At 61.3% G+C, this 56,769-nt stretch carries 51 protein-coding genes, 1 other RNA gene and 1 riboswitch (1 of these 53 only partly in view); of the genes, 33 read left to right on the top strand and 19 right to left on the bottom strand.

The window, feature by feature from the left end:
• Positions 1-557 precede the first annotated feature (557 nt).
• Positions 558-791, bottom strand: a complete 234-nt coding sequence (locus tag Q8X51_RS06770; protein ID WP_065924281.1) for a hypothetical protein — start codon at positions 789-791, stop codon at positions 558-560.
• Between the two features lie 194 nt (positions 792-985).
• Here Q8X51_RS06770 and Q8X51_RS06765 point away from each other — a divergent pair, with 194 nt between their 5' ends.
• A complete protein-coding gene (locus tag Q8X51_RS06765) occupies positions 986-1,573 on the top strand; it encodes a YajG family lipoprotein (protein ID WP_065924280.1) in 588 nt (195 codons plus the stop codon).
• A gap of 58 nt (positions 1,574-1,631) precedes the next feature.
• Here the strand turns inward: Q8X51_RS06765 and Q8X51_RS06760 are convergent, their stop codons facing one another.
• A complete protein-coding gene (locus Q8X51_RS06760; RefSeq protein ID WP_027604790.1) occupies positions 1,632-1,841 on the bottom strand; it encodes a hypothetical protein in 210 nt (69 codons plus the stop codon).
• Positions 1,842-2,024: 183 nt separating this feature from the next.
• Between Q8X51_RS06760 and Q8X51_RS06755 the strand changes: the two genes are divergently transcribed.
• On the top strand, positions 2,025-2,282 hold the full coding sequence (locus Q8X51_RS06755; RefSeq protein WP_065924279.1) for a hypothetical protein: 258 nt from the start codon (positions 2,025-2,027) through the stop codon (positions 2,280-2,282).
• Positions 2,283-2,342: 60 nt separating this feature from the next.
• On the opposite strand, the gene Q8X51_RS06750 is transcribed toward Q8X51_RS06755, so the two are convergent.
• Positions 2,343-3,506: a 1-acyl-sn-glycerol-3-phosphate acyltransferase gene (locus Q8X51_RS06750; RefSeq protein ID WP_174562722.1), complete on the bottom strand. Its 1,164-nt coding sequence runs from the start codon at positions 3,504-3,506 to the stop codon at positions 2,343-2,345.
• Between the two features lie 132 nt (positions 3,507-3,638).
• On the opposite strand from Q8X51_RS06750, the gene Q8X51_RS06745 reads away from it, so the two are divergent.
• From Q8X51_RS06745 to Q8X51_RS06730, 4 genes are all read left to right on the top strand, one after another.
• Positions 3,639-3,821, top strand: a complete 183-nt coding sequence (locus Q8X51_RS06745; RefSeq protein WP_027604787.1) for a CPXCG motif-containing cysteine-rich protein — start codon at positions 3,639-3,641, stop codon at positions 3,819-3,821.
• An 11-nt stretch (positions 3,822-3,832) separates the two neighbouring features.
• Entirely contained in the window at positions 3,833-4,093 is a 261-nt protein-coding gene (locus tag Q8X51_RS06740) for a putative signal transducing protein (RefSeq protein WP_027604786.1), read from the top strand.
• Between the two features lie 36 nt (positions 4,094-4,129).
• Positions 4,130-4,750: an SOS response-associated peptidase gene (locus Q8X51_RS06735; protein ID WP_323145735.1), complete on the top strand. Its 621-nt coding sequence runs from the start codon at positions 4,130-4,132 to the stop codon at positions 4,748-4,750.
• 151 nt (positions 4,751-4,901) lie between these two features.
• Positions 4,902-5,720 carry a M48 family metallopeptidase gene (locus Q8X51_RS06730; protein ID WP_407693132.1) on the top strand — a complete coding sequence of 273 codons (819 nt, stop codon included), beginning with the start codon at positions 4,902-4,904 and terminating at the stop codon, positions 5,718-5,720.
• A gap of 141 nt (positions 5,721-5,861) precedes the next feature.
• Here the strand turns inward: Q8X51_RS06730 and Q8X51_RS06725 are convergent, their stop codons facing one another.
• From Q8X51_RS06725 to Q8X51_RS06715, 3 genes are all read right to left on the bottom strand, one after another.
• Positions 5,862-6,446: a TMEM165/GDT1 family protein gene (locus tag Q8X51_RS06725; RefSeq protein WP_005784895.1), complete on the bottom strand. Its 585-nt coding sequence runs from the start codon at positions 6,444-6,446 to the stop codon at positions 5,862-5,864.
• A gap of 88 nt (positions 6,447-6,534) precedes the next feature.
• Positions 6,535-6,656: riboswitch (yybP-ykoY riboswitch) on the bottom strand.
• Between the two features lie 50 nt (positions 6,657-6,706).
• Entirely contained in the window at positions 6,707-7,705 is a 999-nt protein-coding gene (locus Q8X51_RS06720) for a class I SAM-dependent methyltransferase (protein ID WP_065924275.1), read from the bottom strand.
• Between the two features lie 30 nt (positions 7,706-7,735).
• Positions 7,736-8,701 (bottom strand): 2-hydroxyacid dehydrogenase, encoded by a 966-nt coding sequence (locus tag Q8X51_RS06715; protein WP_074843913.1) that lies wholly within the window; start codon positions 8,699-8,701, stop codon positions 7,736-7,738.
• A gap of 84 nt (positions 8,702-8,785) precedes the next feature.
• Between Q8X51_RS06715 and Q8X51_RS06710 the strand changes: the two genes are divergently transcribed.
• The 5 genes from Q8X51_RS06710 to Q8X51_RS06690 all read left to right on the top strand — a co-directional run bounded on the left by Q8X51_RS06710 (position 8,786) and on the right by Q8X51_RS06690 (position 17,874).
• Positions 8,786-9,418, top strand: coding sequence for a LysE family translocator (locus Q8X51_RS06710; RefSeq protein ID WP_407693133.1), 633 nt, complete (start codon positions 8,786-8,788; stop codon positions 9,416-9,418).
• 203 nt (positions 9,419-9,621) lie between these two features.
• Complete coding sequence (locus Q8X51_RS06705; protein ID WP_330214508.1) at positions 9,622-11,304, top strand: fatty acid--CoA ligase; 1,683 nt, start codon at positions 9,622-9,624, stop codon at positions 11,302-11,304.
• 330 nt (positions 11,305-11,634) lie between these two features.
• Entirely contained in the window at positions 11,635-13,509 is a 1,875-nt protein-coding gene (locus Q8X51_RS06700) for a DUF1302 domain-containing protein (RefSeq protein WP_065938548.1), read from the top strand.
• 29 nt (positions 13,510-13,538) lie between these two features.
• The gene (locus Q8X51_RS06695) at positions 13,539-14,903 is read left to right on the top strand and encodes a DUF1329 domain-containing protein (protein ID WP_065924270.1); all 1,365 of its coding nucleotides are present in this window, start codon (positions 13,539-13,541) and stop codon (positions 14,901-14,903) included.
• Positions 14,904-15,144: 241 nt separating this feature from the next.
• Complete coding sequence (locus Q8X51_RS06690) at positions 15,145-17,874, top strand: LuxR C-terminal-related transcriptional regulator (RefSeq protein ID WP_407693134.1); 2,730 nt, start codon at positions 15,145-15,147, stop codon at positions 17,872-17,874.
• Between the two features lie 12 nt (positions 17,875-17,886).
• Here Q8X51_RS06690 and Q8X51_RS06685 read toward each other — a convergent pair whose 3' ends face one another.
• Genes Q8X51_RS06685 through Q8X51_RS06670 form a run of 4 tightly spaced genes read right to left on the bottom strand, consistent with a single transcriptional unit; the run spans position 17,887 to position 21,332 of the window.
• On the bottom strand, positions 17,887-18,447 hold the full coding sequence (locus Q8X51_RS06685) for a PqiC family protein (RefSeq protein ID WP_065924268.1): 561 nt from the start codon (positions 18,445-18,447) through the stop codon (positions 17,887-17,889).
• Positions 18,448-18,464: 17 nt separating this feature from the next.
• A complete protein-coding gene (locus Q8X51_RS06680) occupies positions 18,465-20,120 on the bottom strand; it encodes a PqiB family protein (protein ID WP_065924267.1) in 1,656 nt (551 codons plus the stop codon).
• Entirely contained in the window at positions 20,101-20,745 is a 645-nt protein-coding gene (locus Q8X51_RS06675) for a paraquat-inducible protein A (protein WP_065924266.1), read from the bottom strand. The genes Q8X51_RS06680 and Q8X51_RS06675 overlap by 20 nt, the downstream gene beginning before the upstream one ends.
• Complete coding sequence (locus Q8X51_RS06670) at positions 20,742-21,332, bottom strand: paraquat-inducible protein A (RefSeq protein ID WP_027604773.1); 591 nt, start codon at positions 21,330-21,332, stop codon at positions 20,742-20,744. The genes Q8X51_RS06675 and Q8X51_RS06670 overlap by 4 nt, the downstream gene beginning before the upstream one ends.
• Before the next feature lie 345 nt (positions 21,333-21,677).
• Between Q8X51_RS06670 and Q8X51_RS06665 the strand changes: the two genes are divergently transcribed.
• The 4 genes from Q8X51_RS06665 (at position 21,678) to Q8X51_RS06650 (ending at position 25,261) form a co-directional block, all read left to right on the top strand.
• Entirely contained in the window at positions 21,678-22,709 is a 1,032-nt protein-coding gene (locus Q8X51_RS06665) for a hypothetical protein (RefSeq protein ID WP_407693135.1), read from the top strand.
• A complete protein-coding gene (locus Q8X51_RS06660) occupies positions 22,688-23,467 on the top strand; it encodes a hypothetical protein (protein ID WP_065949005.1) in 780 nt (259 codons plus the stop codon). The genes Q8X51_RS06665 and Q8X51_RS06660 overlap by 22 nt, the downstream gene beginning before the upstream one ends.
• A gap of 161 nt (positions 23,468-23,628) precedes the next feature.
• Entirely contained in the window at positions 23,629-24,273 is a 645-nt protein-coding gene (locus tag Q8X51_RS06655) for an MBL fold metallo-hydrolase (protein ID WP_407693136.1), read from the top strand.
• 214 nt (positions 24,274-24,487) lie between these two features.
• Positions 24,488-25,261, top strand: coding sequence for an OmpA family lipoprotein (locus Q8X51_RS06650; RefSeq protein ID WP_027604771.1), 774 nt, complete (start codon positions 24,488-24,490; stop codon positions 25,259-25,261).
• Positions 25,262-25,329: 68 nt separating this feature from the next.
• On the opposite strand, the gene Q8X51_RS06645 is transcribed toward Q8X51_RS06650, so the two are convergent.
• The 4 genes from Q8X51_RS06645 to Q8X51_RS06630 all read right to left on the bottom strand — a co-directional run bounded on the left by Q8X51_RS06645 (position 25,330) and on the right by Q8X51_RS06630 (position 28,776).
• The gene (locus Q8X51_RS06645) at positions 25,330-25,911 is read right to left on the bottom strand and encodes a BON domain-containing protein (RefSeq protein ID WP_027604770.1); all 582 of its coding nucleotides are present in this window, start codon (positions 25,909-25,911) and stop codon (positions 25,330-25,332) included.
• A complete protein-coding gene (locus tag Q8X51_RS06640; RefSeq protein ID WP_007904374.1) occupies positions 25,908-26,501 on the bottom strand; it encodes a phosphoheptose isomerase in 594 nt (197 codons plus the stop codon). Before Q8X51_RS06640 ends, Q8X51_RS06645 begins: the two co-directional genes overlap by 4 nt.
• Before the next feature lie 92 nt (positions 26,502-26,593).
• Positions 26,594-26,965, bottom strand: a complete 372-nt coding sequence (locus Q8X51_RS06635; RefSeq protein ID WP_065924262.1) for a YraN family protein — start codon at positions 26,963-26,965, stop codon at positions 26,594-26,596.
• Entirely contained in the window at positions 26,965-28,776 is a 1,812-nt protein-coding gene (locus Q8X51_RS06630; RefSeq protein WP_027604768.1) for a penicillin-binding protein activator, read from the bottom strand. The genes Q8X51_RS06635 and Q8X51_RS06630 overlap by 1 nt, the downstream gene beginning before the upstream one ends.
• Positions 28,777-28,985: 209 nt before the next feature.
• Between Q8X51_RS06630 and rsmI the strand changes: the two genes are divergently transcribed.
• From rsmI to lpxC, 18 genes are all read left to right on the top strand, one after another.
• Complete coding sequence (gene rsmI / locus Q8X51_RS06625; protein ID WP_027604767.1) at positions 28,986-29,858, top strand: 16S rRNA (cytidine(1402)-2'-O)-methyltransferase; 873 nt, start codon at positions 28,986-28,988, stop codon at positions 29,856-29,858.
• Positions 29,859-29,954: 96 nt separating this feature from the next.
• An RNA gene (gene rnpB, locus Q8X51_RS06620) (RNase P RNA component class A) lies at positions 29,955-30,308 on the top strand.
• A gap of 354 nt (positions 30,309-30,662) precedes the next feature.
• Entirely contained in the window at positions 30,663-31,118 is a 456-nt protein-coding gene (gene mraZ / locus Q8X51_RS06615; protein ID WP_003171868.1) for a division/cell wall cluster transcriptional repressor MraZ, read from the top strand.
• Entirely contained in the window at positions 31,115-32,062 is a 948-nt protein-coding gene (gene rsmH, locus Q8X51_RS06610) for a 16S rRNA (cytosine(1402)-N(4))-methyltransferase RsmH (protein ID WP_010213048.1), read from the top strand. The genes mraZ and rsmH overlap by 4 nt, the downstream gene beginning before the upstream one ends.
• The gene (gene ftsL / locus Q8X51_RS06605; RefSeq protein ID WP_003216203.1) at positions 32,059-32,352 is read left to right on the top strand and encodes a cell division protein FtsL; all 294 of its coding nucleotides are present in this window, start codon (positions 32,059-32,061) and stop codon (positions 32,350-32,352) included. The genes rsmH and ftsL overlap by 4 nt, the downstream gene beginning before the upstream one ends.
• The gene (locus tag Q8X51_RS06600) at positions 32,352-34,094 is read left to right on the top strand and encodes a peptidoglycan D,D-transpeptidase FtsI family protein (RefSeq protein WP_162844256.1); all 1,743 of its coding nucleotides are present in this window, start codon (positions 32,352-32,354) and stop codon (positions 34,092-34,094) included. The genes ftsL and Q8X51_RS06600 overlap by 1 nt, the downstream gene beginning before the upstream one ends.
• On the top strand, positions 34,094-35,557 hold the full coding sequence (locus Q8X51_RS06595) for a UDP-N-acetylmuramoyl-L-alanyl-D-glutamate--2,6-diaminopimelate ligase (RefSeq protein WP_065949003.1): 1,464 nt from the start codon (positions 34,094-34,096) through the stop codon (positions 35,555-35,557). The genes Q8X51_RS06600 and Q8X51_RS06595 overlap by 1 nt, the downstream gene beginning before the upstream one ends.
• Positions 35,550-36,920, top strand: coding sequence for a UDP-N-acetylmuramoyl-tripeptide--D-alanyl-D-alanine ligase (locus Q8X51_RS06590; protein WP_407693137.1), 1,371 nt, complete (start codon positions 35,550-35,552; stop codon positions 36,918-36,920). Before Q8X51_RS06595 ends, Q8X51_RS06590 begins: the two co-directional genes overlap by 8 nt.
• Positions 36,920-38,002: a phospho-N-acetylmuramoyl-pentapeptide-transferase gene (gene mraY / locus Q8X51_RS06585; protein ID WP_003171875.1), complete on the top strand. Its 1,083-nt coding sequence runs from the start codon at positions 36,920-36,922 to the stop codon at positions 38,000-38,002. Before Q8X51_RS06590 ends, mraY begins: the two co-directional genes overlap by 1 nt.
• Before the next feature lie 6 nt (positions 38,003-38,008).
• A complete protein-coding gene (gene murD, locus Q8X51_RS06580) occupies positions 38,009-39,355 on the top strand; it encodes a UDP-N-acetylmuramoyl-L-alanine--D-glutamate ligase (RefSeq protein ID WP_065924257.1) in 1,347 nt (448 codons plus the stop codon).
• Complete coding sequence (gene ftsW / locus Q8X51_RS06575; RefSeq protein ID WP_065924256.1) at positions 39,352-40,575, top strand: putative lipid II flippase FtsW; 1,224 nt, start codon at positions 39,352-39,354, stop codon at positions 40,573-40,575. The genes murD and ftsW overlap by 4 nt, the downstream gene beginning before the upstream one ends.
• Positions 40,565-41,635, top strand: coding sequence for an undecaprenyldiphospho-muramoylpentapeptide beta-N-acetylglucosaminyltransferase (gene murG / locus Q8X51_RS06570; RefSeq protein ID WP_065949002.1), 1,071 nt, complete (start codon positions 40,565-40,567; stop codon positions 41,633-41,635). The genes ftsW and murG overlap by 11 nt, the downstream gene beginning before the upstream one ends.
• Positions 41,628-43,076, top strand: coding sequence for a UDP-N-acetylmuramate--L-alanine ligase (gene murC / locus Q8X51_RS06565; RefSeq protein WP_074843928.1), 1,449 nt, complete (start codon positions 41,628-41,630; stop codon positions 43,074-43,076). Before murG ends, murC begins: the two co-directional genes overlap by 8 nt.
• Complete coding sequence (locus Q8X51_RS06560; protein WP_323145725.1) at positions 43,073-44,029, top strand: D-alanine--D-alanine ligase; 957 nt, start codon at positions 43,073-43,075, stop codon at positions 44,027-44,029. Before murC ends, Q8X51_RS06560 begins: the two co-directional genes overlap by 4 nt.
• Positions 44,030-44,033: 4 nt before the next feature.
• Complete coding sequence (locus Q8X51_RS06555) at positions 44,034-44,903, top strand: cell division protein FtsQ/DivIB (protein WP_407693138.1); 870 nt, start codon at positions 44,034-44,036, stop codon at positions 44,901-44,903.
• A 15-nt stretch (positions 44,904-44,918) separates the two neighbouring features.
• Positions 44,919-46,181: a cell division protein FtsA gene (gene ftsA, locus Q8X51_RS06550; protein ID WP_027604757.1), complete on the top strand. Its 1,263-nt coding sequence runs from the start codon at positions 44,919-44,921 to the stop codon at positions 46,179-46,181.
• A 66-nt stretch (positions 46,182-46,247) separates the two neighbouring features.
• Entirely contained in the window at positions 46,248-47,453 is a 1,206-nt protein-coding gene (gene ftsZ / locus Q8X51_RS06545; RefSeq protein WP_407693139.1) for a cell division protein FtsZ, read from the top strand.
• A gap of 112 nt (positions 47,454-47,565) precedes the next feature.
• The gene (gene lpxC / locus Q8X51_RS06540) at positions 47,566-48,477 is read left to right on the top strand and encodes a UDP-3-O-acyl-N-acetylglucosamine deacetylase (protein WP_003171886.1); all 912 of its coding nucleotides are present in this window, start codon (positions 47,566-47,568) and stop codon (positions 48,475-48,477) included.
• Between the two features lie 106 nt (positions 48,478-48,583).
• Here the strand turns inward: lpxC and Q8X51_RS06535 are convergent, their stop codons facing one another.
• The 5 genes from Q8X51_RS06535 to Q8X51_RS06515 form a co-directional block, all read right to left on the bottom strand.
• The gene (locus tag Q8X51_RS06535; RefSeq protein WP_065949000.1) at positions 48,584-50,077 is read right to left on the bottom strand and encodes a sensor domain-containing diguanylate cyclase; all 1,494 of its coding nucleotides are present in this window, start codon (positions 50,075-50,077) and stop codon (positions 48,584-48,586) included.
• An 86-nt stretch (positions 50,078-50,163) separates the two neighbouring features.
• Complete coding sequence (locus tag Q8X51_RS06530; protein WP_407693140.1) at positions 50,164-51,492, bottom strand: OprD family porin; 1,329 nt, start codon at positions 51,490-51,492, stop codon at positions 50,164-50,166.
• Between the two features lie 287 nt (positions 51,493-51,779).
• Positions 51,780-53,144, bottom strand: a complete 1,365-nt coding sequence (locus Q8X51_RS06525; protein WP_407693141.1) for a heavy metal sensor histidine kinase — start codon at positions 53,142-53,144, stop codon at positions 51,780-51,782.
• On the bottom strand, positions 53,134-53,811 hold the full coding sequence (locus Q8X51_RS06520) for a heavy metal response regulator transcription factor (RefSeq protein ID WP_027604753.1): 678 nt from the start codon (positions 53,809-53,811) through the stop codon (positions 53,134-53,136). Before Q8X51_RS06520 ends, Q8X51_RS06525 begins: the two co-directional genes overlap by 11 nt.
• 31 nt (positions 53,812-53,842) lie before the next feature.
• A protein-coding gene (locus Q8X51_RS06515; RefSeq protein WP_407693142.1) for a multidrug efflux RND transporter permease subunit crosses the window boundary here: on the bottom strand, positions 53,843-56,769 show its 3' portion. 169 nt of this gene lie beyond the right edge of the window; 2,927 of the gene's 3,096 nt are visible here — the last part of the coding sequence; its start codon lies off the right edge, out of view; it ends in the stop codon at positions 53,843-53,845.

Genomic DNA, 56,769 nt, shown 5'->3' with positions numbered 1-56,769 from the left:
CATTCATGGGCGCCTGTGGCAATTCGACTTATGGTCAAAGCGTGCGATTCGTGCAATCAATCCGTAGCGGACAGGCTCAAGCTCCGGTGTTTGCGGAGTACTCGGGCCTGTGTGGTTGGGCTGTTCCAGACGCTGATGGTGCTTGTACAAACGCCAAACTATTCATTTGCTCGCCACACTCTTGTGAAGTTGTGAAAACCCGTTTTTTTCACGCTCTTTTGAAGACGTGAACCTCAAAAAAGGGCTGCCCCGGCCTGGCACCTGGCCCGCAAACCTCTGCCGACACGCGGCAAAACGGGCAAACAACTCAAGTGGCCGAGCGCAATGGCAGCTCTGGCAGATTCGGCAAAGGCGGGTGGTTTGCAAAGGAAACAGCAAGCGCGCCAGCTTCACAGGATCTGTGTGGGCGGCTCTCTGTGGGCGATTCTTGGGGTTAATACCGAGGCATTAACGATGCTGCGAGGCCCGATCAGGAGACGTCCTTATAATCGGGGGGAGATTGTAGCGAAGAACGCCGGGGAAATGGGCGGGTTTTATGACTTTTATTAGGCGTTCGGTCAGGCGGCCAACGCCTGGTGACGTAGCGACCGCGCAGGGCGTGGGCTTACACGGGCGCGGGCCGGCAACGGATGATGCATCCAGCTCAGGCGAATTTCTTCGATTTCCACCCAGCCTTCGCCGACGGGAGGCTGGCAGCACGCTTTGAACGCCTGGCAACGGCCTTGCGCATCGAGCAGGGCGAACTGGCGAAGGGCGGGCTTGCGCGTAAACAGCGACCAGAGAAAATGCATGGCGATCAACCTCCTGAGATTGAGGCCAAGCATGCCTGCTTCGGATGACGAGCCCATGTAACGGCTATGACATATCGGTGACATCGAACCGCAGGCGAAGCCCCGGGTCACAGGTTGTAACTGACGCTAGTTCCCTGCAGGGGCGCCCCGCTATACTGCCGGCCTGTCGGTACCTGATTTCTGGAGAGAAGCGCATGTTGCAACGCCTGTTGTTCGGTTTGATCACTGTGACCAGCTTGACCCTGGTTGGCTGCGCCAACAGCCCGCAGCAACTGACCCCGGAACCGAAAATCACCACGCAGCTGGCCCCGGTGGGCCATGGCCAGCCGGTGTCGGTACGGGTGGTGGACGGTCGTCCGTCGCCGACACTCGGTTCGCGCGGTGGCCTGTACCCGGAAACCGCCCTGGTGTCGGTGAACGCTCAAGACGTGCTGCCCAAGCTGCAAGCCCAGGCGGAAGCGGCCGTGCGCCTGCTGGGTTTCACCCCCAGCCCCAACGCGCCGGGCGCTCCGCAGTTGACGATCACCCTGGCCGAGTTGAAGTATCAGTCGCCTAAAGACGGTCTTTACGTGACCGAGGCGTCCATTGGCGCCACCTTCAAGTCCGACGTCACCGCCGGCACCCGTCGCTACAGCGGCCGTTACGGTGCGTCGCTGAACCAGCGCTTCGGCATGTCGCCTAACCAGGAAACCAACACCAGGCTGGTCAGCGACGTCCTGAGCGATGCCTTGACCCGCCTGTTCAAGGACCCAAGCATCGGTTCATTGCTCAGCTCGCAGTAATCGCTCAAACAAAAAAACCGGGCTCAGCGATGAGTCCGGTTTTTTTATGCCTTCAGTTTCACGCGGCCGTGTCGATACAAAAGTCCAGCATGCTCACCCCCGTCAACAGATCGGCCTCGGGCAAGTCCGCATGCTGGTGCCCGCCAAGGGCGCAATACACCAGCCAGTGGCGGTCCTGCACGTTGAACGCCAGGCCGCCGATCAGCGCCTCCTGCTCGTCGCTTTGGGCAATCAGATACAGCCGATCCTGGTTGTGCGCGTGCAGCATGACAAGCTCCTGAATGTTCGAAGGGCAACAGAGTGGCTTGTTAAGGTGACGTTCAGGTGACGGCGTAAATTACTGGATACATTAGCCGTCCATGGGAGATGGAGCGGTTTTGGTGCTCGAGGCCACTACCGTCAAGGTTTGTATCTGAACCGATACCCACAGACTGTTTCATCGAGGTTTGCGATGGCGCTGCCCGCACTATTGATCAATGCCGTGGCTTTATCAGTGGCCTGCCCAGGCGCTGCGCTGCTGTTCATCACCCGCCTGCGCGAGCAACGCGCCATGGCTGAACTGACGGCGCAAAGTGAAGATCGCGCAATCGACCAGCCCATGCTGTTCCTGGATGTGCGCACCGAGCGGGCGCACCGTGTGGCTTACCGCATCGGGTTCGCCTGCCTTGGACTGGCGCTGGCTACTTCCTGGCTCAGCACCCGAATCTAAAAAAACGCAGAACCAATGTGGGAGGGGGCTTGCCTCCTCCCACATTTTCTTGATCGGTGGTTACAGCGGGATTCCAGCCTTGACCCGATACTGATTGCGCACTGGCGTCGCGTATTGCACCACCAGGAAAGGCCGGTGCTCGGCCGGGCAGTCGTTCAGGCGCCGCTCCCACTCCGCCTTCGCCTTGGCCAGTTCATCGGCCGGGAACACGTCGGCCGCCTTCGGCACCTGCAACTGCGGGTCGGCATCGCTCCACTGGGCGTACGCCAGGTAGTGCACCGGGAACAGCCGGTAGCCGCCGAGAATCTGCCGATCCATTTCCACGGCCAGGACCTTGGTGTCTTCGAAACGCTCGGTAATCGGCGGCGCGAAGTTGATATGTACGCGGCCTTTGTAGCCGGTGATGCCCAGCGCAATGCTGACGTCATCCTCGCCTTGCGCCTTGACGTAGGTGCCGGTGGTGGCGCGGATATACAGTTCGCGGGCCTTGGCGGCATCGCACGGGTCGTACTCGTAGCTGATGGACACCGGCGTCAGGTTGAGTGACTGGATCACTTCGGCAAACGGCTCGTCCTTGCGGCTGACATGGAACATCTTGAGGATCGCCGACTCGGTGCGGTCATCCCCGTCCTTGGCGCGGCCTTCGGCCTGGGCGATCCAGATCGACTGGCAGTCGTTGCGGATCGAATGGTTGATATAGGCCGACAGCAGGTTGAACGCCGCCATCTTCTCCTTTCGCCCGGTGATCGAACGGTGCACGATGAAGCTCTTGTTCAGGCGCATCAGGTCACTGACAAACGGCTTTTGCAGCAGGTTATCGCCGATGGCGATGCGTGGCGTCGGCAGGCCGGCGTGGTAGACGGCATAGTTGACGAAGGCCGGGTCCATCACGATGTCGCGGTGGTTGGCCAGGAACAGGTAGGCGGTGCCGGATTTGAGCTGTTCGACGCCGGTGTAGGTCACGCCGTCGGTCGCCCGGTCAATGGTGTGGTCGACGTAATACTCGACTTTGTCCTGAAGCGTGGCCACGGTGGTGACACCGGCGAACTCGCGGCGCAGTTTGCGCGCGATCATCGGCTTGAGCAGCCAGCCCAGGGCGCCGGCAAAGCGCGGGAAGCGGAAGTGGGTCAGGATGTCCAGAAAGGCCTTGTCACTGAACAGCCGGGCCAGCACTGCCGGGACTTCGCTGTCGTTGTAAGGTCGGATGGTATCGAATTCGCCCATCATGCTCTCTTGTTAGAAACGGCTAGGGTAAGTAAAGGAAATACCAGGGAGCGTCCGGGCAATTGGCCCGGCCGGAAAATAGCCCTGTAAATAGACCGGCGATTATACGCACAAGTCACCTGGGAGACTGCGATGCTGGAAACTGCTCTGTACGATTGTCCTTATTGTGGTGAGGCGGTAGAGACCGCGGTGGATTTATCCGGCGGTGATCAGACATATATCGAGGACTGTCAGGTGTGTTGCCGACCGATCATTTTCAACCTGCAGGTCCATGGTGAAGAGTGGATGCTCGAAACCCGCAGTGAAAACGAATAACAGGTACGCCCATGCAGCGAATCTACGAACCGGAAAACCTGATGGAAGGCGAGTTGCTGCAGCAAATGCTCGCCAGCGAGGGCATCGAGGCGCACCTGGTAGGGCGCCATTTGCTCGGCGGCACGGGGGAGTTGCCGATCTTCGGCCTGCTGGGGCTGGAAGTGGACAACGACCGGGCGGCTGAAGCCCGCGAGCTGATTACCGCTTATATCGGTGCGCAACCCCTGCCCGGCGACGAACCCGACAGCTTCCCCGACGTATTGGTCTGTTAGGCTGTCGGTCGGTTTACCCAAGAGTCGTGTTGCCCCATGTGTGGACGTTATGCCCTGTTTCGCTGGAACCCTACCTTTGCTGCCCTGCCGGGCTTTCCGACCGACCAGCAGGCCCAGTGGAACATCTCCCCGAATGATTCGGTGCTGATCCAGCGCCTAAATGACGGCCAGCGCACCCTGGCACGGGCGCGCTGGGGCCTGACGCCGCCCTGGCTGACTGACCTTTCCCGCACCCCGGCCCATGCCCGTGCCGAAACCCTGGCCGAGCAACCGATGTTTCGCGAAGCATTTCGCCAGCGCCGTTGCCTGTTGCCCGCCAACGGCTTTTACGAATGGCGCGGCACCCAGCGCAAGCGTCCGTACTGGCTGACGCCGGGGGAGGGCTCGACCCTGTTTTTTGCAGCGATCTGGGAGGCGTACCCGGTGCAGGAGCAGGTGTGGCTGAGTACGGCAGTGGTGACCCAGGCCGCCCAGAATCAGCGCCGGCCGTTGATTCTGGACGCGGCGGGTCAGGCCGCCTGGCTCGATCCCGAGACGCCCTTGCATGTGTTGCAAGGCTTGCTGGCCAGTGAGCCGGTCCCATTGCGTGAGCGAGTCCTGGCCAACATGGTCAATGATCCCAAGCTCAACGGGCCGGAGTGCCTGACCCCGGCCTGAGCCTGAGGCCGGTTGCTCACTGAAGTTGCCGGGCGTGTGAGATGTGTCCGAAATTCATCGGTTACACGTCTGTTGTATCTGGCGCCGATACAAATGAGCGCCTACGATACGCGCCATGTTTTCAGGGCGTCTTTTCAGGGAGAGTGTATTGATGAAGAAATCATTGGCCGTAAGTGTATTGGCGGCAGGCGTGTTGCTGGCCGGGTGTCAGTCGGTCAACACCACCAGCGGCGGCGCGGTCGGGGTTGAGCGCAAGCAATATATGTTCAGCATGCTGTCGAGCCAGGAAGTCGACCAGATGTATGCCCAGTCCTACCAGCAGACCCTGGGCGAGGCCAGCAGCAAAGGCCAGTTGGACAAGATCAGCGCCAATGCCAAGCGCGTGCAGGCGATCGCCAATCGCCTGATCGCCCAGGCGCCGACCTTCCGCCCGGATGCGGCGCAGTGGAAGTGGGAAGTGAACCTGATCAAGAGCGATGAGATGAACGCCAACTGCGGGCCTGGCGGCAAGATCTTCGTGTACAGCGCGTTGATCGACAACCTCAAGCTCACCGACGATGAACTGGCCGCGGTGATGGGCCATGAAATCGCCCACGCCTTGCGTGAGCATGGCCGCGAAGCCATGTCCAAGGCCTACGGCATCGAGATGGCCAAGCAGGGCGCCGGTGCGTTGTTCGGCCTGGGCCAGGACAGCCTGGCGCTGGCCGATACCGTGGCCAACTACGGCATGACCTTGCCCAACAGCCGCAGCAATGAAAACGAAGCGGACCTGATCGGCCTGGAACTGGCGGCCCGTGCCGGCTACAACCCGAACGCGGCGATCACGCTGTGGAACAAGATGGCCAAGGCTTCGGAAGGCGCACCGCCGGAGTTCATGAGCACTCACCCGGCCTCCGACAGCCGGATCGCCTCGTTGCAGGCAGCGATTCCGAAGGTGATGCCGCTCTACCAGCAGGCCAAGAAGTCCTGATCGACGCCGTGTAGGAGCGAGCTTGCTCGCGAAAAACGTCAACGATAACGCGTGTTGCCTGAATAAACGCGGCGCCGGTGAGTTTTTCGCGAGCAAGCTCGCTCCTACAGGCATCAGGGCAAACCATCTTCCGTGTTTGGCTTATATCCAGCCACTGCTCTGCATGGCCTTGTACACCGCCACAATCGCCAGGACAAAGAACGCTGTAGCCGCCAATCGGCGAATCAATGTCAGCGGCAGTTTCTCCGCCGCAAAATTCCCCGCCAGAACCACCGGCACGTTGGCAATCAACATGCCCAGGGTGGTGCCGATAATCACCAGCCACAGTTCCGGGTACTGCGCCGCGAGCATCACCGTGGCGATCTGGGTCTTGTCCCCGATTTCCGCCAGGAAGAATGCAATCAGCGTGGTCAGGAACGGCCCGAACTTGCGCGTGGTGCTGGCTTCGTCGTCGTCGAGTTTGTCTGGCACCAGGGTCCACAGCGCGGTGGCGCAGAAGCTGGCCGCGAGAATCCAGTGCAATACCGCATCCGAGAAGAAACTCCCGAACCAGGCCCCCACGGCACCGGCGGCCGCATGGTTGGCCAGGGTTGCAGCGACGATGCCGGCGATGATCGGCCAGGGCTTGCGAAAGCGTGCAGCAAGGATGAGCGCGAGCAGTTGCGTCTTGTCGCCGATTTCGGCCAAGGCAACGATTGCGGTAGGAACGAGCAATGAATCCAGCATCAGGTAGGTTTCCAGGGGCGGGTCGACACGGCTATGACACGTACAGCCTTCCCGCCCCGGGTAAGGTGTGCGTGTCATAGGTCTTGTCAAACCCCGGTCCGTCTGTGCGGACTCCTGGGTCGCATACGCCATGGCCTGTTGACCAAGTATGTTGACGTATGCCGGACGAGCGTGGCGCTCGTGGGAGACTACTCCCCTAGGACGGAGCGGATTCTGCCTAGGCAAAATCCATTCGGCAAGCGTTCTTTTTCAAACCGCCATCAGCCGCGCTTGGCACGGTAGATGCGAAAACCATTGCCTTCGGCCTTGACCGCACACACGCCCAGATGCTCTTCGATCAACGGCTGGTACTTCAGGAAGCTGTTAGCCACCAGGCGAAGTTCGCCACCTTTTGCCAGGTGTTTCGCCGCTTTTCGCAGCAGGTTCTCGGTAGCGAAATAGTCGGTGTGCACGCCGACATGAAACGGTGGGTTGCTCAAGATTGCATTCAACCCCATCGGCGCAGCGTCAATGCCATCACCGGTCAGCACATCGGCTTCCAGGCCGTTGGCGGCCAGGGTCAGGCGACTGCTGGCGGCGGCGAAAGCATCCACATCCAGCATCGTTACGCTGTTGTGCGGGTAGCGACGTTTGACCGCCGCCCCCAACACGCCGGCGCCGCAACCGAAGTCGAGCAAATGGCCGCTCGGCAGTTTGTCCAAGTGTTCCAGCAACAGCTCGGTGCCGCGATCCAGACGGCCGTGGCTGAATACACCCGGCAGGCTCACCACCTTGAGCGGGCCTTCGGCCAGCGGCACATCGAACACCTGCGCCAGGCTTTCCAGCTCGACCGCTTGCGGGGCGTTGGCCACGGTGATTTGCCACAGCTGGCAATGCCGCGCGCTGTCGAGCTTGCGCGGTTTGCCATACGGGGCCATTTGCCTGGCGGCGCTTTCGATACCGCCTTTTTTCTCGCCTACCAGGAACAGCTCGGCGCCGGGCAGTCGCGCTGCCACTGCGTTGAGCAGGTAATCGGTGAGGTCCTTGGACTTGGGCAGGAAGATCACCGCCGCATCGAACCCGCGCTCGGGCGCATTCACCCCAAACTGGCTGCGCTCCGGGAAGCGCGCGTCGAGCGCCGCCTGGTCGCCGGCATGCCAGCACCAGCCGTGGGCGTTGGGCAGGCGACCCAGCAGGTCGTCGGCGGGCAAACCCACCAGCAGCAGGTTGCCTTGAAAAAGTTCGGCCTGACGAAGCAGTACTTCACTGCGCGGATCCATGGTCTGCTCCTTGAAAAGGAGCGCAGTTTATCAACTGACGACGCGCAGCGGGGCGCCGCTGAAAAAGCCCCGGGCGTTTTCCGCCAGTTGGCCGACGATACGCTGCCGCGCTTCGCGACTGCCCCAGGCGTTGTGGGGTGTGACGATCAGTCGAGGAATATTGCCGGCCAGCAGCGGGTTGCCATTGACCGGTGGCTCAACACTCAGCACGTCGGTCGCTGCGCCGCCCAGGTGGCCGCTGCGCAACGCGTCAGCCAGGGCCTGCTCGTTGATCAAGCCACCGCGCGCGGTGTTGACGATGAACGCGCCGGGCTTGAGCAGCGCCAGTTCACGGGCGCCGATAAAGTCGCGGGTGTGTTCATTGAGCGGGCAGTGCAAGGTGAGTGCGTCCACCTGCGCGAGCAATTCATCCAGCGGCACGCGGTCGGCACGGGCGGGGCGCCCGGGAATCGCGCCGAGTAGCACGCGCATCCCGAAGGCTTCGGCCAGGCGCGCCACGGCACTGCCCAATTCGCCATGGCCCAGCAGGCCGAGGGTCTTGCCTTCCAGCTCGACAATCGGGTGGTCCAGCAGGCAGAACTGCTTGGCCTCTTGCCATTTGCCGGCGCTCACATCGCGCTGATAGTCCTGCAGCCGCGTCGCCAGGTTGAGCAACAGCATGATCGTGTGCTGCGCCACCGACGGTGTGCCGTAGCCCTGGCAGTTGCTCACGGTGATGCCATGGGCGCGGGCGGCTTCCAGGTCGATGTTGTTGGTGCCGGTGGCCGATACCAGGATCAACTTGAGTTCCGGGCAGGCCCCCAGGGTCTCGCTGTTGAGCGGGATTTTGTTACTGATCGCCACCTGCGCGCCTTGCAGGCGCTCGACCACATTCTGCGGCGTGGTGCCTGTCAACAACTGCAAGTCGCTGAAACTGTCTCGCAACTCGCTGAGATCGAGGTCGCCCAGATCCAGGGACGGGTGATCAAGGAAGACGGCGCGGCGATTGTTCGTCATCAACTGTACCTTTTGCGACAGGGTTCGAAGGCGTAATCTGCCGAGCCTACCAGATGAAATAATCCGTTACTTAATGGAGTGAGTATGTACGCCGCCGAGTTTTTGACCGTAGCCCTGATTCACCTGCTGGCGGTGGCCAGCCCCGGCCCGGATTTCGCGGTGGTGGTGCGTGAGAGCGTGACCCACGGCCGCCGCGCCGGAACCTGGACTGCGTTGGGCGTGGGCTCGGCGATTTTCCTGCACGTGGGCTATTCGTTGCTTGGCATCGGCCTGATCGTGTCCCAGTCCATCGTGTTGTTCAACGCACTGAAATGGGCCGCCGCCGCCTACCTGCTGTACATCGGCTTCAAGGCCCTGCGCGCCAAACCGGCCAAGCCTGCCGTCGAGGGCGAGTTGCACCGCGAAGCGGGCGAGCGTAGCCCGCGTGGCGCGTTTACCGCAGGCTTCGTCACCAACGGCCTGAACCCCAAGGCGACGTTGTTCTTCCTGTCGCTGTTCACCGTGGTGATCAACCCGCACACACCGCTGGCGATCCAGGCCGGCTACGGCGTGTACCTGGCGGTGGCGACGGCGTTGTGGTTCTGCCTGGTGGCGATGTTGTTCAGCCAGCAGCGTGTGCGCGCCGGGTTTGCACGGATGGGGCATTGGTTTGATCGGACCATGGGAGCAGTATTGATTGCGATTGGGGTGAAGTTGGCGTTTACCAGCGCGAAATAAACGCTGTTCTCAAGTAAACACAATCCAGTGTGGGAGGGAGCAAGCCCCCTCCCACATTTGACCTCCATTGTCCCTGAATAATGGCTCAAAGCTAGCATTCCCCAGCCTCTGCAAATCATTCCTTTGGCTGATTTAGCTGAAACATAACCTCTCTACAGTGCAGGTCTTCAAGCCAAGACCGTGCAGTCATAAAAGGGATTCGTATGTTGCAGACCCGTGTTATTCCGCCCGCCGAAGGTGCGTATCAATACCCGCTGTTGATCAAGCGCCTGTTGATGTCCGGTACCCGTTACGAGAAGACCCGGGAAATTGTCTATCGCGACAAGCTGCGCTACACCTACCCGACCTTGATCGAGCGCGTCGCGCGCCTGGCCAACGTGCTCACCGAAGCCGGGGTCAAGGCCGGTGACACTGTGGCGGTGATGGATTGGGACAGTCATCGTTACCTGGAATGCATGTTCGCCATCCCGATGATCGGCGCGGTGATCCACACCATCAATGTGCGCCTGTCGCCGGAACAGATTCTCTACACCATGAACCACGCCGAGGACCGCTTCGTGCTGGTCAACAGCGAGTTCGTGGGGCTCTACCAGGCCATTGCCGGGCAGCTCACCACCGTGGACAAGACGCTGCTGCTCACCGACGGCGAAGCCAAGACCGCCGAGTTGCCCAACCTGGTCGGTGAGTATGAAACCCTGCTGGCCGCCGCCAGCCCGAAGTACGATTTCCAGGACTTCGACGAACACTCCGTCGCCACCACCTTCTACACCACCGGCACCACCGGCAACCCCAAGGGCGTGTACTTCACCCATCGCCAACTGGTGCTGCACACCATCGGCGTGGCGACCATCATGGGCAGCGTCGACAGTGTGCGCCTGCTGGGCACCAACGACGTGTACATGCCGATCACGCCGATGTTCCACGTGCATGCCTGGGGCCTGCCGTATGTGGCGACCATGCTTGGCCTGAAGCAGGTCTACCCCGGCCGCTACGACCCGGAATACCTGGTAGAGCTGTGGCGCAAGGAGAAGGTCACCTTTTCCCACTGCGTGCCGACCATCCTGCAAATGGTGCTCAACGCCAAGGCTGCCCAAGGCATCGATTTTGGCGGCTGGAAAATCGTCATCGGCGGCAGTGCGCTCAACCGCACGCTGTATGAGGCGGCAAAGGCCCGTGGGATTCAGCTCACCGCGGCGTACGGCATGTCCGAGACCGGCCCGCTGGTGTCCTGCGCCCACCTCAACGAGGAGCTGATGGCCGGCACCGAGGACGAGCGCATCACCTACCGCATCAAGGCCGGTGTGCCTGGGCCATTGGTGGAAGCGGCGATCATGGACACCGAGGGGAATTTCCTGCCCGCCGACGGCGAGTCCCAGGGTGAGTTGGTGCTGCGCGCGCCGTGGCTGACCGAGGGGTATTACAACGAGCCGCAGAAGGGCGCCGAGCTGTGGGCGGGTGGCTGGATGCACACCGGCGACGTGGCCACCCTCGATGCATTTGGGGTGATCGATATTCGCGACCGCATCAAGGACGTGATCAAGACCGGCGGCGAGTGGATCTCCTCCCTGGCCCTCGAAGACCTGGTCAGCCGTCACCCGGCGGTACGCGAAGTAGCGGTGGTGGGCATCGCCGACCCGCAGTGGGGCGAGCGCCCGTTTGCGTTGCTGGTGGTGCGTGATGGCCATGAGATTGGGGCCCGCGAGCTCAAGGAACACCTCAAGCCTTTTGTCGAACTGGGCCATCTGAGCAAGTGGGCGATTCCGAGCCAGATCGCCGTTGTTACGGAAATTCCCAAGACCAGTGTCGGCAAGCTCGACAAAAAACGTATCCGTATTGACATCATTGAATGGCAGGCCAACAACAGCACCTTCCTGTCCACCCTCTGAGCTGATTTGCCGTGCCCTCGTGGCACGGCGATGCTCTATCTCGCGCCTTCACTTGTGATTTGCCAATTTTCAGCCATCCTTGCCGCGTCGGCCTTCGCCGACATGGCGAAAGGGCTGTGGCAGACGGGTTGGTGATGCAAATCACACTTTAGAGGGATCAAGCGATACCCCCTGCTGGCTATAGTCCCACCCAGAGTTTTTCAAGGATGCATCGCTTCGGGCCATGGAGGTTCAGTTGCCAGGCGGCATTGGAATCGTTGTATTCCGGCCGTTACAAGCATCACAGAACAAACTCACTGCCATAACAATAATGCACATGGAGTAGCGTCGATGACCTCAGTAAACCAGTTCTGGCGCCGGGCAAGACTGCCCCTGGCCGTCAGTCTCGCCTCTACGCTCGCCGGGCCCGCATTCGGCGTCAGTTTCAATATCGGTGAAATCGAAGGGAGTTTTGACTCGTCGCTTTCTGTGGGGGCGAGCTGGTCGACGGCCAAGCCCGACCGAGATCTTATCGGCGTCAATAACGGCGGCAAGGGGCTGTCCCAGACCTCCGATGACGGCCACTTGAACTTCAAGCGTGGCGAAACGTTCTCGAAGATCTTCAAGGGTATCCACGATCTGGAACTGAAGTACGGCGATACCGGTGTGTTTGTGCGCGGCAAGTACTGGTATGACTTCGAACTCAAGGATGAAAGTCGGGAGTTCAAGGACATCAGCGACAACAACCGCAAGGAGGGCGCCAAGTCTTCCGGTGGGCAGATTCTCGATGCGTTCATCTACCATAACTATTCCATTGCCGATCAGCCCGGCAACGTGCGGTTCGGTAAACAGGTAGTGAGCTGGGGTGAAAGTACATTCATCGGCGGCGGCATCAACTCCATCAACCCGATTGACGTGTCCGCGTTCCGTCGTCCGGGGGCCGAAATCAAGGAAGGCCTGATTCCGGTCAACATGTTCTATGTGTCGCAAACCCTGACCGATAACCTGTCGGCAGAAGCGTTCTATCAACTGGAATGGGACCAGACCGTCACGGATAACTGTGGGACGTTCTTCTCTCAACCTGATGTTATTTCCGATGGTTGCACGGACAACCTTCGACTGCTCAGCAAGCGTTCGTTTCTCGCGACTCAACCCGGCGCGCTGCCGTTGCTGAACAACTTCGGGGTCAACGTCAACGAAGAGGGCGTTCTGGTTAAGCGTGGGCCTGATCGCGATGCGCGTGACAGCGGCCAATTCGGCGTGGCGTTCCACTACAACTACGAACCGCTGGACACCGAGTTCGGCGCTTATTTCATGAACTATCACAGCCGTGCACCGATTTTCAGTGCCCGCGGAGCGTCAGCCGGAACCTATGCAGCGGCCAATGCCTTGACGCCTACTCCGGCAGTTGGCCTGCGCCCTCTCATCGTCGCAGGCAACTCCAGTTACTTTGTTGAATACCCCGAGGACATCCGTCTATACGGTTTGAGTTTCTCCACGACGTTGCCTACCGGTACGGCATGGAGCGGCGAACTCAGCTACCGTCCTAACGCTCCGGTGCAGCTCAACACCACGGATATTCTGTATGCAGGCGTCACGCCACTGATCGGCCTGGGCGCAGCCTCTCCGCTCAAGGGCGCCGCCGACACCGATCTGAATGGCTATCGCCGTAAGGAAATCACTCAGTTCCAGACAACCTTTACGCACTTTTTCGATCAAGTCATGGGTGCCAGCCGCCTGACGTTGGTCGGCGAGGTGGGTGTGACGCACGTGGGTGGCTTGGAAAGCCGTGACAAAGCGCGTTACGGACGTGACCCGGTGTATGGCCCTGGACAAGGTGCTCTCTGTGCAACGCTTAACTCCGGCACGATCACGGGGGCCGGCCCTGGCACCGATGCCAGCAACCGCACTGCCAATTGCAATAATGATGGTTTCACCACGTCCACGTCCTGGGGCTACCGTGGCCGGGCAATCTGGGAGTACCCGGATGTCTTTGCCGGTGTGAACCTCAAGCCCAACGTGGCGTGGTCGCATGACGTGAGTGGTTATTCGCCAGGCCCTGGTGGCAACTTTGAAGAGGGCCGCAAAGCGGTGAGCCTGGGGTTGGACGCTGAGTATCAGAACACCTACACGGCGAGCCTTGCCTACACCAACTTCTTTGGTGGCGACTTCAACACCTCAAGTGACCGCGACTTCGTCGCCCTGAGCTTCGGCGCCAACTTCTAAGCACACTGTATTTTCAGGAAGACCAGAACATGAAAATAACCAAAAGTCTGTTGCACGTGGGTGTGCTTGGGCTGTCGATCCTGGCGAGCAATGTCATGGCGGCAGTGTCGGCGGATGAGGCCGCCAAGCTGGGCACGACCCTGACGCCGATGGGCGCGGAAATGGCCGGTAACGCGGCCGGCACCATCCCGAAATGGTCGCCGATGCCGACCAACGCCGGCGCTGTGGATGCCAAAGGTTTCCTCGCCAACCCGTACGCCAGTGAGCAACCGCAGTTCACCATCACCGCGCAGAACGTCGAGCAGTACAAGGACAAGCTGGCACCGGGGCAGTACGCGATGTTCAAGCGTTACCCGGAAACCTTCAAGATGCCGGTCTATCCGACCCATCGCGGCGCTACCGTACCGGCCGATGTGTTCGCCTCCATCAAGAAGAACGCCACCACCACCAACCTCGTGTCTGGCGGCAACGGCCTGGAAAACTTCGAAACCGCCATACCGTTCCCGATCCCGAAAAGCGGCGTGGAAGTCATCTGGAACCACATCACCCGTTATCGCGGTGGCAGCGTGACCCGCCTGGTGACCCAGGCCACGCCGCAAACCAACGGCTCCTACAGCCTGGTGTACTTCCGCGACCAGTTCGTGTTCCGCGACAAGATGAAGGACTTCGACCCGAAGAACCCGGGTAACGTGCTGTTCTACTTCAAGCAGCAAGTGACCGCCCCGGCACGTCTGGCCGGTGGTGTGCTGCTGGTGCACGAAACCCTGGACCAGGTGAAGGAGCCGCGTTCGGCGTGGGTCTACAACGCCGGCCAGCGCCGTGTGCGCCGGGCGCCGCAAGTGTCCTATGACGGGCCGGGTACCGCCGCCGACGGCCTGCGTACCTCCGACAACCTCGACATGTACAACGGTGCGCCGGACCGCTACGACTGGAAACTGGAAGGCAAGAAGGAAATCTACATCGCCTCCAACAGCTACAAGATCGACGATCCGAAGCTCAAGTACGCCGACATCATCAAGGCCGGCCACATCAACCAGGACCTGGCACGCTACGAGCTGCGCCGTGTCTGGCACGTGGTCGCGACCTTGAAGGAAGGCCAGCGCCACATCTACGCCAAGCGTGACTTCTACATCGACGAAGACACCTGGCAAGCCGCAGTGATCGACCACTACGACGGCCGTGGCCAACTGTGGCGTGTCGCCGAAGCCCATGCCGAGAACTACTACGACAAGCAAGTGCCGTGGTACGCCCTGGAAACCCTCTACGACCTGCAGTCCGGCCGCTACCTGGCCCTGGGCATGAAGAACGAAGAGAAGCAGGCCTATGACTTCGGCTTCACCGCCACCACCAGCGACTTCACCCCGGCGGCCCTGCGCCAGGACGGTGTTCGCTAAGCTGCACGAGTAACTCAAGGTGGGAGGGGGCTTGCCCCCGATAGCGATGTGACAGTCAGCGCAGCATTGACTGATCCGCCTCTATCGGGAGCAAGCCCCCTTCCACTTTTTGTTTGCGGCGATATTTCTTGTCTCAGTTCTTTTTCAGGCAAATGTTGCAAAGATCTACAAACCCGCCGCTTTTACCGCTAGTCTGCGGACATCTGCAATGCCGACAACAGCCTTCTACAAGAGCCCGGCGATGACTGATCTGTCCCGAATCCAAGGGCCTGCCAGCCGGGTAATCCCGACCCTGGAAGGTCGCTTCTACAGGCCCCCGCTGCCTGATGGCTACGTGCTGCGCCCGCGCCTGTGTGAACGGCTGGGCGCCGGCCTGGAGGGGCGGTTGCTGCTGGTCTGCGCACCGGCCGGGTTCGGCAAGAGTTCGTTGGCGGTGGAGTTCTGCCAGGGCCTGCCGGCTCAGTGGCACAGCCTGTGGCTGGGCCTGAGCCCACGGGACAACGACCCAGGGCGTTTTCTTGAGCGCCTTCTCGAAGGGTTGCAGCACTACTTCCCGGCACTCGGCACCCAATCCCTGGGCTTGCTGAAAATGCGCCAGCGCCATCAACCCTTTGCGTTTGAAGAGTGGCTCGACGGCCTGCTCGATGAGCTGACCGTGCACCTGTCCACCCGTGCGCCATTATTACTGGTGCTGGATGACTACCATCTGGCCCAGGGACCGGTGCTGGACCGTTGCCTGCAATTTTTCCTCAACCATTTGCCCGATGGCCTGGTGGTGCTGGTCACCAGTCGCCAGCGCCCGGACTGGCATCTGGCGCGCTTGCGGTTGTCACGGCATTTGCTGGAGTTGCACGAGCAAGACCTACGCCTGACCCATGCCGAATCCCAGGCGTTGCTGGATCGCCACAGCAGTTCCTTGAGTGGTGAAGCCCTCGACAACCTCATCCGCCGCAGCGAAGGCTGGGTGGCCGGCCTGCGATTTTGGCTGCTGGCGGCTTCCGAAGCCGGCAATGAGGGCGCCTTGCCGCAAAGCCTGCACGGTGGGGAAGGGCTGATCCGCGACTACCTGCTGGAAGAAGTGATCGACTGCCTGCCTCCCGAAGTGCAGGCGTTCCTGTTCGACACCGCGCCCCAGGAGCGTTTTTGCAGCGAGCTGTGCGATGCCGTGCGCGAAGCCCATGACAGCGCCGAGATCCTGCGCTACCTGCAAGCCCACCAAGTGTTCCTGGTGCCCCTGGACGAGCAGGGGCACTGGTACCGTTATCACCATTTGTTCTCCGACCTGCTGCGCACCCGCCGCGCGAGCAGCAATGTCTTGCCGGCCGCCAGCCTGCATCTGCGCGCGTGCCGCTGGTTCAACGCCCAGGGCTTGATCGACGAGGCGGTGGAGCAGGCATTGCGCGCCGGGCACCTCGACGTGGCGGCCAACCTGGTGCAGAACCTGTCCGAAGAACAACTGCTGGCCGAGCAGAATGTCGGCATGTTGCTGCGCTGGAAAATGGACTTGCCCGACAGCCTGCTGATCAGCACGCCGCGCCTGATTGTGCTGTACAGCTGGGCGTTGGCACTGGCCTGCCAGTTGGATGCGGCGCAGGAGCTGTCCGCGTACCTCAGTCGCTTCCTGCCGGCACCCTCGGCTACCGCACAGCGCTCGATGCTGGCCCAGTGGCTGGCGCTGAGCGGGATTATCGCCCGCGGTCGAGGTGACCGTGAATGGACGCAGCGCTATTGCAGCGAGGCGTTGGACAGCCTGCCGCAACGGCGTTACGGCCAGCGCCTGGTGTGCCTGTCGACCCTGTCCAACCTGGCCATTGCCGATGGCGATTTGTGGCGCGCCCGTGGCCTGAACCGCGAATCCCTGGAACTGGCGCAGCGCGTCGGCAACCCGCTGTTCGAAGCCCTGGCCCATTACGACCGTGCACGGGTGCTGCAGGCCCGTGGCGAAATCCTGCGCGCCCTCGATGAGGTGCGCCAGGGCCTGCAGCGCCTGCACGGCCTGGCACCGCAGCGACTGTATGCGGTGCGTGCGCGGCTGTCGCTCTACGAAGGCTATTTGCTGTTGATGCGCAACCAGCCCGAAACCGGCATTGCCCTCCTGCGCGCAGGCCTGGCCGAGGCGCGAGCCTGTCGCGATATCAGCGTGCTGATCGGCCATTGCGTGATCGCCAGCTTCGAAGGGCGACGCCATGACTTTCCCAAAGCCTTCGCCGAACTCGCCGAAGCCGAGCGCCTGATGCATATCTGGGATGTGCCGCCGATCTACTACCTGGCGATGATTACCCTGATCAAATGCGAACTGTGGCTGGCCCAGGGTCGCACCGACCTGGCGGATGCCTGGCTGATGCGCCTGGGGCAGACTTACCACGGCGAACAGGCCGCCGCTGCACCGGAATTCCACCCGCACTTGCCGCAACATGTCGGGCTGCAACAAGCCGCCCTCGATGCCGTGCGCCATCAGCCCCAGGCGGCGCTGGAGCGGCTCGAAGCACTGGCGCAACAGGCCCACGACAGCGGGCGCCAGATGATTGCCCTGATGGCGCTGACCCAGCAGGCCCAGTTGCTGCTCGAGTGCGGTCAGGAAACCAGGGCGCGGCCGGTGCTGGCCCAGGCGCTTGAGGCGGGCGCCGGGGGCGCGTTACAGCCGTTCCAGCGCTTGTTGGACGGGCATCCGGACTGGATGCGTGAGCAATTGGGCAAGGACCCGCAAGGTGTGTTGCACCAGAGCCTGCTCGCGCTTCTCCCGGCGGTCGTGACGCCCGAGGTCACGACTGGCCACGAAATCCTGAGCACGCGCGAGCTGGCGGTCCTGCAACTGATCGCCCAAGGCTGCTCCAACCAGGAAATCAGCAACCAGCTGTTTATCTCCCTGCACACCGTCAAGACCCACGCCAGCCACATCAACAGCAAACTTGGGGTCGAGCGACGCACCCAGGCCGTGGCGCGAGCCAAGGCGATGGGCTTGCTAGCGTAAGTGCCGGGCGGTTTACGGTGCCGGCGGGCACTGGCCGGTTGACCTGTCGACCGCCTGGCTGACCTGCGCGGCAAAGCGCTTGAGATTGTTTTGATGGGCGAGCACCACGTTGTCGATGCTCGGCCCGGCGGGCGACTGCAACGTGGTCCGGCAGGTCAGCGGTGGGCGCTCGGTGCCCCCGGCCGGGCGCAGGCGCCATTTGACGTCGAGCAGCGCGTACTGGCCGGGTACGGAGTCAAAGCGCTGCACTTCAAGACGCAACAACATCGATTGTCGAGGGTTGCTGTTGGCCAGTTGGTCCACCAGCGCACTCCTCAGCTCATCCGCGAGGCTCGCGGCCCACCACTGGGTTTCCAGGATCGCCACGCCACTGTCGCCCTGGCGGATCACAATCTGCGGTCGGTCGACCTGGGGGGGAACGGTGATGCTTTCAATCCGGATGCTGCCCGCGTCGGCCCCAGTGGCCGTATTCCAGTGCGCCGGTGTCAGCGTATGAAAGGTAATCGGAGTACTGCTGCACGCCGCCAGCAACAGCAGCATGCCGACCACTGTGATTTTCAACGGAAACGTCATGGCGTTTGCTCCAGGGGTCATTTGCGCGGTGGTCCTTGCAGGTCCAGGGGCGCGGCGTTGTCGGGACGGCCGCGAATCAGCGATTCCGGGTGACGGCCCAGGTAGTCCGACAGTTCGCGCAGGGAGCGCGACATGCGCCCCAGTTCATCCAGGGTCTGGGTCAACTGCTCGCGCTGCGGTGAATCCTCGGCCAGGGTGGAACTGGCCGATTGCAGGGTCTTGCTCACGTCAGCCAGGGTGTTCTGCACGCCGGGCAGGGTCTTGGCATTGAATTGGGTCAGGCCTTTGCGCAGCTCGACCAGGTTGCTGTCGAGGTTGCCGGCAATACGTTCGATCGGCAGTTGGTTGATCTTGTTGACGATGCTCTCGAGTTTTTCCTGCAGTTGCTCGAGGTTGCCGGGAATGGTTGGAATGCTGACCGGGCGCAGGCTGGGGTCAAATTTGACCTTCTCGGCTTTCGGGTAGAAGTCCAGCGCGATGTATAACTGGCCGGTCAACAGGTTGCCGCTGCGTGCCTGGGCGCGCAGGCCATTTTCGATGAACGAGCCGATCAGCCGTACGCCGGCGGCCTCATCGTTGGGGTCATGGTTCATGACCTTGAGCAGTTTGGTGTGGGCCTGTCCGAGCAACTGTGGATAGATCACGATACCGACGTTGAGTGGGAAGCTGCGTTTATTGGCATCGAAGTCGAGGTTGATCGATACCACTTTGCCAAACTCGACGCCGAGGAACTCCACCGGCGCCCCGACCTTGAGCCCGCGCAATGCCTGGTCGAAGCGCAGGGCCATGTATTGCCCCTCGCCATTGGGTGGGGCGAGGGCGCTGTCCTGGTCGTCGAAGAGCTCAAAGGTACGTGCCTCGTCGGCCGGTTTGTCGTTGGGGCTGTACGGCGGCGCCCGAAAGGCGATACCACCGACCAGCATGGACGAAAGCGATTCGGTCTTCAGCGCGAAGCCATTGGCGCCGACGCTCAGGTCAACCCCGCTGGCATTCCAGAAACGCGTGTTTTCGGTGACATAGGCATCATTGGGCGCATGCACGAACACCTCGACATTGACACCCTTGCCTTCGGCATCCAACTCGTAGGCCACCACCTGGCCGACCTCGATTTTGCGGTAGTACACCGGTGAGCCGATATCCAGCGAACCGAGGGTCTGCGTGTGCAGCGTGAAACGCTTGCCCGGTTCGCCGTAGGTGATGGGCGGCGGGTTTTCCAGGCCTTTGAACTGCTTGGCACGGGTCTCCGATTGGCCGATGTCGGCACCTATGTAGTCGCCGGAGAGCAGGGTGTCGATGCCGGATACGCCGCCGGCGCCGATACGCGGGCGTACCACCCAGAACTGCGAATCGGCGCGGGTGAAGCTTTCGGCCTGCTTGGCCAGTTGAACCGTGGCGTTGACGCTTTTCTGGTCGTCGCTCAAGGCGACGTCGGTCACCTGGCCGATCACCACGTTGCGGTACTTGACCTCGGTTTTGTTCGCGATCAGACCGCTGCCGGTCTTGAAATTGAGGGTGATGGTCGGGCCCTGTTGGAGGACGCTGTGTACCACCAGCGAAATCCCCACCAGCACCGCGACGATCGGCACGATCCACACCAGCGAAACGCTGAAGCGCCGTGTCTTGATTGCAGGCGATCCTGGGGCTTGCGGGGTGTCAGTGGGATGTGACGTCATCCGCGGTCTCCTTGTTGTGTGGGGTTTCCCAGATCAGCCTCGGGTCGAAGCTCATGGCGGCCAGCATGGTAAACACCACCACCAGGCCGAAAAACAGGATACCCAGGCGCGGCTCGATGGTGCCCAGGGCCTGGAACTTCACCAGTGCGGCCACCAGCGCGACCACGATGACATCCAGCATCGACCAGTAGCCAATCAGTTCGACGAAGCGGAACAGCTTCGAACGTTCCTTGCGTGCCCAAAGGCTATTGCGCTGCACGGTGACCAGCAGCAGGGCCAGGGACACAAACTTGATGCCGGGCACTGCGATGCTGGCGATGAAAATAATCAGCGCAATGTCCCACGCGCCGTGCTGCCAGAACTCCAACACCCCACTCATGATAGTACTGTCCGCCCCCGAGCCGAGCATGGTGGTGTTCATCACCGGCAGGAGATTGGCCGGCACATAGAACGCCAGCGCGGTGAGCATGTAGGCCCAGGTGCGCGTCAGGGAACTGACCTTGCGCCGGTGCAAGGGCGCGCCGCAGCGCTCGCATTCGTTCGGCCCGTCGCGCATGTCGCAGGACAATCCGCAGCTGTGACAGAGGCACAGGCCGAGCTCGCTGGCCGTCGGCGGTGTGCTCATACGCTGTCCCACAGGTCGCGCACATCACGCCCGGCAATGCGGATCAGCAACAGGCTGAGTACGGCCAGGGCAAACAGGCCGGTGCCGGGGATCACATCAAGCATGCCGGCCAGCTTGAACACCGCCACCATTGCCCCGAGCAGACACACCTCCAGCATGCTCCAGGGCCTGAGTGCCTCCAGCCAACGCATGCACAATCGGAACGCCGGTGAGCGCTTGCCCGCGAGGGCGAAGCTCAAGACCCACATCAGCAGCAGTAACTGGAACACTGGCGCGATGATGATGGAAATGGCCGCCACCAACGCGATAAACGTGATCGGCCCCAGGCTCAGCGCTACCACCGAGTCCCATAGCGTGGCGCTGCTTTTCAGGCCTTGCAGGCTGATACTCATCACGGGATAGAAATTGGCGAACGTCCACAGCACCGCAGCCGTCAGCGTCAGGGCGAGACGCTGTTGCACGGTCAGGCCGTTGTAGCGCTGGAGCACGCCTGCGCAACGTATGCAGTGGGCTTTTTGATGTTTGGCGAGCGTGACTTTTTCGTACACACAGTCGCAGTGCTCGCAGATGATCAGTTGATTCGCCATGGGGATCGCTCCAACGCGGCACGGTGGCGGGGGCCTGGGTTGTTTTTCGATGGCGTGGGCAAGCTTAGCAGTCGCTGCTCTTCAGGTCTGGCACCGCGTCAACCATACTGTGCGGAATATGCCATAGCGCCCGCAGGAGCATCGATGAATATTGAAAAAACCGCGCTGATCCGCGAAACCTTCCCGGTCGGCCCGTTGCAGTGCAACTGCAATGACGAGTGACTGGCCCTCACGTTGATCTACAGAGGACCGGGTGGGTAATCCTCCTGCAGTGTTAACCACTTTTTTGACTTGTTAATCGCCATGGTTTACGGTGTAAAAAAGTGGTTAACAAGGTGGCGTGAAATGCCGGTTTTACTGGATGATATCAAGGGTTACCTCGAATCCACTGTGGGCTTGGAAGCGCACCTTCAAGCAGCCTCAGGCCTGAAGGTTCCCTTTCATATCAAGGATGCCTACAAACTCGTCTATCTGGCCCTTATGGTCGGGCCGAAGGCGAAACAAACGCTACCGATGCTCCTACTGCTTCCAGTGGAAAATAAGTACCCGGGATCTGTAACGCTTGGGAAGCACATCGCTCAGGTACAAAAAACCACGGACAAGGTGGTTGTGTACGTATGCCAGTCACTGTCGGTGCCGGAGCGGCGTAGCCTGATCGCCAACAACATCAATTTCATCCAGCCTGGCTATCAGATGTTCATCCCAGAGTTGGCGATGGACCTGCGCGAAACCGTTCGGACGCGCCGAAACGAGGAAGACGTTTCAGCCCTTCTTCCTGCTGCACAAGCGATGGTCTTGGCTCGCCTGTATGAGGGATGGGACAGCGATACGATCTTCAACTCCAACGGCATCATGAACGGTTTCAAATACAGCCGCGTCACACTTGCCAAAGTGATCGATCAGTTGCTGAAGCTGGGCATCGTCCATCCTGCACAAAGTCAGGGGTTCAAAAATTGCTATTCGTTCGGTGCACCTCCGGCCAGCGTCTTCAAAAATGTTCGCCCCTTTATGCGCTCTCCCGTTAAACGGAAGGTTGCGATCGACCGAGTGCTTCATACAGGCGGCGGCGTATTTCTCGCGGGCGAGACCGCTCTGGCCAAATGCACGATGCTGGCGGGTCCCATACAACCGGTTTTTGGAATGACCAAAAAGCAGTTCGACGACATGGTCCAGGAACTGGCATTCAAGGTAACCGACTCGGTTGATGAGATCCGGGCATGGGTGGAGATATGGTCTTATCGAAGCCTAAAGGAAGGAAAAAACATCGCAGATGAAGCGTCATTGCTTCTGAGCTTGGAAAACGTCCCGGACGAACGTGTCCAGTTGGCTTTAGATGAACTTAAGGAGGCAGTGACTTGGCTGAAATCAGAGGACTAGACGTATTCGGACAACACTTCAGCGATTTTCGTGATCAGTATGTGCTGATTGGCGGTGTTGCCTCCTGGCTCACGATGGATGCGGCGGGCCAATCGTTCCGCGCAACCAAGGATCTCGATATCGTGCTGGTTATCGAAGCGCTCAATGCCGAGTTTGCCGGGGCGTTCTGGGCCTTCATACGTGCCGGACGGTACGCCATCCGGCAGGTTGGTGGGATTGACGGTCAGCGGCCTGTTTTCTATCGGTTCCAGCACCCCGAGGACGAGGCCTATCCCGTCCAGATCGAATTGTTCTCGCGTGCTCCCGAGGGTGTCGCGCTCCCGGCGGACGCGACGCTGACCTCTATTCCTACAGACGAATCGGTATCAAGCCTGTCCGCCATCTTGCTCGATGACCCCTACTACCATTTCCTGCTTGAGGGCCGGCAGCGCAATGACGTTCTGACCTTCATCGGCGCCGACCGGCTGATCCCACTCAAGGCGCACGCTTGGCTCAATTTGTCAGCGCGAAAGGAGGCTGGCGAACAGGTCGACAGCAAGAACATCAAAAAACATCGAAATGACGTACTGAATCTGAGCGGCCAATTGACGGATGACCCCATCGACCTGCCGGAAAGCATTCAGACCGACATGAGGGCGTTTCTGGCGCTCTTGGCGAACGAAGAGATCGATCTCAAGTCCATCGGACTGAAAGGCGCCCTGGGGGACTATATCGAGCGTCTTACATTGAGCTTCGGATTACAGCCACCAATCCAATAGGAACACATTCTGAAAAACTGTCAGCCAACGATCATGACCGCGAGCACATGAACGCATTCCTCGGGCATGCGCTCGATGCTTACAAACAAAGCAGGTGACATCACTCGTCATCGCTTTTCACACAGTGCCAAAAATGTGCCATTCGCTTTATAGGAGCACCCATGGAAGCCGAAAAGCCCACGCTGATCCGCGAAACCTTCCCGGTCGGCCCGTTGCAGTGCAACTGCACGATCATTGGCGACCCCATCACCAAGAAGGCCATCGTGGTCGACCCGGGTGGCAATCATGAACTGATCCTGGCGCGCCTCGATGCCCTGGGCCTGAAAGTGGTGAGCATCATCCACACCCATGCCCATCTCGATCACTTCCTGGCCTCGGGGCAATTGAAGGAAAAGACCGGTGCAACCCTGCACCTGCACAAGGAAGACCATTTTCTCTGGGACAACCTGGAGATGCAGTGCCAGATGTTTGGTGTGCCCTACACGCCGGTGCCGTCGCCGGATCGCTGGCTGGCCGATGATGAGGCGTTGGCTTGTGGGTGCGGTGTGGCGCTCCATACACCGGGGCACACGCCAGGCTCGATGAGCTTCTGGTTTGCCGATGCCAGGCTGCTGATTGCCGGGGACACGCTGTTTCGGCGCGGTGTTGGGCGTACGGATTTGTGGGGTGGGGACCAGGCGACGATCGTGCGTTCGATCAAGCAACGGCTCTACACGCTGGATGAAGGCGCGACGGTGGTGACCGGCCATGGCCCGGACACGCGCCTGGGTGACGAGATGCGTGAGAACCCATTTGTGCGGGCGTGAAGCAATGGTTCGAACGGCAACCCGCTGTAGCAAAAACTCAGGCCGCGTTCAGCATGTGTCTGCTACGGTTTCTGTAGCAACGCAAGACCCGAATGTTTTGTTACAGCTCTGGGCGCGCCCACGGAATTTTTACCGTTTGTCGTGTTCCAAACTCGGCACGGGTCCATTGCCAATGTCCTTTGCACCACAGAATGCAAAAGTAGGAGCTCCCTTCATGTTCACTCCGCGTCGTCTGCTTGTTGTCGCTACCGCCGTAGCCCTGTTGTCCGGCTGCGCTTCACCTAATCCTTATGGCGGTGGCAGCCAGGGACAGGCGAATAATGAATCCAGCGGTATGAGCAAGACCGCCAAGTACGGTGGCCTGGGTGCCCTGGCCGGTGCATTGGCGGGTGCTGCCATCGACCATAACAACCGTGGCAAGGGCGCGCTGATCGGCGCAGTGGTTGCGGGTGCCGGCGCCGCGGGTTACGGCTACTACGCCGACCAGCAGGAAAAGAAACTGCGTGAGAGCATGGCCAATACCGGGGTTGAAGTTCAGCGCCAGGGCGACCAGATCAAGCTGATCATGCCGGGTAACATCACCTTCGCCACCAACTCGGACGCGATCTCCAGCAGCTTCTACCAGCCGCTGAACAACCTGGCCAACTCCCTCAAGCAGTTCAACCAGAACACCATCCAGATCGTCGGTTACACCGACAGCACCGGCAGCCGCCAACTGAACATGGACCTGTCGCAGCGCCGTGCCCAGAGCGTGGCCAACTACCTGACCTCCCAAGGCGTTAATGGTGCCAACCTCAGCGCACGCGGTGCCGGCCCGGATAACCCGATAGCCAGCAACGCCGACGTGAACGGTCGTGCACAGAACCGTCGCGTAGAAGTGAACCTCGGCCCGATCCCCGGCCAGCAGTACGGCCAGCCTGGCGCGCAGCAGCAAGCGCCGCAGCAGAACAACCAGTTCCAGGGCAACCCGTACCAGCAATACCAATAAACGCGGGTCACTAAAAAGGGCGCCATGCAGTGAATGCATGGCGCCCTTTTTTATGGCTGGCGCTTACATCAATCGATGTACTCGAACACCTTGACGATCTTCTGCACGCCGGATACGCCCTGCACCAGGTTGGCTGCGCGCGTGGCTTCCGCCTGCGTCAGCAGGCCCATCAGGTAGACGATGCCGTTATCGGTGACCACTTTGATCCGCGAGCCGGGAATCGCGTTGTCGGTCAGCATCTGTGCCTTGATCTTGGTCGTCAGCAGGGCATCGTTGCTGATGGCCAGCAGGGTGATCGGGTCCATGACCTGCAATTCGTTGTGGACCTTCTTGACCCGCTGTACGGCCGAGGCTGCCTGTTCGGCCTGGGCCTTGAGGTCGGCGCGTGGCGTTTGGCCTGCGAGCAGTACCACGCCGTTGAAGCTGGTCACGACGATGCGTGAAGCACCGTTGCCCAGGTCCGTGGCGGCTTTGGCAATGTTGACTTCGACCTTGGTTTCGATCAGCGAGTCGTCAATCTTGCTGCCGAAGGTGCGGGTGCCCTTGTCATCCTGAATAGGGGTGTCACGTGTCGCAGTGATTGCCGTGCTGCAGCCGCTGATGCCGAGGCACAACGTAATGGCCAAAAGGCCGAGGCGGTTAACGGTCATTCTTCACTCCCAAACAGTTGGCTGTCGATCAGATCGCACAGGCAATGGATCGCCAGCAGGTGGACTTCCTGAATACGTGCGGTGACATTGGCCGGGACGCGAATCTCCACATCTTCGGGCAGCAGCAGCGAGGCCATGCCGCCGCCGTCGCGTCCGGTCAATGCTACGACAATCATTTCGCGATCATGTGCGGCCTGGATCGCTTGAATAATATTCGCCGAGTTGCCGCTGGTGGAGATCGCCAGCAGCACATCGCCTGGTTGGCCCAGGGCGCGGATCTGCTTGGAGAAGATTTCGTTGTAGCTGTAGTCGTTGGCGATCGAGGTGATCGTCGACGAATCGGTGGTCAAGGCGATGGCCGGCAGGCTCGGGCGCTCACGTTCGAAGCGGTTGAGCAGCTCGGACGAAAAATGCTGGGCATCGCCGGCCGAACCGCCGTTGCCGCACGAAAGCATTTTGCCTTCGTTGAGCAAGGCATTGACCATGACCTGACTGGCTTGCTCGATGTGCGGTGCAAGTACGTCCATCGCCTGTTGCTTGGTGTCGATGCTGGCCTGGAAAAGCTGGCGAATTCTGGATTGCATGTCCATCTGTGTGACCTTAAGTAGCGCGGCTGTTTGGCACAGGAATGTGCAGCCCGCAAAGCAAAGAGCAAAAGTGTGTGGTGAAGATGTCCGGTGAATCAGCTGTCGAAGGCATTTTGCAGCCAGTTCAGATCAACCTGACCAGACGGTGTGCTTTCCATGGCAACCACATCGAAACGGCAGGGGGCATCGGCCCAGCGATGCTCTTCTTGCAGGAAAAACTGCGCAGCGAGTATCAGCTTCTGACGCTTGCGCCCGTCGATACTGGCGAGCGCGCCACCCCATTGTGCGTGTTTTCTGTAGCGGACTTCGACGAATACTACTGTATCGCCGTCAAGCATGACCAGATCAAGCTCGCCGCGTTTACACAACCAGTTCTGCGCCAGCAGGCGCAGACCCTGTTGTTGCAAGTGTTTCAATGCTTGAAGTTCGGCATCCTTGCCGCTTTGTGCAGTAGACCGCTCCGGCATCAGCGCGGGGTGTCCGGCAGGCGCTGGATCTCGCCACCAACGAACTTCGCCCATGGCATCTGGCGATCGACGCGCTGGTTGGTGCTGATGCCCAGGTTGCCCGAGAGGCCGTCAATGCGTGTATCCGGCAGTGCCTTCAACTGGCCCAGGCGCGGGGCCAGGCGGTAGGCGTCGACGCCCATCGCATACAGGCGGCCAAGGCTGCCATTGGCTTGCGGCCATTGTGCGGCAACCTGGTTACGCAGCGGGTCGGTGGTGTTGAGCAGCCAAGGGGTTTCGCAGAACATCACGTTGGTCATGTCCAGGTACTGGTTCTTGTCACCGCTGGCGCTGAATACGTGGGACGTGGCGTACACCGGCACATCACCGGCGTACTGGAAGTTCAGGGTCGGCTTGATCTGCTGGGCCAGTTGCGGGGTAACGGCCAGGAAGATGAACTCGATGTCCTGGCGACGTGACGGCTGTGCCGCTACGTCTGTGCCCACTGTGCTTTGCAGGCTCTTGGCGCGGCCTTCGCTTTTACGCAGTTGGAACAGGTCGGCAATTTGCTGGGCGAGGGCGACCGGCTGGTCGACATACTCGACACCGACAACCGTGCCACCGTTGGCTTCCCAATCCTGGCGGAAGGCCTTGTAGACACGCTCGCCCCACTCGCCACGGGGCACCATGGCAGCGGCGCGGTGCAGGCCATCGGCACGGGCGCGGCGCGACACTTCGCGGGCTTCGTCTTCAGCGGCCAGGCCGAACTGGAACAATTGCGCCGGGCCCTGATCGGTCTCGCTGTAGTTCAACGCCAGCGTGGTGATCGGTAGCTGAGGGCGCGTGCTGAGCTGCTTGACCAATGGCTTCTCCAGCGGACCAACTACCAATTGCACGCCTGCAGCCTGGGCCTTGGCATAGAAGTCGTCGATGGAGGCCAGGCGCGAGCTGTCATAGAACTCGATGACCGGTGGCTTCTGCCCGGCTTGTTCAGCCTGGTAGTGCGCCGCCATGAAACCTTCGCGCAGGGCCTTGCCGACGGAGGCCAGCGGGCCTTCCTGGGGCAGCAGCAGGGCGATCTTGTTCAAGGGCTGGCTGGCCAGCTCCTTGAGCTTGGTCAGCGGGGTTGGCAGTTGCACGGCGGCCGGGTGGCCCGGGTTCTGTGCGCGCCAGGTGTCTATGGCGGCCTGCTGTTGCTCAAGCGTACCGGCGCCCTTGACCGCTTGGGCCAGGGTAATCCAGCCGTCCAGGGTCGGGTTGCCGCTGGCTTGCAGTTGTTCCGCAGGCAGTGCGGCAATCAAGGTCCAGATGGCTTCGTGATTGCTTTTGGCGGCATCGCCGCTGAGCAGTGGCGCCATGGCGACGCGCTCGCGGGCAGCGGCCAGGGTCTGGCCATCGGCTTCATAAGCGCGGGCGTGCACGGTGCCAGTGCGAATCTGCTGTTCGGTCGGCAGCTCCTTCAGGCTTTGCAGGCTCGGATGGTTCAAGGCGGTCAACGCGGCCTTGGGCTGGTTGCGCGTCATGGCCAATTCGGCAGCCAGGGTGCTGGCAAAGACTTGCGCGGCTGGCTTGAGGACATCCAGGGACACTTGCGCAAGAATCTGCGACGAGCGGCCAGGGTTGTTCTGGCGGTAGGCCATGTCTGCCGCACTCAGGCGCAGCAACGCGGCCTTTTCTGGCGTCTTGGCGGTGGTGGCCTGTTCGAGCAGTTGCTCGATACTGGCGTCCGGGGTCCGTGGAAGGTCGCCAAGGCTGGACGAGGGCGAGCTGGCGCAAGCGGCCAGTAAGGCAGCGAGGCAGAGGGCGGAGAGCAGCCGCAGGCAAGCGATCATGTAAGTGTTCCTGATACCGATCAAATTAGCGTGGAATTGTACCCAAGCACTGGCCCAGGCGCGATGTTACTGGCGTGAAACCGTCGATTTAGGTCGTGCAAGTGGTGCGATCAGCCATGCACGGCTGAAAAGCCATCGGCCGTGATGGCATATTTTCAAGGCGCCTACGCGCTACAATATGGCTTTTGCCAACCATCGAGGTGTGCGCTTTGACTGCTCCAGGTCCTTTGAATTCCACGGCAGGCTCGCTTTTTGTCGTGGCGACGCCCATTGGCAATCTGGACGACATCAGTGCCCGGGCGCTGAAAGTGTTGCGCGAGGTTAAATTGATTGCGGCGGAAGACACTCGACACTCCCAGCGTTTGATGCAGCATTTTGGTATCAGCACGCCATTGGCGGCTTGTCACGAGCATAACGAGCGCGAAGAAGGCAGTCGCTTTATCGTGCGGTTGTTGGCGGGCGACGATGTGGCGCTGATCTCGGACGCGGGTACGCCGCTGATCTCCGACCCTGGGTACCATCTGGTCCGCCAGGCGCGTGCCGCAGGTATCAATGTAGTGCCTGTTCCAGGAGCGTGCGCGCTGATCGCTGCATTGTCGGCGGCAGGCCTGCCGTCGGACCGTTTTATTTTCGAAGGTTTCCTGCCGGCCAAGGCCGTGGGGCGTCGTGCGCGTCTACAGGCATTGAAAGAGGAGCCGCGCACGCTGATCTTCTACGAAGCGCCTCATCGTATTCTTGAATGCCTGCAGGATATGGAGCTGGTGTTCGGCGGCGAGCGCCTGGCCCTGCTGGCCCGTGAGCTGACCAAAACCTTCGAAACCCTCAAGGGCCTGCCGCTGGAAGCGCTGCGCGCGTTCGTCGAGGGCGACAGTAATCAGCAGCGCGGCGAGTGTGTGGTGTTGGTGGCGGGCTGGACCGCGCCGGAAAATGAAGAGGCCGTCGGCAGCGAGGCCATGCGTATCCTCGACCTGCTGCTCAAGGAGATGCCCCTCAAGCGCGCTGCGGCGTTGGCGGCGGAAATCACCGGGGTACGCAAGAATGTGTTGTATCAAGTCGCGCTGGATAAACAGAAAGCCGAATAGTTCCGGGGGTAAACCGGTATTCCGTCCGAACGTGATGGCAATGCTGCACTTTTAATACTTGTCCTGAGGCCGTCGTGCCGTTAACCTGCGCGGCGGAGAGTCGATTGGACAGTCGCTGCCCTCTATGAAAATTAGGGGGGGGAGGAAAGTCCGGGCTCCATAGGGCGAAGTGCCAGGTAATGCCTGGGAGGCGTGAGCCTACGGAAAGTGCCACAGAAAATAACCGCCTAAGTACTTCGGTGCCGGTAAGGGTGAAAAGGTGCGGTAAGAGCGCACCGCACGACTGGCAACAGTTCGTGGCTAGGTAAACCCCACTTGGAGCAAGACCAAATAGGGTCCCAAGGCGTGGCCCGCGCTGGGACCGGGTAGGTTGCTAAAGATGTCCAGTGATGGCCATCGTAGACGAATGACTGTTCAAGACAGAACCCGGCTTACAGATCGACTCTCCACCTTTTTCCTTCTGTCCGAATCTCGGGCAGAAAACCGGTAGTAACGCAAGAATCCCTCCCTGCCAAATCATTGGCAGATGCATCTTCGTAATACCAAAAAAATCTTACTCTTAATAAATCACTTTAACTTTGATCTGTAGCTCTTTGAGCTATTTGTGCTTGTCGAGCCAAAAACACCGCCGAACTCTGGTTTCTCCTCCTTTTACGCTCCTAAATCTCCGATCTGTAAGGCTTTTCCTTGAATCCGCGCCTTGACGGTGTGGTGGGCGCATTCCTATAGTGTGCGCAAGTGGCGGAAAGTGGCACAAAGTGGGTTTTTTGAACGTAAAACGCTAAAATTTGGAGAAACGCATCTGTGTTTCGCGGAGCTAACGCTATCAGTCTCGATGCAAAAGGCCGTCTCGCCATGCCGAGCCGGTATCGTGACGAGCTGATTTCGCGAAGTTCCGGACAGTTGATCATCACAATCGATGCCGTTGACCCTTGTTTATGTGTTTACCCCCTCGATGAGTGGGAGTTGATTGAGACCAAGTTGCGTGCCTTGCCTTCATTGCGTGAAGAAAACCGCCGTCTGCAGCGTTTGCTGATTGGTAATGCCGTCGACCTCGAGCTCGATGGCAGTGGTCGTTTCCTGGTGCCCCCGCGTTTGCGCGAGTACGCCAAGCTGGATAAGCGCGCAATGCTGGTCGGCCAACTGAACAAGTTCCAATTGTGGGACGAAGATGCCTGGGATGCTGTTTCTGCAGCTGACCTGGCTGCTATTCAACAACCGGGCGCCATGCCTGATGAACTGCGTGATTTGATCCTGTGACTATTGATAGCGGCTTTAACCACATCACCGTACTGCTTGACGAAGCCGTTGAGGCTCTCGCCGTACGCGCGGATGGCTGCTATCTGGACGGTACCTTTGGCAGGGGCGGGCATAGCCGGTTGATCCTCAGCCAGCTCGGGCCCGACGGCAAGCTCCTCGGGTTCGACAAAGACCCCCAAGCGATTGCCACCGGGCAAGCGCTAGCGGCCGAAGACGGCCGCTTTGTCGTTGTGCAGCGCAGCTTTGCCGAGCTCGGTGCCGAAGTCGCCGAGCGCGGCATGGCGGGCAAGGTGGCCGGGGTTTTGCTCGACCTGGGCGTGTCTTCGCCGCAGCTCGATGACCCGGAGCGCGGCTTCAGCTTCATGAACGACGGCCCCCTCGACATGCGCATGGACCCTACCCGTGGTGTCAGTGCCGCGCAGTTCATTGCCACTGCGCCGGTGGAAGAAATCGCCCGTGTGTTCAAGGAATACGGTGAAGAGCGCTTCGCCGGCCGCATGGCCCGTGCCGTGGTGGAGCGTCGCGAAATCCAGCCGTTCGAGCGCACCGCCGACCTGGCCGAAGTGCTGAAAGTCGCCAACCCCGCGTGGGAAAAGGGCAAGAACCCGGCGACCCGCGCGTTCCAGGGCCTGCGTATCCACGTCAACAACGAATTGGGCGACCTGGAGGCTGGCCTCGAGGCTGCCCTCGAGGCGCTGGAAGTAGGCGGTCGCCTGGTGGTGATCAGTTTCCACTCCCTGGAAGACCGCATCGTCAAGCTGTTCATGCGCCGCCTGGTCAAGGGCGAGTCCGACAACCTGCCGCGCAACCTGCCGGTACGTTTCGAAGCCTTTGTGCCGAAAATCAAAATCCATGGCAAAGCGCAGTTCGCTTCCGAAGCCGAACTCAAGGCCAACCCACGTTCCCGTAGCGCCGTCATGCGCGTCGCGGAGAAGCTGCGGTGAGCAAGCTTTTCGCCAAGCCCCTCCCGGGCGGCAGCTTCTTTATGTTGCTGCTGTTTGTCGGCGTGCTGGTGTCCGCAATTGCGGTGTCCTACAGCGCCCATTACAACCGCCAACTGCTCAATACCCTCTATGGGGAATTGAGCGTGCGTGACAAGGCGCAGGCGGAGTGGGGCCGGTTGATCCTCGAGCAAAGCACCTGGACGGCCCATAGCCGTATCGAAGTGCTGGCCACCGAACAGCTGAAAATGCACATCCCGGGTGCGGCCGAAGTGCGCATGGTGGCGCCATGATGAAGCTTGAAGGCGCACTCTACCCATGGCGCTTCCGCCTGATGCTCGGCTTGCTGGCATTGATGGTGGGTGCGATTGCCTGGCGGATCATCGACCTGCAAGTGGTCGACCGTGACTTCCTGATCGGCCAGGGCGATGCCCGTAGCCTGCGTCATATCCAGATCCCTGCGCACCGTGGCCTGATCACTGACCGTAACGGCGAGCCGTTGGCGGTGAGTACGCCGGTGACCACCCTGTGGGCCAACGCCAAGGAATTGCAGGTTGCCAAGGACAAGTGGCCGCAACTGGCTGCCGCCCTGGGCCAGGATCCGAAAGCCTTGGCTGAGCGCCTCGAGGCCCAGGCAAATAAAGAATTTATCTACCTCGTTCGCGGCCTTACCCCCGAACAAGGCCAGCAGGTGCTCGACCTTAAAGTCCCCGGTGTCTACGGCATCGAGGAGTTCCGTCGTTTCTACCCGGCCGGTGAAACCACTGCCCATATGGTCGGCTTTACCGACATTGATGATCATGGTCGTGAAGGTGTGGAACTCGCCTACGATGAATGGCTGGCCGGGGTACCGGGAAAACGACAGGTCATCAAGGATCGGCGCGGCAGGTTGATCAAGGATGTCCAAGTCACTAAAAACGCCAAGGCCGGGAAGCCCTTGGCGTTGTCGATTGACCTGCGCCTGCAATATTTGGCCAACCGTGAGCTGCGTAACGCGATCATCGAGAACGGTGCCAAGGCCGGCAGCCTGGTGATCATGGACGTGAAGACCGGCGAGATCCTCGCCATGGTCAACCAACCGACCTACAACCCGAACAACCGACGCAACCTGCAACCGGCGATGATGCGTAACCGCGCGATGATCGACGTGTTCGAGCCGGGCTCGACCATGAAAGCCATCTCCATGAGTGCCGCCCTGGAAACCGGACGCTGGAAACCCAGCGACAAGGTCGAGGTGTATCCGGGTACGTTGCAACTGGGCAAATACACCATTCGTGACGTGTCCCGTACTGAAGGCCCGGTGCTGGATTTGACAGGTATCCTGATCAACTCCAGTAACGTGGGCATGAGTAAGGTCGCCTTCGATATCGGTGGTGAAACCATTTACCACCTGGCGCAGAAGATCGGCCTGGGGCAACCCACCGGCCTGGATTTCCCGGGTGAGCGCGTCGGCAACCTGCCCAACTACCGCGACTGGAAAAAAGCCGAGACCGCCACGCTTTCCTACGGCTACGGCCTGTCGGTGACCGCCATCCAGCTGGCCCATGCCTTCTCCGTGCTGGCCAATAACGGACGCATGGTGCCGTTGAGCCTGATCCACGTCGATGAAGCGCCGAAAGCCACCCAGGTGATCCCGGAAAACGTCGCCAAGACCATGCAGGGCATGCTGCAACAAGTGATCGAAGCACCGCGCGGCGTATTCCGTGCCCAGGTGCCGGCGTATCACGTGGCGGGCAAGTCCGGTACCGCGCGTAAGACGTCGGTGGGCACCAAGGGCTACGCCGAAAACTCCTACCGCTCGCTGTTCGCCGGCTTCGGCCCGATGAGCGATCCGCGCTACGCCATCGTCGTTGTGATCGATGAGCCGAGCAAGGCCGGTTACTTCGGTGGCCTGGTATCGGCACCGGTGTTCAGCAAAGTAATGTCCGGCACCCTGCGCCTGATGAACATCACCCCGGATAACCTGCCGCCGACCCAACAAGCGAATGCCGGACCACCGGCCGCTGCAGTAAAAGCCAATGGAGGGCGCGGCTGATGTCTCTTAGCCTGAACAAGATTTTTGCCCACGCCGGCCGCGATCTGCTGATTCGCGAGTTGACCCTGGACAGCCGTAACGTGCGCGCTGGCGACCTGTTCCTGGCGGTGCCGGGCGGCAAGTACGATGGCCGTGCGCACATCGCCGACGCGCTGCAGCGCGGCGCGGCTGCCGTGGCCTATGAAGTCGAAGGCGCCACGGTGCTGCCGATCACCGACGTGCCGCTGATCCCGGTCAAGGGACTGGCCAAGCAACTGTCCGATATTGCCGGGCGTTTTTACGGCGATCCGAGCCGCCACCTCAATCTGGTGGGCGTGACGGGTACCAACGGCAAGACCAGCGTGACCCAATTGGTCGCCCAGGCCCTTGACCTGCTGGGCCAGCACTGCGGCATTGTCGGCACCCTGGGTACCGGTTTTTATGGCGCGCTGCAAAGCGGCCTGCACACCACGCCGAACCCCATCGCCGTGCAAGCGACCCTGGCCGACCTGAAAAAGGCTGGTGCCAAGGCGATTGCCATGGAAGTGTCGTCCCACGGTCTGGACCAGGGCCGCGTTACCGCCCTGGCCTTTGATGTGGCAGTGATGACCAACCTGTCCCGCGATCACCTGGATTATCACGGCACCATGGAGGCGTACGCCGCCGCCAAGGCCAAGCTGTTTGCCTGGAATGACCTCAAGTGCCGGGTGATCAACCTGGACGACGCTTTTGGTCGCCAACTGGCGGCCCAAGACAGCGAAGCGCGCCTGATCACCTACAGCCTGGAAGACGCCAGCGCGTACCTGTATTGCCGCGAAGCCCAATTCAATGACGAAGGCGTGCGCGCCACGCTGGTCACGCCTCAGGGCGAGCACCACTTGCGCAGCACCCTGCTCGGGCGTTTCAACCTGAGTAATGTACTTGCCGCCATCGGCGCGCTGCTCGGCCTGGATTACGCACTGGACGAGATTCTCAAGGTGCTGCCGAAGCTCGAAGGCCCGGCCGGTCGCATGCAGCGCCTGGGTGGCGGTACGCAGCCGCTGGTGGTGGTTGACTACGCCCATACCCCGGATGCGCTGGAAAAAGTCCTCGAAGCCTTGCGCCCTCACGCCAAGGGCAAGTTGCTCTGCCTGTTCGGCTGTGGCGGTGATCGTGATCGCGGCAAGCGGCCGTTGATGGCCGAGATCGTCGAACGCCTGGCCGATGGTGTGCTCGTCACCGACGACAACCCGCGCAGCGAAGACCCGAGCCGGATTTTCGATGACATTCGCACCGGCTTCAAAGACGCATCCAAGGCCACCTTCGTCGCCGGTCGCGGCGCGGCAATCGCCCAGTTGATCGCCAGCGCCAGCGCTGACGACGTGGTTGTGCTGGCTGGTAAGGGGCACGAGGATTACCAGGAAATCAACGGCGAGCGTCATGCCTTCTCCGATCTGGTCGAGGCCGATCATGCCTTGACCGCCTGGGAGGTCGCCCATGCTTAAGGCGATGACGTTCAGCGAACTGACCCAGGCCTTGTCGGCACGCGTACTGTCGAGCGATTGCAGCTTCAGGGGTGTGAGCATCGACAGCCGTGCGATCCAGTCGGGGCAACTGTTTGTCGCCCTGGCCGGTCCGCGTTTCGACGGTCACGACTACCTGAACGAAGTCGCCGCCAAAGGCGCCGCAGGTGCCTTGGTGCAGCGCGAAGTGGCTGATTCCACCTTGCCGCAACTGCTGGTCGCCGACACCCGCCTGGCCCTCGGCCAATTGGGGGCGCTGAACCGTGCCGCTTTCGATAAGCCCGTTGCCGCCATCACCGGCTCCAGCGGCAAGACCACGGTCAAGGAACTACTCGCCGGTATCCTGCGTACGCGCGGCCCCGTGCTGGCCACCCGTGGCAACCTGAACAATGATTTCGGCGCTCCGCTGACCCTGCTCGAACTCGCCCCGGAACACACCGCGGCGGTGATCGAACTGGGTGCATCGCGCATCGGCGAAATCGCCTACACCGTGGCGCTGACCAAGCCCCACGTCGCCATTATCAATAACGCCGGTACGGCCCACGTCGGCGAGTTCGGTGGCCCGGAAAAAATCGTCGAGGCCAAGGGTGAAATCCTTGAGGGCCTTGATGCATCGGGCACCGCAGTCTTGAACCTGGACGACAAGGCCTTCGAGACCTGGCGTCTACGCGCCGCCGGTCGCAAGGTCCTGACGTTTGCCGTGCTTAACGCCGCAGCTGATTTCCATGCCGCCGACATCACCGTCGATGCCCGTGGCTGCCCGTCCTTCACGTTGCATACCCCGCAAGGTAGCGAGCACGTGCAACTGAATTTGCTCGGCAACCATAACGTCGCCAATGCCTTGGCCGCTGCGGCTGCGGCTGGCGCCTTGGGCGTGTCGCTGTTCGGTATCGCCACGGGCCTGGGCGCGGTGCAGCCGGTCAAGGGCCGTACTGTTGCGCAACTGGCGAACAACGGCATGCGTGTGATCGATGACACCTATAACGCCAACCCGTCGTCCATCAATGCCGCTGTCGACCTGCTCAAAGGCTTCGACGGGCGCAAGGTGCTGGTGTTGGGCGATATCGGCGAGTTGGGCGACTGGGCTGAACAAGGTCATCGCGAAGTCGGGGCCTATGCCACCGGTAAAGTCGACGCCCTCTACGCCGTCGGCCCGAACATGGCCCATGCCGTGGCTGCCTTCGGCCCCGGTGCGCGCCATTTCGCCACCCAGGCCGAGTTGATCCAGGCACTGGGCGTGGCAGAACAAGACAAACACACAACCATTTTGATCAAGGGATCGCGCAGCGCGGTGATGGAAAACGTCGTCGCGGCCTTGTGTGGCTCAAGTACGGAGAAACATTAATGCTGCTGCTGCTGGCTGAGTATCTGCAACAGTTCCACAAAGGCTTCGCGGTCTTTCAGTACCTGACCCTGCGCGGGATCCTGGGTGTGCTGACCGCGCTGTCTTTGTCGCTGTTTTTAGGGCCGTGGATGATCCGCACCCTGCAGAACCTGCAAATTGGTCAATCGGTTCGTAATGACGGCCCGCAGTCGCACCTGTCCAAGTCCGGCACCCCGACCATGGGCGGTGCGCTGATCCTGTCGTCCATCGGTATCAGCACCTTGCTGTGGGCCGACCTGCACAACCGCTACGTATGGGTGGTGCTGCTGGTGACCTTGCTGTTCGGCGCCATCGGCTGGGTCGATGACTACCGCAAGGTGATCGAGAAAAACTCCAAGGGGCTGCCAAGCCGCTGGAAGTATTTCTGGCAGTCGGTGTTCGGCCTTGCCGCCGCGATCTTCCTCTACACCACGGCGCCAAGCGCAGTGGAAACCACCTTGATCATCCCGATGCTCAAGGACGCCAGCATCCCGTTGGGCATCGGCTTCGTGGTGCTGACCTACTTCGTGATCGTCGGCTCCAGCAACGCGGTGAACCTGACCGACGGCCTCGACGGCCTGGCGATCATGCCGACGGTGATGGTAGGCGGCGCGCTGGGTATCTTCTGCTACCTGTCGGGTAACGTGAAATTCGCTGAATACCTGCTGATCCCCTACGTACCGGGCGCGGGTGAGCTGATCGTGTTCTGCGGCGCCTTGATCGGTGCCGGCCTGGGGTTCCTGTGGTTCAACACCTACCCCGCACAAGTCTTCATGGGCGACGTCGGCGCACTGGCGCTGGGCGCGGCCCTGGGCACCATCGCGGTGATCGTTCGCCAGGAAATCGTGTTGTTCATCATGGGCGGCGTGTTCGTGATGGAAACCCTGTCGGTGGTCATCCAGGTGGCGTCCTTCAAGTTGACCGGGCGCCGCGTGTTCCGCATGGCGCCGATTCACCACCACTTTGAACTCAAGGGCTGGCCTGAGCCGCGTGTGATTGTCCGTTTCTGGATCATCACCGTGATTCTGGTCCTGGTCGGCCTTGCCACCCTGAAACTGAGGTAGAAACGAGTGTCCCTGATCGCTTCAGACCACTTCCGCATCGTTGTCGGCCTCGGCAAGAGCGGCATGTCCCTGGTTCGCTTCCTGGCGAACCGGGGCACGTCGTTTGCCGTGGCCGATACGCGGGAAAATCCACCGGAGCTGGTCACGCTGCGCCGTGACTACCCGCACGTGGAAGTGCGTTGTGGCGAGCTGGATGTTGAGTTTCTGTGCCGCGCCGATGAGCTCTACGTGAGCCCCGGCCTGGCCCTGGCGACACCGGCCCTGCAAGCCGCAGCGGCCCGTGGCGTGAAGCTGTCCGGCGACATCGACCTGTTTGCACGCAATGCGAAGGCGCCGATCGTGGCCATCAGCGGTTCCAACGCGAAAAGCACCGTGACCACCCTGGTCGGCGAGATGGCGATGGCGGCCGGCAAGCGCGTGGCCGTGGGCGGTAACCTCGGCACGCCGGCGCTGGACCTGCTCAGCGACGACGTCGAGCTGTACGTGATGGAACTGTCGAGCTTCCAGCTGGAAACCACCCACGACCTGGGTGCTGAAGTGGCCACCGTGTTGAACGTCAGCGAAGACCACATGGACCGTTACAGCGGCCTGCCGGCGTACCACCTGGCCAAGCACCGGATCTTCCGCGGCGCCAAGCAATTTGTGGTCAATCGCCAGGATGCGCTGAGCCGTCCGCTGATGGGCGAGGGCATGCCGTGCTGGACCTTCGGCCTGGGCAAACCCGACTTCAAGGCCTTCGGCATTCGTGAAGAGAACGGCGAGAAGTACCTGGCCTTCGAGTTCCAGAACCTGATGCCGGTGCGCGAGCTGAAAATCCGTGGCGCCCATAACCAATCCAACGCCTTGGCCGCGTTGGCGTTGGGGCACGCCGTGGGCTTGCCGTTCGACGCCATGCTGTCGAGCCTGCGCACCTTCGGCGGCCTTGAGCATCGCTGTCAGTGGGTTCGCGACCTGGACGGCGTCAGCTATTACAACGACTCCAAGGCCACCAACGTGGGGGCCGCATTGGCCGCCATCGAAGGCCTGGGCGCCGATATCGAAGGCAAACTGGTGCTGATCGCCGGTGGCGACGGCAAGGGTGCCGATTTCAAGGACCTCAAGGCACCGGTGGCTGCCCATTGCCGCGCCGTGGTGTTGATGGGCCGCGACGCCGATTTGATCGCCGCCGCGCTGGGCGATGCCGTGCCACAGGTGCGCGCCACCTCCCTGGACGACGCCATTACCCAATGCAAAGCCCTGGCCCAGCCAGGCGATGCGGTGCTGCTGTCGCCGGCGTGCGCCAGTTTCGACATGTTCAAGAACTACGAAGAGCGCGGCCAGTTGTTCGCCCGCACCGTGGAGGGCTTGGCATGAGCATTGACTTCAGAAACATCATCAAGCCGTACCCGTCGCCGATCATTACCGGGCGCGGCATCGACCTTGATTTCCCGATGCTCGCCGGTTGCCTCGCGCTGCTGGGCCTGGGCCTGGTGATGATCACCTCGGCTTCTTCCGAAGTGGCCGCCGTGCAATCGGGCAATACCCTGTACATGATGATCCGTCACCTGGTCTACCTGATCATCGGCCTGGGCGCGTGCATCGTCACCATGATGATTCCCATCGCTACCTGGCAGCGCCTGGGCTGGCTGATGCTGATCGGCGCGTTCGGCTTGCTGATCATGGTGATCCTGCCCGGCATTGGCCGCGAGGTGAACGGCTCGATGCGCTGGATTGGCTTCGGTGCGTTCAACGTGCAGCCGTCGGAAATCGCCAAGGTGTTCGTGGTGATCTACCTGGCCGGTTACCTGGTGCGTCGCCAGAAGGAAGTGCGCGAAAGCTGGATGGGCTTCTTCAAGCCATTCATCGTGCTGCTGCCCATGGCCGGCCTGTTGCTGATGGAGCCTGACTTCGGCGCCACCGTGGTGATGATGGGCGCGGCGGCGGCGATGCTGTTCCTCGGCGGCGTGGGCTTGTTCCGCTTCAGCTTGATGGTGGTGCTGGCAGTGGCTGCGGTGACCATCCTGGTACAGGCGCAACCGTACCGGATGGCGCGTCTGATCACCTTTACCGACCCCTGGTCCGACCAGTTCGGTTCCGGCTACCAATTGACCCAGGCCTTGATCGCCTTCGGTCGCGGCGAATGGTTGGGCGTGGGCCTGGGCAACAGCGTGCAGAAGCAGTTCTACCTGCCGGAAGCGCACACCGACTTCGTGTTCTCCGTACTCGCCGAAGAACTCGGCGTGGTCGGCTCGCTGTGCACCGTCGCCCTGTTCGTGTTCGTGTGTGTACGCGGCATGTACATCGGCCTGTGGGCCGAGAAGGCCAAACAGTATTTCGCCGCCTATGTGGCCTACGGCTTGTCGTTCCTGTGGATCGGCCAGTTCCTGATCAACATCGGGGTGAACGTCGGCCTGCTGCCGACCAAGGGCCTGACCTTGCCGTTCCTCAGTTACGGCGGCAGTTCGTTGGTGATCTGCTGCGCCTGTCTTGGCTTGTTGCTGCGTATCGAGTGGGAGAGTCGAACCCACCTGGGCAGCGAAGAGATGGAGTTCAGCGAAAGCGACTTCGCCGAGGAGCCGACCCATGGGCGCTAACGTGCTGATCATGGCCGGCGGCACCGGGGGCCATGTGTTCCCGGCCCTGGCGTGCGCCCGGGAATTCCAGAACCGTGGCTACACCGTGCACTGGCTGGGTACACCGCGCGGCATCGAAAACGAGTTGGTGCCGAATGCGGGCTTGCCGTTGCACCTGATCAACGTCACGGGCCTGCGCGGCAAGGGCAAGTTGTCCCTGCTCAAGGCACCGTTCGTGTTGCTCAAGGCGGTGTGGCAGGCGCGCAAGGTCATCCGTGAATTGCAGCCGGTGTGTGTGCTCGGCTTCGGTGGTTATGTGACCGGCCCCGGTGGCGTCGCCGCCAGGCTTGCCGGCGTGCCGGTGATCGTGCACGAGCAGAACGCCGTGGCCGGTACCGCCAACCGTTTGCTGGTGCCGTTGGCTGCACGGGTGTGCGAGGCGTTCCCCAACACCTTCAGTGTGTCGGATAAGCGCCGTACCACCGGCAACCCGGTGCGCACCGAGCTGTTTATGGATATCGCCCGCGAAGCACTCGCAGGGCGCAAGGCGCACCTGCTGATCCTGGGCGGAAGCCTGGGTGCCGAGCCGCTGAATAAATTGCTGCCGGAAGCCGTGGCGCAACTCCCTGTGGAATTGCGCCCGGAGATCTTCCACCAGGCCGGCAAGAACCACGATGAAGTCACCGCCACGCGTTATCGCGACGCCGGTGTGGCGGCCAATGTGCAGCCCTTTATCAAAGACATGGCCCATGCCTATGGCTGGGCCGACCTGGTGGTCTGTCGCGCGGGTGCGTTGACCGTCAGTGAACTGGCTGCTGCCGGTCTGCCGTCCTTGCTGGTGCCCTTGCCCCACGCCATCGACGATCACCAGACCCGCAACGCCGAATATTTGGCCGGGGAGGGCGCTGCCTTCCTGCTGCCGCAAAGAACGACTGGCGCCGCCGATTTGGCCGCACGCCTGACCGAGGTTTTGATGCAACCGGAACGACTCAACAACATGGCGAGCACCGCAAGCCGCCTGGCCAAACCTGACGCAACCCGCACCGTGGTCGATATCTGCCTGGAGGTGGCCCATGGTTGAGAATCAGAAAGCCATGCCACAACCGGAAATGCGCCGCATCCGTCGCATCCACTTCGTCGGTATCGGCGGCGTGGGCATGTGCGGCATCGCCGAAGTGTTGCTGAACCTGGGCTACCAGGTGTCCGGCTCGGATTTGAAAGAGTCGCCGGTCACCGAGCGCCTGAAGTCCTTTGGCGCGCAGATCTTTATCGGTCACCGCGCCGAGAACGCTGCCGAGGCTGACGTGCTGGTGGTGTCCAGCGCCGTGAACACCTCCAACCCGGAAGTGGCCACTGCTCTTGAGCGCCGCATTCCCGTGGTGCCACGCGCCGAGATGCTCGCCGAGCTGATGCGCTATCGCCACGGCATCGCCGTCGCCGGTACCCATGGCAAGACCACCACCACCAGCCTGATCGCCTCGGTGTTCGCCGCCGGTGGCCTGGACCCGACCTTCGTCATCGGTGGCCGCCTTAATGCAGCCGGTACCAATGCCCAGCTTGGTACCAGCCGCTACCTGATCGCCGAAGCCGATGAAAGCGACGCCAGTTTCCTGCACCTGCAACCGCTGGTCGCTGTGGTCACCAACATCGACGAAGATCACATGGCCACCTACGACGGTGACTTCAACAAGTTGAAGAAAACCTTCGTCGAGTTCCTGCACAACCTGCCGTTCTACGGTCTGGCCGTGCTCTGCCTGGACGACCCGGTGGTGCGTGAAATCCTGCCCCAGGTCAAGCGTCCGACCGTGACCTACGGCTTCAGCGAAGACGCCGACGTGCGCGCGATCAATGTGCGCCAGGAAGGCATGCAGACCTACTTCACCGTGCTGCGTCCCGACCGCGAGCCGCTGGATGTGTCGGTGAACATGCCGGGCAACCACAACGTATTGAATTCCCTGGCGACCATCTGCATCGCCTCCGACGAGGGCGTCAGCGATGAAGCCATCGTCGAGGGCCTGTCGCGCTTTGCCGGTGTCGGCCGACGCTTCCAGGTCTACGGCCAACTGTCGGTGGAAGGCGGTGACGTGATGCTGGTGGATGACTATGGTCACCACCCGACCGAAGTTGCCGCGGTGATCAAGGCCGTGCGCGGTGGCTGGCCGGAGCGTCGCCTGGTGATGGTCTACCAGCCGCACCGCTACAGCCGCACCCGCGATTTGTACGACGATTTCGTCAATGTGCTGGCCGATGCCAACGTGCTGCTGTTGATGGAGGTCTACCCGGCCGGTGAAGAACCGATCCCGGGCGCCGACAGCCGCAAGCTGTGCAACAGCATCCGCCAGCGCGGCCAGTTGGACCCTATCTACATCGAGCGCGGTGTGGACCTGGCGCCGATCGTCAAGCCGCTGCTGCGTGCCGGCGATATCCTGCTGTGCCAGGGCGCCGGTGATATCGGCGGCCTTGCGCCTAAGTTGCTGGCGAGCCCGCTGTTTGCGGCCGCCAAGAAGGGGGCGTCGAAATGACCGCTGACTACGGCTCCCTGTTCTGCACCATCACGCCAGCCGACTTCGGCCGCGTGGCCGTGCTGTTCGGCGGCAAGAGCGCCGAGCGCGAAGTGTCGCTCAAGTCCGGCAACGCCGTGCTCGAAGCGCTGCAAAGTGCCGGCGTGAATGCGTTCGGGATCGACGTGGGCGATGACTTCCTCGCCCGCCTGCAGGCCGAGAAGATCGACCGTGCCTTCATCATCCTGCACGGCCGTGGCGGTGAAGACGGCAGCATGCAGGGCCTGTTGGAGTGTGCCGGTATCCCTTACACCGGCAGCGGCATCCTCGCTTCGGCACTGGCCATGGACAAGTTGCGCACCAAGCAGGTGTGGCACAGCCTGGGTATTCCCACCCCGCGTCACAGCGTTCTGTGCAGCGAAGACGATTGTATTTCTGCAGCCAAGGAACTGGGCCTGCCTTTGATCGTCAAACCTGCCCATGAAGGCTCCAGTATCGGCATGGCTAAAGTGAACTCGGCCGCCGAATTGATCGACGCATGGAAAGCGGCAAGTACCTACGATTCGCAAGTGTTGGTGGAACAGTGGATCCAGGGTCCCGAGTACACCATCGCCACCCTGCGTGGCCAGGTATTGCCGCCCATCGCATTGGGCACGCCCCACACCTTTTACGACTACGACGCCAAGTACCTGGCCTCCGATACCCAGTACCGGATCCCGTGCGGCCTTGACGCAACCAAAGAACAGGAATTGATGGACCTCACGGCGAAAGCCTGTGAGGCGTTGGGTATTGCCGGTTGGGCACGGGCAGACGTGATGCAGGATGACCAAGGGAATTTCTGGTTCCTGGAAGTCAACACCGCACCGGGCATGACCGACCACAGCCTGGTACCGATGGCCGCTCGCGCAGCCGGCCTGGATTTCCAGCAATTGGTGCTGGCGATTCTGGCCGCCAGCATCGAGCCAAGAGGCTAAGGACATGAAAGGCGCATCGCTTCGTCATCAGCCCCCACAAGCACCGAACCGCAAGCCGGTGCCACGGGGTGCCAGTCGAATGGTGGCTAAAGAGCCGATGTCGGCGCGCCTGCCGAAAGCCAACTTTGGTTTCCTCAAGGCGCTGTTCTGGCCGGTGATGCTGGTGGTGCTGGGCTTCGGCACTTACGAGGGCGCGCAGCGTCTATTGCCCTATGCCGACCGGCCGATCACCAAGATCAGCGTACAGGGCGATTTGAGCTACATCAGCCAGCAAGCGGTGCAGCAGCGTATCGGCCCGTTCCTGGCGGCGAGCTTCTTCACCATTGACCTGGCGGGTATGCGCCGGGAGCTGGAACAGATGCCGTGGATCGCCCACGCCGAAGTCCGCCGCGTCTGGCCGGACCAGGTGACGATCCGCCTGGAAGAACAGCTCCCCGTGGCCCGTTGGGGCGATGAGGCGCTGTTGAACAACCAGGGCCAGGCGTTCACCCCGCGTGAGCTGGCCAATTACGAGCACCTGCCGCAGCTGTTCGGGCCGCAGCGGGCGCAGCAGCAAGTGATGCAGCAGTACCAGGCCCTGAGCCAGATGCTGCGGCCAATGGGCTTCTCCATTGCACGCCTGGAACTGCGTGAACGGGGCAGCTGGTTTTTGACTACCGGGGCAGGCAGTTCCGGCCCGGGCATCCAGTTGTTGCTGGGACGCGACCGCTTGGTGGAAAAGATGCGCCGCTTCATCGCCATCTATGACAAGACCTTGAAAGAACAGATTACGAACATTGCGAGCGTCGACCTGCGTTACGCCAACGGCCTTGCCGTCGGCTGGCGTGAACCGGCTGCGCCCACGGCAGCGCAACCCGCTGTCGCGAAGAATTAAGAAGAGGCAGGACCCATGGCAAACGTGCAAAGCGGCAAAATGATCGTCGGTCTCGATATCGGCACCTCCAAGGTGGTGGCGCTGGTGGGCGAGGTCGGGGAAGACGGCACGATCGAAATCGTCGGTATTGGCACGCATCCGTCCCGTGGCCTGAAGAAGGGCGTGGTGGTCAACATCGAGTCCACCGTGCAATCGATCCAGCGCGCCATCGAAGAAGCGCAGCTGATGGCCGGTTGCCGGATTCACTCGGCGTTCGTCGGCGTGGCGGGCAACCATATCCGCAGCCTGAACTCCCACGGCATCGTGGCGATTCGCGACCGCGAAGTCAGCGCCGCCGACCTTGAGCGCGTCCTCGACGCCGCCCAGGCCGTGGCGATCCCGGCTGACCAGCGCGTGCTGCACACCCTGCCGCAGGACTACGTGATCGATAACCAGGAAGGCGTCCGCGAGCCCCTGGGCATGTCGGGCGTGCGTCTGGAAGCCAAGGTCCACGTGGTGACCTGTGCCGTCAACGCCGCGCAGAACATTGAAAAATGCGTGCGCCGCTGCGGCCTGGAAATCGACGACATCATTCTCGAGCAGCTTGCCTCCGCGTATTCGGTACTGACCGACGACGAAAAAGAACTGGGCGTATGCCTGGTGGACATCGGCGGCGGCACCACCGACATCGCGATCTTCACCGAGGGTGCGATCCGTCACACCGCCGTGATCCCGATTGCCGGCGACCAGGTGACCAACGACATCGCCATGGCGCTGCGTACACCGACCCAGTACGCCGAAGAAATCAAGATCCGCTACGCCTGCGCCCTGGCCAAGCTGGCCGGTGCCGGTGAAACCATCAAGGTGCCAAGCGTGGGCGACCGTCCACCGCGTGAGTTGTCGCGCCAGGCCCTGGCCGAAGTGGTCGAGCCGCGCTACGACGAGCTGTTCACCCTGATCCAGGCTGAACTGCGCCGCAGCGGCTACGAAGATTTGATCCCGGCCGGCATCGTGCTGACCGGTGGCACCTCGAAGATGGAAGGCGCGGTCGAACTGGCCGAGGAAATCTTCCACATGCCGGTCCGCCTGGGTGTTCCCCATGGCGTCAAAGGCCTGGGCGACGTGGTGCGCAACCCGATTTATTCCACCGGTGTGGGCTTGCTGTTGTACGGGCTGCAAAAGCAGACCGACGGCATTTCCCTGTCGGGCCCGAGCAACCGTGACAGCTACCGCAGCGACGACGAGGCCAAGGCGCCGTTGTTCGAGCGGTTGCAGGCTTGGGTTAAAGGCAATTTCTAAAGATTTACCGCAACACCGTTTCAAGTAGTAGGCGAAAAAACTAGAGAAAACGAAAGGAGAGGGAACATGTTCGAACTCGTAGACAACATCCCCGCCAGCCCGGTCATCAAAGTGATCGGTGTCGGCGGTGGCGGCGGCAACGCTGTCAACCATATGGTCAAGAGCAACATTGAAGGCGTTGAATTCATCTGCGCCAACACTGACGCCCAGGCGCTGAAAAGCATCGGCGCGCGGACCATCCTGCAATTGGGCACAGCCGTGACCAAGGGCCTCGGCGCCGGCGCCAATCCGGAAGTCGGCCGTCAAGCCGCCCTGGAAGACCGCGAGCGTATTGCCGAAGTGCTGCAGGGCACCAACATGGTGTTCATCACCACGGGCATGGGTGGCGGTACCGGTACCGGTGCAGCGCCGATCATTGCCGAAGTGGCCAAGGAAATGGGGATTCTGACGGTTGCGGTCGTGACCCGTCCGTTCCCGTTCGAAGGCCGCAAGCGCATGCAGATCGCCGACGAAGGTATCCGTCTGCTGTCTGAAAGCGTCGACTCGTTGATCACCATTCCCAACGAGAAGCTGCTGACCATCCTGGGCAAGGACGCGAGCCTGCTGTCCGCGTTCGCCAAGGCTGACGATGTACTGGCCGGTGCCGTTCGCGGTATCTCCGACATCATCAAGCGCCCGGGCATGATCAACGTCGACTTTGCCGACGTCCGTACTGTCATGAGCGAAATGGGCATGGCGATGATGGGCACTGGCTGCGCCAGCGGTCCGAACCGTGCACGCGAAGCCACTGAAGCGGCCATCCGCAACCCGTTGTTGGAAGACGTGAACCTGCAAGGCGCACGCGGCATCCTGGTGAATATCACCGCCGGTCCTGACCTGTCCCTGGGTGAGTACTCCGACGTGGGTAGCATCATCGAAGCCTTCGCTTCCGAGCACGCCATGGTCAAGGTCGGTACCGTTATCGACCCGGACATGCGCGACGAGCTGCACGTGACCGTGGTTGCCACCGGCCTGGGCGCGAAAATCGAGAAGCCTGTGAAGGTCATCGACAACACCCTGCATAACAGCCAGGCCAGCCACGCGAACCAAGCGGCTGCCGCTCCAGCGCCTTCGCGCCAGGAACTGCCGTCGGTGAACTACCGTGACCTGGATCGTCCGACCGTGATGCGCAACCAGGCTCAGGCCGGTGCTGCGGCGTCCCGTAGCCCGAATCCGCAAGATGATCTGGACTACCTGGACATCCCGGCATTCCTGCGTCGTCAGGCCGATTAATGGAATGTATCAGGGCTATGAAGGTGATTGGTGTTCAGCAAAGGTCTGGTCTGCTATTATCGCCAGCCTTTGTTGATACCAGTTCGCAATTTGCGCTGAAGCGGTCCAAGCCATGATTAAACAACGCACCCTGAAGAATATTATTCGTGCCACAGGTGTAGGTCTGCACTCCGGGGAGAAGGTATACCTGACCCTCAAGCCTGCACCTGTCGACACCGGCATCGTGTTTGTGCGTGCCGACCTGGACCCTGTGGTGCAGATTCCTGCTCGCGCGGAAAATGTTGGCGAAACCACGATGTCGACCACGTTGGTCAACGGTGACGTCAAAGTGGACACGGTGGAGCACTTGCTCTCGGCCATGGCCGGTTTGGGCATCGATAACGCCTACGTCGAGCTCTCCGCGTCCGAAGTCCCGATCATGGATGGCAGCGCTGGACCCTTCGTATTCTTGATTCAATCTGCCGGCCTGGAAGAACAGGACGCAGCCAAGAAGTTCATACGCATTCTGCGGGAAGTGACAGTAGAAGACGGCGACAAGCGCGCCACCTTCGTCCCGTTCGAAGGCTTTAAAGTGAGCTTTGAGATCGATTTCGATCACCCGGTATTCCGTGACCGCACCCAGAGTGCAAGCGTGGATTTTTCCAGCACTTCGTTCGTAAAAGAAGTCAGCCGCGCCCGTACCTTTGGTTTCATGAGTGACATCGAGTACCTGCGCAAGCACAACCTCGCACTCGGCGGCAGCGTTGAAAACGCCATTGTGGTCGACGCGGATGGTGTACTGAACGAAGACGGCCTTCGCTATGAAGACGAATTCGTGAAGCACAAGATCCTCGATGCAATCGGTGACCTCTACCTGCTGGGCAATAGCCTGATAGGCGAGTTCAAAGGCTTCAAGTCGGGCCACGCCCTTAACAACCAGCTGCTGCGCAAGTTGATTGAGCAGACAGACGCTTGGGAAGTCGTGACCTTCGAAGATGCCAGCACCGCACCGATCTCTTACATGCGTCCCGTTGCGGCGGTGTAAGTAACAACTCTCTTTCTTTAGTTTTTAAAGGCTGCCTTCGGGTGGCCTTTTTTTATGTGTCTGTGACGCGCCTCCCTCGTTCCCATGCGCAGCGTGGGGGCGATCATCACCCCTCACTGGCATCCACAATCCGATTGCGCCCCGTGTGCTTGGCCTCATACAACGCCCTGTCCGCACTGAGCAGCAAAGCCTCCAGGGACATCCGGCTGCGCTTGTCCCGGGTGCTCATGCCGATGCTCGCCGTGATCGGCTGCTCATCCCCCGCTACCCGTGGTAAATGTTCGATGCTGCTGCGGATATGCTCGGCGATGACCCACGCGCCCTTGGCGTCCGTATTGGGCAGCACCACCGCGAACTCCTCGCCGCCGTAACGCGCTGCGAGGTCGGCAGGGCGGCGGATATTGGCGCTGATAACCTGGGCCACCGTGCGCAGTGCTGCATCGCCACCATGATGGCCGTGGCGGTCGTTGAAGGCCTTGAAGTGGTCCACGTCGATCATCAGCACGGTCAGTGGTTCGAGCGAACGTTGCGCCCGGTCCCATTCAAGGCGCAGGCGTTCGTCGAGGATGCGGCGGTTGGCCAGGCCGGTCAGGGCGTCGGTGGCTGCCAGTTCTGACAGTACGCGCTCTGCGCGATAACGGCGGCGCAGTTCCCGGCGCAGCATCCAGGTCAGCCATAACAAGCCGATACACAGGATGCCCGTGGCGCCACTGGTCAGCAGTGCGGCGCGCTTCCAGGGGGCGAATACATCTTCACTGGACAGGGCTACTACCACGATCAGCGGCAGGTCTCCGACATTGGTGAAGGTGTACAGGCGCTCCTTGCCGCTGATGGCAGAGATGGCCTGGAAGCTGCCACTGCCTTCGCGCAGCATGCGCTTGAAGTTAGGACGTTCGCTCAGGTCCTTGTCGATCATGTCGCGCTCCAGCAGCGGTTGCTGGGCGAGCAAAATGCCTCGGTTGCTCAGCAGGTTGACGCTGCTGCCGTTGCCGATGGTGAGCGTACTGAAAAGCTGATCGAAGTACGCCAGGCGCATGGTTGCGACCGCAACGCCAGCAAACTCACCGTTAGGCCCCGACACACGCCGGCTGAATGCCATGCGCCAGACCTGATCGCAGTCGCAATGAATCTTGAACGGCCGGCTGATATACAAGCCGGCCTGGGCGTCCTTGGTATGCACCTGGAAGTAATCGCGATTGGCAAAATTGCGCGGGGTGGGCTGCAGGGTGGAAGAATCGGCGATCACCGCACCATTGGCGTCCAACAACAGCACTTCACCCTTGAAAGGTGCGGCAGTGGACAAGTCAAACTGCACCAGGTGCTGGATATTCGCCGCAACCTGGGCCAGGTCTTCGCGTTGTTTGGCGGCAATCAACCCTTTGAGTGCCAGGTCGTAGAGCTCGACGTTACGCAGCACATCGGCGTTGATCAGTTGGGCAATGTTGGTGGTTGAGCGCGTAGCGGCCTGCAGGGTGCTGGCGTGTTCGCGGATCAGCAACGCTGCGACGATGACCACGATCAAGACAACAGTGATACCGCTGCCCAAAACCATTAACAGTTCTGGGCGTGCGGGCAGGATACGGACATGGCGTTGGCTCATCGGGCAGACTTCAGCGATGTGGATGCTGGCAGTTTAGTTCTACCCGATGAAAATTAAATACTCGGTTAAAAAGAAAGATATACGCGTTAGAACACGTTGATCGGGTAGTCGACGATCACCCGGTATTCATCCACATCCCGGTCTACCGCCGAGTAGCCATGACTGCCGCGATTGGTCGCCCATTGCAGGCGCACGGCCAAATCCTTGGCCTTGCCACCCTGCACCACATACTTCAAATCGATATCCCGTTCCCAGTGCTTGGCGTCCTTGCCGTCAGCGCTGTACCAGGCACTGTAGCCACGGCTTTGCGGGTCGACTTTGGTCAGATCGGTCTTACCGCTGATGTAGGACACCGCCGAGGTAAGGCCAGGCATGCCGAGGCCCGCGAAGTCGTAGGCGTACTTGAGCTTCCATGAGCGCTCATTGGGACCGTTGAAGTCCGAGTATTGCTGGGAGTTGTCCAGGTACACGCTGTCGCCCTGGCTGATGTAGTCGAACGGCGTGTTGCCGTTGACCCGCTGGTAGGCGGCGGTGACGCTGTGGTGACCCACGCCGACGGTGAAGTGCAGGCTGTAGGTGTTGTTGTCGATATCCCCGAGCAGCGACTGGCCGGTGTCCTGGGTGTGGTAGTAGTGCAGGCCCGGGTTGAGGCTGACCAGGTCGTTCAGCGCGTAGGTGTAGTCCAGGTCGTAGTAGTACTGGTGCCACACGTCCTTGAGTTCGGAAGCGTACAGGTTGCTGGTCACTTCCGGGATGCCGCTGAACGACACGCCCGCCCAATTCATGTGCTGGCTGTCAGCGTTGCTCGGCAATGCGCCATAGCTGGTGCCGATGCGTCGGTGGCCGCTCTGGTTGTAGAGCTTGGTGAAGCTGGCCTGGCCGCCTTCGAGCATCCAGCCGTCGAAACTGTGGTTGCTCAGGCTCACGCCACGGAAAGTCTGCGGCAGCATGCGCGTCATGCCGCCGGCGATCACCGGGTTGTTGAGGAACAGGTCGCCGGCCTTCAACTCGGTATCGAAGGCGCGCATCTTCAAGGTGCCCCCTGCGGTGGAAAACGAACCGGGCGCTTTGCCGCTGCCGTCAGTGCTGCCGTAGGGAAGGATGCTGGAACCGTCGGTGCCGCCACCGCCGTCGAGCTTGAGGCCGAGCATGGCGTGGGCGTCCAGGCCGAAGCCGACGGTGCCCTGTGTGTAGCCGGATTCGAAGGTGCCTATAAAACCCTGGCCCCATTCCTTGCTGTCATCGGTGTGGATGTCGCGACGGTCGCGGTTCATGTAGTAGTTGCGGGTGTTGATGTTGAGGTGCGAGCCTTCGACGAATCCGTCGGCGGGGGTGGTGTCTGCCGCGTGGGCAAGGGGAACGATCGTTGCTGCAATCGCGAGGAATAACGGGGTGAACGTCAGCGAGTTCTTCACCGGTGGAGCTCCTTTGGTCAATCGAAAACGGCCAGTGTCGTGGGGGTGTGCCTGGCCTTTTTTTAGCGCAAAAAAAAGCCGCTGAAGTCAGCGGCTTTAAGACAGATTCCCAGTGTAGAGCCCTGGAAATAAGTCGAGGGAAATTCGGGTAAGCGGGTCAGCTGTCTTTGCCGTCGCGCTCATCGATGCGTCAAAGTAACGCAGGCGAGCGCTGCGATACAGAGTGTAACAAGATAATGACTGTTGCCAAAACAGCAACAGTGATGCTGGGGCCATGGGGGAGATGTCTAGACCGGCAGAGTGATGCCAAAGGTATTGCCGCTGACATCGCTGCGCACGAACACATCACCGCCGTGCATCAAGGCAATCGCCTTGACGATGGCCAGCCCCAAACCGTGATTCGCCCCGCTGTTGCTGCGCGACGCATCCACCCGATAGAAACGTTCGAACAGCCGGGGCAGGTGTTCGCTGGCAATCACATCGCCAGGGTTGGTCACGCCGATGGCTACCTGATGCTCCAGCACTTCAATGTTCACGTCGATCACCTGCCCGGGCGCGGTGTGCTGCACGGCATTGCTCAACAGATTGATCAGGGCGCGGCGCAGGTGGGCTTTTTCGATCTGTACCTGGGCGTCGCCGTGGACCTGCACCCGGACCTGGGCGTCTTCGAGGATGAAGTCCAGGTAGTCGAGGGTGGTGGCTACCTCGTCGGCCAATGAGCTTTCAATCAGCTTGGTGGCCTTGCTGCCCTGGTCGGCGCTGGCGAGGAACAACATGTCGTTGATGATCGAGCGCAGGCGTTCCAATTCCTCGAGGTTGGATTGCAGCACCTCGAAATAATGCTCGGCCGAACGCCCGCGCGTCAGGGCGACCTGGGTCTGGCCGATCAGGTTGGTGAGCGGTGAGCGCAGTTCGTGGGCGACGTCGGCGTTGAACGACTCCAGGCGCGAGTAGGCCTGTTCCACGCGGTCCAGGGTGGAGTTGAACGAGTTGACGAACTGGCTCAGCTCCGGCGGCAGCGGTGACAGTTGCAGGCGCCCGGAGAGCTTCGGCGGCGTCAGCTTCTGTGCTTCATCCGAGAGTTTGCCCAGCGGCTTGAGGCCAATGCGCGACACCCAGAACCCCAGCAGCGCCGCCAGCGCCACGCCGACCAGCGCCAGGCTGACCAGTGCCACCAGCAGATGGTGCTGGGTCGCGCGGAAGTTCTCAGTGTCGATGGCGATCATGAAACGCAGCGGCGGGCGTTGGTCCTTGGCCGGGAACTGGCTCACCAGCACTTTGAACGGGTATTCGCGCCCCGGCAGGTGCAGGTCGCGCTTGCCCGTCGGGCCTTCGGCGAAGGTGCGGATCCGCGCATCGGGGTTGCCGTACTCGTAGTTCGGATCGCTGCTGACGACCCAGAAGCGGATACGCTTGTCTTCCTCACCCAATAATTTGAGCTTGGCTTGAATCTTCACCCAATGGTCCGGCGTGCCGAAGCGGTTCACAGAGGATTCCAACACGCTGTAGCGCGCATCCAGCTCCGCCCCTGGCAGCAAGCCCAGGCTGCGATCCACCTGCTGATACAGCGCGCCGCCGATCAACAGGAATATCAGCGCCGCCACCAGGGTGAACATGCTGCTGAGGCGCAGCGCAATGGAATTAGCCGACACTGCGATTCTCCAGCACATAACCCATGCCGCGAATGGTGTGCAGCAGCTTGTGTTCGAACGGCCCGTCAAGCTTGGCGCGCAGGCGCTTGATCGCCACTTCCACGACGTTGGCGTCACTGTCGAAATTGATGTCCCAGACCATTTCTGCAATCGAGGTCTTGGAGAGGATCTCGCCCTGGCGCCGCGCCAATACGCTGAGCAGCGAGAACTCCTTGGCGGTCAGGTCCAGGCGCACACCATTGCGGCTGGCCTTGCGGCTGATCAGGTCGATCCACAGGTCGGCAACGGTCACTTGCACCGGCTCGTGGCCGCCGCTGCGGCGGGTCAGGGCTTGCAGGCGCGCCACCAGTTCGAGGAAGGAAAACGGTTTGCCAAGATAATCGTCGGCGCCTTCGCGCAGGCCGCGGATACGGTCTTCCACGCGCTCGCGGGCGGTCAGCATGATCACCGGTGTCTGTTTGCGCGCACGCAACGCCCTCAGCACGCCAAAGCCATCGAGGCCGGGCAGCATCACGTCGAGCACGATCACCGCGTAATCGTTCTCCAGCGCCAGGTGCAGGCCCTCGACGCCCTCGCGCGCCACATCGACGGCGTAGCCTTGCTCCGTCAGGCCTCGGTGCAGGTAATCGGCGGTTTTTTCTTCATCTTCAACAATCAGTACGCGCATGAGCCTTTTGCTCCAGGGCGGTGCCTTGGCCTCAATGTGTGGTTGCCAGCTCAGCCGCTGGTTTGGGCCGGTGGAAAAATTTCTCAAGGTACAAGTATATGACCGGTGTGGTGAACAGCGTCAGCGCCTGGCTCACCAGCAAGCCGCCGACCACCGCGATGCCCAGGGGCTGGCGCATTTCCGCGCCAGGGCCAGTGCCGAGCATCAACGGTACCGCGCCCAGCAGGGCGGCGAGGGTGGTCATGATGATCGGCCGGAACCGCGTGATGCAGGCTTCATAGATTGCCTCTTCCGGCGGCAGCCCGCGTACCCGCTGGGCGTCCAGGGCGAAGTCGATCATCAGGATGCCGTTCTTCTTCACGATGCCGATCAGCAGCACCAGGCCGATCAGCGCCATGATCGAAAAGTCCTGGCCCATCAGCGACAGCATGATCAGCGCGCCCAGCCCCGCCGAGGGCAAGGTGGAAATAATCGTCAGCGGGTGCACGAAGCTCTCATACAACACACCCAGAATGATGTAGACAGCCACCAGCGCCGCGAGGATCAGCCAGGGCTGGCTGGCCAGTGAACTCTGGAACGCCTGGGCCGCGCCCTGGAAGTTGCCGATGATGGTGGTCGGCATGCCGATTTCATTCTTGGCCTGGTTGAGCATGATCACCGCGTCACCCAGCGCCACACCGGGTGCCAGGTTGAACGACAGGTTGGCGGCGGGGAACATGCCGTCATGGCTGATGGACAAGGGCCCCACGGTCGGCGCGTCGACCTTGGCCACTGCCGACAACGGCACCATCTCATTGGTCAGTGGCGAGCGCAGGTAGAAGTAGTTCAGGCTTTCGGCCTTGCCGCGCTGTTGACTGTCCAGCTCCAGCACCACCTGGTATTGGTTGATCTCGGTCTGGAACTCGTTGATCTGGCGCTGGCCGAAGGCGTCGTAGAGCGCCTGGTCGACATCGGTGGCGGTCAGCCCAAAGCGAGCGGCGGCCTGGCGGTCGATGCTGATATGGGTGATGCTGCCGCCCAGTTGCAGATCGTTGGACAGGTCGCGAAACGCCGGGTTGGCGCGCAGTTTTTCGGTCAGGCGCTGGGTCCAGGTGTTGAGTGTCGGGCCGTCGTTGCTCTTGAGTACGTACTGGTACTGGGCGCGGCTGGGGCCGGAGCTGAGGTTGATGTCCTGCCCCGCGCGCAGGTACAGCACGATGCCCGGCACTTTCGCGAGCTTGGGCCGGATGCGGTCGATGAACTGGCTGGCGGACACGTCGCGATCACCGCGGTCTTTCAAGGCGATCCAGAAGCGCCCGTTGGCGATGGTCTGGTTGCTGCCGGTCACGCCCACCGAGTGGGAAAACGCCTGCACCGCCGGGTCATCCTTGACGATCTCAGCCAGGGCCTTGTGCTTGGCGACCATGTCCGGGTATGACACATCGGCCGCCGCTTCGCTGGTGCCGAGCACAAAACCGGTGTCCTGTACCGGAAAGAAGCCCTTGGGGATAAACACGTAGCCGGCCACGGCCAGGGCCAGGGTCACCACGAATAGCGCGGCCATGCTGCGCTGATGGGCCAGCGCGCGGCGCAGGTTGCGCGCATAGCCGGCCAGCAGGCGTTCGCTGAAGCCGGGTTTGTCGTGGGCCGGATGGGTCGGGGCGCGCATGAACAGCGCGGCCAATGTCGGTGCCAGGGTCAAGGAGACCACCACCGAAATCAGGATGGTCGAAGTGGCCGTCAGCGCGAATTCCTTGAACAGCCGTCCGACCACACCGCCCATGAACAGCAGCGGAATAAACGCCGCCACCAGCGAGAAGCTGATGGACACCACGGTAAAGCCAATCTCGCCGGCGCCCTTGATCGCCGCTTCGCGCTTGTCGAGCCCCGCTTCGAGGTGGCGGTGAATGTTTTCCACCACCACGATGGCATCGTCGACCACAAAGCCCACGGCGATCACGATCGCCACCAGGGTGAGGTTGTTCAGGCTGAAGCCCATCAGGTACATCAGGGCAAAACTGGCGACCAGCGACACGCCGAGCACGCTGGACACAATCAGCGTCGCCGACAACTGGCGCAGGAACAGCGCCATCACCGCCACCACCAGCAGGATGGCGATCAGCAGGGTGACTTCCACTTCATGCAGGGACGCGCGGATGGTCTTGGTGCGGTCGGTCAACACGCTGACCTGCACCGAAGCCGGCAGCATGCCTTGCAGGCGCGGCAGTTCGGCCTGGATGCGGTCCACCGTCTCGACAATGTTGGCGCCGGGCTGGCGCGAGATCACCAGGTTGACGCCCGGAGTGTCGCCGGACCAGGCCTGCACGTAGGCGTTTTCCGAACCGTTGATGACTTTGGCGATATCGCGCAGTTGAACGGGGGCGCCATCCTTGTAGGACACGATCAGTTGGGCGTAGTCCTCCGGGTGAAACAGTTGGTCGTTGGTCGACAGGGTCGACACGCTGTTCTCGCCGTAGATCGCACCCTTGGCCAGGTTGAGGCTCGATTGCTGGATGGCCAGGCGGATATCGGCCAGGGTCAGGCCGATGGCCGCGAGTTTGTCGGGGGAAGCCTGCACGCGGATCGCCGGGCGCTGCTGGCCGGTAATGTTGATCTGGCCGACCCCGTCGATCTGGCTGATCTGCCGCGCCAGCAGGGTTTCCACATAGTCACTCAGCTCGGTGCTGGGCATGCTGTCGGAGCTGACACTGAGGATCAGCACCGGGCTGTCCGCCGGGTTGACCTTCTTCCAGGTGGGCAGGCTCGGCATGTCGCTGGGCAGCTTGCCGGATGCGGTGTTGATCGCTGCCTGCACTTCCTGCGCGGCGGTGTCGATGCTCTTGTCGAGGGTGAATTGCAGGGTCAACAGGCTTGAGCCCAAGGCACTGCTGGAGGTCATCTGGGTCATGCCGGGAATGGCACTGAACTGCACTTCCAGCGGCGTCGCCACCGAGGACGCCATGGTGTCCGGGCTGGCGC

The organism is Pseudomonas sp. Yb2C2, from assembly GCF_052112325.1.
GTDB classification, from domain to species: domain Bacteria; phylum Pseudomonadota; class Gammaproteobacteria; order Pseudomonadales; family Pseudomonadaceae; genus Aquipseudomonas; species Aquipseudomonas marginalis.
The sequence above is the reverse complement of the archived record's forward strand: the minus strand, read 5'-3'. Positions and strand labels throughout refer to the sequence as shown.

What these genes read in the sequence shown, in the direction of transcription:
- Q8X51_RS06770 (WP_065924281.1), bottom strand. Translation starts at nt 791, where the DNA reads ATGCATTTTCTCTGGTCGCTGTTTACGCGCAAGCCCGCCCTTCGCCAG.
- Q8X51_RS06765 (WP_065924280.1), top strand. Translation starts at nt 986, where the DNA reads ATGTTGCAACGCCTGTTGTTCGGTTTGATCACTGTGACCAGCTTGACC.
- Q8X51_RS06760 (WP_027604790.1), bottom strand. Translation starts at nt 1,841, where the DNA reads ATGCTGCACGCGCACAACCAGGATCGGCTGTATCTGATTGCCCAAAGC.
- Q8X51_RS06755 (WP_065924279.1), top strand. Translation starts at nt 2,025, where the DNA reads ATGGCGCTGCCCGCACTATTGATCAATGCCGTGGCTTTATCAGTGGCC.
- Q8X51_RS06750 (WP_174562722.1), bottom strand. Translation starts at nt 3,506, where the DNA reads ATGGGCGAATTCGATACCATCCGACCTTACAACGACAGCGAAGTCCCG.
- Q8X51_RS06745 (WP_027604787.1), top strand. Translation starts at nt 3,639, where the DNA reads ATGCTGGAAACTGCTCTGTACGATTGTCCTTATTGTGGTGAGGCGGTA.
- Q8X51_RS06740 (WP_027604786.1), top strand. Translation starts at nt 3,833, where the DNA reads ATGCAGCGAATCTACGAACCGGAAAACCTGATGGAAGGCGAGTTGCTG.
- Q8X51_RS06735 (WP_323145735.1), top strand. Translation starts at nt 4,130, where the DNA reads ATGTGTGGACGTTATGCCCTGTTTCGCTGGAACCCTACCTTTGCTGCC.
- Q8X51_RS06730 (WP_407693132.1), top strand. Translation starts at nt 4,902, where the DNA reads ATGAAGAAATCATTGGCCGTAAGTGTATTGGCGGCAGGCGTGTTGCTG.
- Q8X51_RS06725 (WP_005784895.1), bottom strand. Translation starts at nt 6,446, where the DNA reads ATGCTGGATTCATTGCTCGTTCCTACCGCAATCGTTGCCTTGGCCGAA.
- Q8X51_RS06720 (WP_065924275.1), bottom strand. Translation starts at nt 7,705, where the DNA reads ATGGATCCGCGCAGTGAAGTACTGCTTCGTCAGGCCGAACTTTTTCAA.
- Q8X51_RS06715 (WP_074843913.1), bottom strand. Translation starts at nt 8,701, where the DNA reads ATGACGAACAATCGCCGCGCCGTCTTCCTTGATCACCCGTCCCTGGAT.
- Q8X51_RS06710 (WP_407693133.1), top strand. Translation starts at nt 8,786, where the DNA reads ATGTACGCCGCCGAGTTTTTGACCGTAGCCCTGATTCACCTGCTGGCG.
- Q8X51_RS06705 (WP_330214508.1), top strand. Translation starts at nt 9,622, where the DNA reads ATGTTGCAGACCCGTGTTATTCCGCCCGCCGAAGGTGCGTATCAATAC.
- Q8X51_RS06700 (WP_065938548.1), top strand. Translation starts at nt 11,635, where the DNA reads ATGACCTCAGTAAACCAGTTCTGGCGCCGGGCAAGACTGCCCCTGGCC.
- Q8X51_RS06695 (WP_065924270.1), top strand. Translation starts at nt 13,539, where the DNA reads ATGAAAATAACCAAAAGTCTGTTGCACGTGGGTGTGCTTGGGCTGTCG.
- Q8X51_RS06690 (WP_407693134.1), top strand. Translation starts at nt 15,145, where the DNA reads ATGACTGATCTGTCCCGAATCCAAGGGCCTGCCAGCCGGGTAATCCCG.
- Q8X51_RS06685 (WP_065924268.1), bottom strand. Translation starts at nt 18,447, where the DNA reads ATGACGTTTCCGTTGAAAATCACAGTGGTCGGCATGCTGCTGTTGCTG.
- Q8X51_RS06680 (WP_065924267.1), bottom strand. Translation starts at nt 20,120, where the DNA reads ATGACGTCACATCCCACTGACACCCCGCAAGCCCCAGGATCGCCTGCA.
- Q8X51_RS06675 (WP_065924266.1), bottom strand. Translation starts at nt 20,745, where the DNA reads ATGAGCACACCGCCGACGGCCAGCGAGCTCGGCCTGTGCCTCTGTCAC.
- Q8X51_RS06670 (WP_027604773.1), bottom strand. Translation starts at nt 21,332, where the DNA reads ATGGCGAATCAACTGATCATCTGCGAGCACTGCGACTGTGTGTACGAA.
- Q8X51_RS06665 (WP_407693135.1), top strand. Translation starts at nt 21,678, where the DNA reads ATGCCGGTTTTACTGGATGATATCAAGGGTTACCTCGAATCCACTGTG.
- Q8X51_RS06655 (WP_407693136.1), top strand. Translation starts at nt 23,629, where the DNA reads ATGGAAGCCGAAAAGCCCACGCTGATCCGCGAAACCTTCCCGGTCGGC.
- Q8X51_RS06650 (WP_027604771.1), top strand. Translation starts at nt 24,488, where the DNA reads ATGTTCACTCCGCGTCGTCTGCTTGTTGTCGCTACCGCCGTAGCCCTG.
- Q8X51_RS06645 (WP_027604770.1), bottom strand. Translation starts at nt 25,911, where the DNA reads ATGACCGTTAACCGCCTCGGCCTTTTGGCCATTACGTTGTGCCTCGGC.
- Q8X51_RS06640 (WP_007904374.1), bottom strand. Translation starts at nt 26,501, where the DNA reads ATGGACATGCAATCCAGAATTCGCCAGCTTTTCCAGGCCAGCATCGAC.
- Q8X51_RS06635 (WP_065924262.1), bottom strand. Translation starts at nt 26,965, where the DNA reads ATGCCGGAGCGGTCTACTGCACAAAGCGGCAAGGATGCCGAACTTCAA.
- Q8X51_RS06630 (WP_027604768.1), bottom strand. Translation starts at nt 28,776, where the DNA reads ATGATCGCTTGCCTGCGGCTGCTCTCCGCCCTCTGCCTCGCTGCCTTA.
- Q8X51_RS06600 (WP_162844256.1), top strand. Translation starts at nt 32,352, where the DNA reads ATGAAGCTTGAAGGCGCACTCTACCCATGGCGCTTCCGCCTGATGCTC.
- Q8X51_RS06595 (WP_065949003.1), top strand. Translation starts at nt 34,094, where the DNA reads ATGTCTCTTAGCCTGAACAAGATTTTTGCCCACGCCGGCCGCGATCTG.
- Q8X51_RS06590 (WP_407693137.1), top strand. Translation starts at nt 35,550, where the DNA reads ATGCTTAAGGCGATGACGTTCAGCGAACTGACCCAGGCCTTGTCGGCA.
- mraY (WP_003171875.1), top strand. Translation starts at nt 36,920, where the DNA reads ATGCTGCTGCTGCTGGCTGAGTATCTGCAACAGTTCCACAAAGGCTTC.
- ftsW (WP_065924256.1), top strand. Translation starts at nt 39,352, where the DNA reads ATGAGCATTGACTTCAGAAACATCATCAAGCCGTACCCGTCGCCGATC.
- murG (WP_065949002.1), top strand. Translation starts at nt 40,565, where the DNA reads ATGGGCGCTAACGTGCTGATCATGGCCGGCGGCACCGGGGGCCATGTG.
- murC (WP_074843928.1), top strand. Translation starts at nt 41,628, where the DNA reads ATGGTTGAGAATCAGAAAGCCATGCCACAACCGGAAATGCGCCGCATC.
- Q8X51_RS06560 (WP_323145725.1), top strand. Translation starts at nt 43,073, where the DNA reads ATGACCGCTGACTACGGCTCCCTGTTCTGCACCATCACGCCAGCCGAC.
- Q8X51_RS06555 (WP_407693138.1), top strand. Translation starts at nt 44,034, where the DNA reads ATGAAAGGCGCATCGCTTCGTCATCAGCCCCCACAAGCACCGAACCGC.
- ftsA (WP_027604757.1), top strand. Translation starts at nt 44,919, where the DNA reads ATGGCAAACGTGCAAAGCGGCAAAATGATCGTCGGTCTCGATATCGGC.
- ftsZ (WP_407693139.1), top strand. Translation starts at nt 46,248, where the DNA reads ATGTTCGAACTCGTAGACAACATCCCCGCCAGCCCGGTCATCAAAGTG.
- lpxC (WP_003171886.1), top strand. Translation starts at nt 47,566, where the DNA reads ATGATTAAACAACGCACCCTGAAGAATATTATTCGTGCCACAGGTGTA.
- Q8X51_RS06535 (WP_065949000.1), bottom strand. Translation starts at nt 50,077, where the DNA reads ATGAGCCAACGCCATGTCCGTATCCTGCCCGCACGCCCAGAACTGTTA.
- Q8X51_RS06520 (WP_027604753.1), bottom strand. Translation starts at nt 53,811, where the DNA reads ATGCGCGTACTGATTGTTGAAGATGAAGAAAAAACCGCCGATTACCTG.